At 69.9% G+C, this 57,108-nt stretch carries 51 protein-coding genes and 1 tRNA gene (2 of these 52 running past the window's edge); 20 read left to right on the forward strand and 32 right to left on the reverse strand.

The window, feature by feature from the left end; genetic code table 11:
- On the forward strand, positions 1-1,039 hold the 3' portion of the coding sequence (locus tag ACH492_RS15215; protein WP_398986580.1) for a protein-L-isoaspartate(D-aspartate) O-methyltransferase. It extends 143 nt beyond the left edge of the window; 1,039 of the gene's 1,182 nt are visible here — the last part of the coding sequence; its start codon lies off the left edge, out of view; it ends in the stop codon at positions 1,037-1,039.
- A gap of 460 nt (positions 1,040-1,499) precedes the next feature.
- On the opposite strand, the gene ACH492_RS15220 is transcribed toward ACH492_RS15215, so the two are convergent.
- Entirely contained in the window at positions 1,500-2,072 is a 573-nt protein-coding gene (locus ACH492_RS15220; protein WP_398986582.1) for a TetR/AcrR family transcriptional regulator, read from the reverse strand.
- Positions 2,073-2,193: 121 nt separating this feature from the next.
- On the opposite strand from ACH492_RS15220, the gene ACH492_RS15225 reads away from it, so the two are divergent.
- Positions 2,194-2,634: a nuclear transport factor 2 family protein gene (locus ACH492_RS15225; RefSeq protein WP_398986584.1), complete on the forward strand. Its 441-nt coding sequence runs from the start codon at positions 2,194-2,196 to the stop codon at positions 2,632-2,634.
- 207 nt (positions 2,635-2,841) lie between these two features.
- Here ACH492_RS15225 and ACH492_RS15230 read toward each other — a convergent pair whose 3' ends face one another.
- Together ACH492_RS15230 and ACH492_RS15235 are read right to left on the reverse strand one after the other, a co-directional pair.
- The gene (locus ACH492_RS15230; RefSeq protein WP_398986586.1) at positions 2,842-4,287 is read right to left on the reverse strand and encodes an amino acid permease; all 1,446 of its coding nucleotides are present in this window, start codon (positions 4,285-4,287) and stop codon (positions 2,842-2,844) included.
- 490 nt (positions 4,288-4,777) lie between these two features.
- Entirely contained in the window at positions 4,778-6,151 is a 1,374-nt protein-coding gene (locus tag ACH492_RS15235) for an NAD-binding protein (RefSeq protein WP_398986588.1), read from the reverse strand.
- A 340-nt stretch (positions 6,152-6,491) separates the two neighbouring features.
- Here ACH492_RS15235 and ACH492_RS15240 point away from each other — a divergent pair, with 340 nt between their 5' ends.
- Entirely contained in the window at positions 6,492-8,132 is a 1,641-nt protein-coding gene (locus tag ACH492_RS15240; RefSeq protein ID WP_398986590.1) for a penicillin-binding transpeptidase domain-containing protein, read from the forward strand.
- A 53-nt stretch (positions 8,133-8,185) separates the two neighbouring features.
- On the opposite strand, the gene ACH492_RS15245 is transcribed toward ACH492_RS15240, so the two are convergent.
- Positions 8,186-8,506: a carboxymuconolactone decarboxylase family protein gene (locus ACH492_RS15245; protein WP_398986592.1), complete on the reverse strand. Its 321-nt coding sequence runs from the start codon at positions 8,504-8,506 to the stop codon at positions 8,186-8,188.
- Positions 8,507-8,902: 396 nt separating this feature from the next.
- Between ACH492_RS15245 and ACH492_RS15250 the strand changes: the two genes are divergently transcribed.
- Complete coding sequence (locus tag ACH492_RS15250; protein WP_398986594.1) at positions 8,903-9,676, forward strand: DUF817 domain-containing protein; 774 nt, start codon at positions 8,903-8,905, stop codon at positions 9,674-9,676.
- Between the two features lie 20 nt (positions 9,677-9,696).
- A complete protein-coding gene (locus ACH492_RS15255; protein WP_398986596.1) occupies positions 9,697-10,134 on the forward strand; it encodes a VOC family protein in 438 nt (145 codons plus the stop codon).
- Between the two features lie 7 nt (positions 10,135-10,141).
- Here the strand turns inward: ACH492_RS15255 and ACH492_RS15260 are convergent, their stop codons facing one another.
- From ACH492_RS15260 to ACH492_RS15280, 5 genes are all read right to left on the reverse strand, one after another.
- A complete protein-coding gene (locus ACH492_RS15260) occupies positions 10,142-10,909 on the reverse strand; it encodes an SDR family NAD(P)-dependent oxidoreductase (protein ID WP_398987328.1) in 768 nt (255 codons plus the stop codon).
- A 20-nt stretch (positions 10,910-10,929) separates the two neighbouring features.
- Positions 10,930-12,099 carry a serine hydrolase domain-containing protein gene (locus tag ACH492_RS15265; protein ID WP_398986598.1) on the reverse strand — a complete coding sequence of 390 codons (1,170 nt, stop codon included), beginning with the start codon at positions 12,097-12,099 and terminating at the stop codon, positions 10,930-10,932.
- A gap of 214 nt (positions 12,100-12,313) precedes the next feature.
- Positions 12,314-13,081, reverse strand: coding sequence for an energy-coupling factor ABC transporter ATP-binding protein (locus ACH492_RS15270; protein WP_398986600.1), 768 nt, complete (start codon positions 13,079-13,081; stop codon positions 12,314-12,316).
- Positions 13,069-13,830 carry a cobalt ECF transporter T component CbiQ gene (gene cbiQ, locus ACH492_RS15275; protein ID WP_398986602.1) on the reverse strand — a complete coding sequence of 254 codons (762 nt, stop codon included), beginning with the start codon at positions 13,828-13,830 and terminating at the stop codon, positions 13,069-13,071. Before cbiQ ends, ACH492_RS15270 begins: the two co-directional genes overlap by 13 nt.
- A 1-nt stretch (position 13,831) precedes the next feature.
- A complete protein-coding gene (locus tag ACH492_RS15280) occupies positions 13,832-14,917 on the reverse strand; it encodes an energy-coupling factor ABC transporter permease (protein ID WP_398986604.1) in 1,086 nt (361 codons plus the stop codon).
- Between the two features lie 155 nt (positions 14,918-15,072).
- On the opposite strand from ACH492_RS15280, the gene ACH492_RS15285 reads away from it, so the two are divergent.
- A complete protein-coding gene (locus ACH492_RS15285) occupies positions 15,073-15,420 on the forward strand; it encodes an SsgA family sporulation/cell division regulator (RefSeq protein ID WP_356229144.1) in 348 nt (115 codons plus the stop codon).
- 161 nt (positions 15,421-15,581) lie between these two features.
- Here ACH492_RS15285 and ACH492_RS15290 read toward each other — a convergent pair whose 3' ends face one another.
- Both ACH492_RS15290 and ACH492_RS15295 read right to left on the reverse strand, forming a co-directional pair.
- The gene (locus ACH492_RS15290; RefSeq protein WP_398986607.1) at positions 15,582-17,762 is read right to left on the reverse strand and encodes an MMPL family transporter; all 2,181 of its coding nucleotides are present in this window, start codon (positions 17,760-17,762) and stop codon (positions 15,582-15,584) included.
- A 124-nt stretch (positions 17,763-17,886) separates the two neighbouring features.
- On the reverse strand, positions 17,887-18,459 hold the full coding sequence (locus ACH492_RS15295) for a TetR/AcrR family transcriptional regulator (RefSeq protein ID WP_398986609.1): 573 nt from the start codon (positions 18,457-18,459) through the stop codon (positions 17,887-17,889).
- 134 nt (positions 18,460-18,593) lie between these two features.
- Between ACH492_RS15295 and ACH492_RS15300 the strand changes: the two genes are divergently transcribed.
- Complete coding sequence (locus ACH492_RS15300; RefSeq protein ID WP_398986611.1) at positions 18,594-21,884, forward strand: S41 family peptidase; 3,291 nt, start codon at positions 18,594-18,596, stop codon at positions 21,882-21,884.
- 97 nt (positions 21,885-21,981) lie between these two features.
- Here the strand turns inward: ACH492_RS15300 and ACH492_RS15305 are convergent, their stop codons facing one another.
- The 4 genes from ACH492_RS15305 to ACH492_RS15320 form a co-directional block, all read right to left on the reverse strand.
- Positions 21,982-22,170, reverse strand: a complete 189-nt coding sequence (locus tag ACH492_RS15305; RefSeq protein WP_398986613.1) for a hypothetical protein — start codon at positions 22,168-22,170, stop codon at positions 21,982-21,984.
- 98 nt (positions 22,171-22,268) lie between these two features.
- The gene (locus tag ACH492_RS15310; protein ID WP_398986615.1) at positions 22,269-23,159 is read right to left on the reverse strand and encodes an SDR family oxidoreductase; all 891 of its coding nucleotides are present in this window, start codon (positions 23,157-23,159) and stop codon (positions 22,269-22,271) included.
- The gene (locus tag ACH492_RS15315) at positions 23,156-24,181 is read right to left on the reverse strand and encodes an alpha/beta fold hydrolase (RefSeq protein ID WP_398986617.1); all 1,026 of its coding nucleotides are present in this window, start codon (positions 24,179-24,181) and stop codon (positions 23,156-23,158) included. The genes ACH492_RS15310 and ACH492_RS15315 overlap by 4 nt, the downstream gene beginning before the upstream one ends.
- The gene (locus tag ACH492_RS15320) at positions 24,178-25,698 is read right to left on the reverse strand and encodes a flavin-containing monooxygenase (protein ID WP_398987330.1); all 1,521 of its coding nucleotides are present in this window, start codon (positions 25,696-25,698) and stop codon (positions 24,178-24,180) included. Before ACH492_RS15320 ends, ACH492_RS15315 begins: the two co-directional genes overlap by 4 nt.
- Positions 25,699-25,841: 143 nt before the next feature.
- On the opposite strand from ACH492_RS15320, the gene ACH492_RS15325 reads away from it, so the two are divergent.
- The 3 genes from ACH492_RS15325 to ACH492_RS15335 all read left to right on the forward strand — a co-directional run bounded on the left by ACH492_RS15325 (position 25,842) and on the right by ACH492_RS15335 (position 27,876).
- On the forward strand, positions 25,842-26,516 hold the full coding sequence (locus tag ACH492_RS15325; RefSeq protein WP_398986619.1) for a MerR family transcriptional regulator: 675 nt from the start codon (positions 25,842-25,844) through the stop codon (positions 26,514-26,516).
- A 119-nt stretch (positions 26,517-26,635) separates the two neighbouring features.
- Positions 26,636-27,151 carry a Pycsar system effector family protein gene (locus ACH492_RS15330; protein WP_398986621.1) on the forward strand — a complete coding sequence of 172 codons (516 nt, stop codon included), beginning with the start codon at positions 26,636-26,638 and terminating at the stop codon, positions 27,149-27,151.
- Positions 27,152-27,168: 17 nt separating this feature from the next.
- Positions 27,169-27,876 (forward strand): Crp/Fnr family transcriptional regulator, encoded by a 708-nt coding sequence (locus ACH492_RS15335; protein WP_398986623.1) that lies wholly within the window; start codon positions 27,169-27,171, stop codon positions 27,874-27,876.
- Positions 27,877-27,887: 11 nt separating this feature from the next.
- On the opposite strand, the gene ACH492_RS15340 is transcribed toward ACH492_RS15335, so the two are convergent.
- From ACH492_RS15340 to ACH492_RS15370, 7 genes are all read right to left on the reverse strand, one after another.
- Positions 27,888-29,573 (reverse strand): hypothetical protein, encoded by a 1,686-nt coding sequence (locus ACH492_RS15340; protein ID WP_398986625.1) that lies wholly within the window; start codon positions 29,571-29,573, stop codon positions 27,888-27,890.
- Positions 29,570-30,409 (reverse strand): protein phosphatase 2C domain-containing protein, encoded by an 840-nt coding sequence (locus tag ACH492_RS15345; RefSeq protein WP_398986627.1) that lies wholly within the window; start codon positions 30,407-30,409, stop codon positions 29,570-29,572. The genes ACH492_RS15340 and ACH492_RS15345 overlap by 4 nt, the downstream gene beginning before the upstream one ends.
- Positions 30,410-30,894: 485 nt before the next feature.
- Positions 30,895-31,572: a VWA domain-containing protein gene (locus ACH492_RS15350; protein WP_398986630.1), complete on the reverse strand. Its 678-nt coding sequence runs from the start codon at positions 31,570-31,572 to the stop codon at positions 30,895-30,897.
- A gap of 13 nt (positions 31,573-31,585) precedes the next feature.
- Positions 31,586-33,352: a hypothetical protein gene (locus ACH492_RS15355; RefSeq protein WP_398986632.1), complete on the reverse strand. Its 1,767-nt coding sequence runs from the start codon at positions 33,350-33,352 to the stop codon at positions 31,586-31,588.
- A complete protein-coding gene (locus ACH492_RS15360; RefSeq protein ID WP_398986634.1) occupies positions 33,349-35,592 on the reverse strand; it encodes a hypothetical protein in 2,244 nt (747 codons plus the stop codon). The genes ACH492_RS15355 and ACH492_RS15360 overlap by 4 nt, the downstream gene beginning before the upstream one ends.
- On the reverse strand, positions 35,589-36,428 hold the full coding sequence (locus tag ACH492_RS15365; RefSeq protein WP_398986636.1) for a hypothetical protein: 840 nt from the start codon (positions 36,426-36,428) through the stop codon (positions 35,589-35,591). Before ACH492_RS15365 ends, ACH492_RS15360 begins: the two co-directional genes overlap by 4 nt.
- Before the next feature lie 211 nt (positions 36,429-36,639).
- A complete protein-coding gene (locus tag ACH492_RS15370) occupies positions 36,640-37,437 on the reverse strand; it encodes an exodeoxyribonuclease III (protein ID WP_398986638.1) in 798 nt (265 codons plus the stop codon).
- 61 nt (positions 37,438-37,498) lie between these two features.
- Here ACH492_RS15370 and ACH492_RS15375 point away from each other — a divergent pair, with 61 nt between their 5' ends.
- A complete protein-coding gene (locus ACH492_RS15375; protein ID WP_398986640.1) occupies positions 37,499-37,984 on the forward strand; it encodes a GNAT family N-acetyltransferase in 486 nt (161 codons plus the stop codon).
- Between the two features lie 110 nt (positions 37,985-38,094).
- Positions 38,095-39,057, forward strand: a complete 963-nt coding sequence (locus tag ACH492_RS15380; RefSeq protein ID WP_398986642.1) for a trypsin-like serine peptidase — start codon at positions 38,095-38,097, stop codon at positions 39,055-39,057.
- 34 nt (positions 39,058-39,091) lie between these two features.
- Here ACH492_RS15380 and ACH492_RS15385 read toward each other — a convergent pair whose 3' ends face one another.
- The 8 genes from ACH492_RS15385 to galU form a co-directional block, all read right to left on the reverse strand.
- Positions 39,092-41,377 carry an MMPL family transporter gene (locus ACH492_RS15385; protein ID WP_398986645.1) on the reverse strand — a complete coding sequence of 762 codons (2,286 nt, stop codon included), beginning with the start codon at positions 41,375-41,377 and terminating at the stop codon, positions 39,092-39,094.
- Between the two features lie 151 nt (positions 41,378-41,528).
- Positions 41,529-41,602, reverse strand: a tRNA-Ala gene (locus ACH492_RS15390).
- An 80-nt stretch (positions 41,603-41,682) separates the two neighbouring features.
- Entirely contained in the window at positions 41,683-42,774 is a 1,092-nt protein-coding gene (gene glpR, locus ACH492_RS15395) for a gephyrin-like molybdotransferase receptor GlpR (protein WP_398986647.1), read from the reverse strand.
- A 136-nt stretch (positions 42,775-42,910) separates the two neighbouring features.
- The gene (locus tag ACH492_RS15400) at positions 42,911-43,522 is read right to left on the reverse strand and encodes a GNAT family N-acetyltransferase (RefSeq protein ID WP_398986650.1); all 612 of its coding nucleotides are present in this window, start codon (positions 43,520-43,522) and stop codon (positions 42,911-42,913) included.
- 17 nt (positions 43,523-43,539) lie between these two features.
- Entirely contained in the window at positions 43,540-44,070 is a 531-nt protein-coding gene (locus ACH492_RS15405) for a molybdenum cofactor biosynthesis protein B (protein WP_398987332.1), read from the reverse strand.
- 23 nt (positions 44,071-44,093) lie between these two features.
- The gene (moaC, locus tag ACH492_RS15410) at positions 44,094-44,606 is read right to left on the reverse strand and encodes a cyclic pyranopterin monophosphate synthase MoaC (protein ID WP_398987334.1); all 513 of its coding nucleotides are present in this window, start codon (positions 44,604-44,606) and stop codon (positions 44,094-44,096) included.
- A gap of 40 nt (positions 44,607-44,646) precedes the next feature.
- Complete coding sequence (glp, locus tag ACH492_RS15415; protein ID WP_398986653.1) at positions 44,647-45,948, reverse strand: gephyrin-like molybdotransferase Glp; 1,302 nt, start codon at positions 45,946-45,948, stop codon at positions 44,647-44,649.
- 4 nt (positions 45,949-45,952) lie between these two features.
- A complete protein-coding gene (gene galU, locus ACH492_RS15420; protein ID WP_398986655.1) occupies positions 45,953-46,855 on the reverse strand; it encodes a UTP--glucose-1-phosphate uridylyltransferase GalU in 903 nt (300 codons plus the stop codon).
- A gap of 94 nt (positions 46,856-46,949) precedes the next feature.
- On the opposite strand from galU, the gene ACH492_RS15425 reads away from it, so the two are divergent.
- Entirely contained in the window at positions 46,950-47,579 is a 630-nt protein-coding gene (locus ACH492_RS15425) for a 5-formyltetrahydrofolate cyclo-ligase (protein WP_398986657.1), read from the forward strand.
- Here ACH492_RS15425 and ACH492_RS15430 read toward each other — a convergent pair.
- Positions 47,569-50,301: a penicillin acylase family protein gene (locus tag ACH492_RS15430; RefSeq protein WP_398986659.1), complete on the reverse strand. Its 2,733-nt coding sequence runs from the start codon at positions 50,299-50,301 to the stop codon at positions 47,569-47,571. The genes ACH492_RS15425 and ACH492_RS15430 overlap by 11 nt on opposite strands.
- Before the next feature lie 221 nt (positions 50,302-50,522).
- Between ACH492_RS15430 and ACH492_RS15435 the strand changes: the two genes are divergently transcribed.
- From ACH492_RS15435 to mscL, 6 genes are all read left to right on the forward strand, one after another.
- Complete coding sequence (locus ACH492_RS15435; RefSeq protein WP_398987336.1) at positions 50,523-52,034, forward strand: potassium/proton antiporter; 1,512 nt, start codon at positions 50,523-50,525, stop codon at positions 52,032-52,034.
- A gap of 284 nt (positions 52,035-52,318) precedes the next feature.
- A complete protein-coding gene (locus ACH492_RS15440) occupies positions 52,319-53,614 on the forward strand; it encodes an MFS transporter (RefSeq protein ID WP_398986661.1) in 1,296 nt (431 codons plus the stop codon).
- 68 nt (positions 53,615-53,682) lie between these two features.
- Positions 53,683-54,033 (forward strand): FmdB family zinc ribbon protein, encoded by a 351-nt coding sequence (locus ACH492_RS15445; RefSeq protein WP_398986663.1) that lies wholly within the window; start codon positions 53,683-53,685, stop codon positions 54,031-54,033.
- 76 nt (positions 54,034-54,109) lie between these two features.
- Positions 54,110-55,024: an S-methyl-5'-thioadenosine phosphorylase gene (locus tag ACH492_RS15450; protein ID WP_398986665.1), complete on the forward strand. Its 915-nt coding sequence runs from the start codon at positions 54,110-54,112 to the stop codon at positions 55,022-55,024.
- A gap of 169 nt (positions 55,025-55,193) precedes the next feature.
- Positions 55,194-55,727: an RcpC/CpaB family pilus assembly protein gene (locus ACH492_RS15455; protein WP_398986667.1), complete on the forward strand. Its 534-nt coding sequence runs from the start codon at positions 55,194-55,196 to the stop codon at positions 55,725-55,727.
- A 132-nt stretch (positions 55,728-55,859) separates the two neighbouring features.
- On the forward strand, positions 55,860-56,324 hold the full coding sequence (gene mscL / locus ACH492_RS15460; RefSeq protein ID WP_398986669.1) for a large conductance mechanosensitive channel protein MscL: 465 nt from the start codon (positions 55,860-55,862) through the stop codon (positions 56,322-56,324).
- 16 nt (positions 56,325-56,340) lie between these two features.
- Here the strand turns inward: mscL and ACH492_RS15465 are convergent, their stop codons facing one another.
- Positions 56,341-56,547, reverse strand: coding sequence for a hypothetical protein (locus ACH492_RS15465; protein WP_307662873.1), 207 nt, complete (start codon positions 56,545-56,547; stop codon positions 56,341-56,343).
- Between the two features lie 194 nt (positions 56,548-56,741).
- Here ACH492_RS15465 and ACH492_RS15470 point away from each other — a divergent pair, with 194 nt between their 5' ends.
- A protein-coding gene (locus ACH492_RS15470) for a low temperature requirement protein A (protein WP_398986671.1) crosses the window boundary here: on the forward strand, positions 56,742-57,108 show its beginning. 833 nt of this gene lie beyond the right edge of the window; the window shows 367 of its 1,200 coding nt (coding positions 1-367); its start codon is at positions 56,742-56,744; its stop codon lies off the right edge, out of view.

The raw sequence follows: 57,108 nt of genomic DNA on the forward strand, positions 1-57,108 counted from the left end.
CATGGCCTCGGGAGGCGCTGTCGGGGTGTCGCGGCTCGATGACCCGGTCACGTGGCAGGGGTACGCGGACGCCAACGTGCCGATCGTCACGCAGTGGGACGACGGCGCCCACGAAGGCCTCATTCCCGGTGAGCTGTCGACGAGTTCGGCGTCAATGCCCTCGGTGGTCTTCTCGATGCTGCGGGATCTGGAGGTGACGGCCGGCTGCCGGGTGCTGGAGATCGGAACGGGCACGGGCTGGAACGCTGCTCTCCTCGGGCACCGCCTTGGCCTACCCAACGTGGTCAGTATCGAGGTGGATCCAGTGATTGCGGCTTCGGCGCGCGCGTCGCTGCGGCGCTTTGGCCTGCCGGTAGAAGTGATCACGGGTGATGGCTTCCTCGGCTACCCGGACGGCGCTCCCTGGGACCGGATCATTGCGACATGCGGGCTGCGGTCCTTGCCGTTCGCATGGGTGGAACAGCTCCGTCCCGGCGGTCTGATTCTTGCTCCGTGGGGCACCAATCACGGTCATCTGGACGCCACCGTGCGCCTGGTGGCGGCTGAGGACCGGCGCAGTGCCTCGGGCCGGTTTCTTGGGCCGGTGGAGTTCATGAAGCTCCGTGCTCAGCGGATGGCCTGGCCTGTGCACGAGCAGTACGTGCCGCCCGAGGGGGTGGGGGACGCACTGAAGTCCTCGACGTCGATCACTGACGCGGAGTTCGGGACGGGGCGTTTCGACGCGTCGCACTTCGCGGTGGGGCTGCAAGTCCGCGACTGCGTGCGGTCGGTGGCTGACAAGCGCGAGGGCGCCCGGCCGGTGTGGCTCTACAGCCTCACCGACAGGTCCTGGGCCGTAGTGATCTTCCGGGACGGCGAGGGCGAGGCGACGGTCTATCAGTCGGGTGAACGTCCCCTCTGGGATGAGGCAGAGGCTGGCTGGCGCTGGTGGGACCGAGAGGGTCGCCCCGGCTTTGAGCGGTTCGGGCTCACCGTGACTGCGGAAGGGCAAACCGCCTGGCTCGACTCGCCGGAACAACCGATAGCGGCTCCGGCCTGACGCCGCTTCAAGACGCCCTGCTCGCGCCCTCGCCAGCAGGGAAGAGGGCTGAGCCCTCGTAGTAGTCCCGGTCGTCCGTTGCCCCCGCGGCGGATGGCCGGGGCTCTGCCGCGACTGCGCGGCTCATAGAGACAACTGAGACCGGACCGCCCCTGAGCCTGGACAGCATGAGGGGCGGTCCGGTCGGAGAGCCCTGATCAGGACCCTGGTGCCGATGGTACCGGGGCTGTTGTCGTGCTCACGTTCGAGCGTCATCGCGGTCCTTGCTGCCGCACTTTGCCGCAGCACAATTGTGTCGGGATTGCTCGCCAATCCGGATGCCGAAGCTGACCACAGCGGGCCTGATGCTCGCAGACCAGACGATTGGTTCCAATGGGTCAGTCGGTGTCGCTGATGCTCGCGATGGCGGTGCGCCTCGCAGTCCGTTCGGCAACTTCCGTGGGAGGTTTGCGCCTTCGGTTCAGCGTGGCCGCAGCCCGTCGAAGACCACCTCGAAGATCCGCTCCCGGGGCACCGGATCCGCTCCGAGCTGTTCCATCGCCCTGCCGGTACCGGCCAGGAGGGCGATGAACTCCGGCAGGCCCAGCTCCGGGCGGACCGCCCCCACCTGTTGCGCCCCGGCCAGCAGATCGGCCAGCCGAGCCTGGATCTCCATGGTCGGCCCCTGCAGGGACGCGTGCACGTCCACCCCGGCCGCAGCGAGAGCCTGGGCGAACTCGTTCTTGCCCGCGGACTGTTCCACCACCAGGCGGAAGCAGGCGAAGAAGGCCTCGGCTGGCCCGGCCTCGGCAGCCAGCTGAGCCGTCTGGGCTGCCATTGTCTCCAGTCTGCGCACCATCACTGCCTCCAGCAGTGCCTCCTTGGTCGGGAAGTGCCTAAAGAGCGTGCCGACTCCGACCCCGGCGGTTCGGGCGATCTCCTCGGTCGGCACGCTGACGCCGCGGGTGGTGAATACCTCCGTGGCGGTGTCCAGCAGCCTGGCCCGGTTGCGGGCCGCGTCCGCCCGCAGCGGGCGCTCCTGAGCGCCACCCATCCGTCTCCCACCTTTCGCCATCGACGGCAGAACCACCCTGGACAACCGGAGTCGCCAGTCCGTATCGTGAAAACGGAGTCGCTAGTCCGATTCTATCCACGGATCCCACTGGAGGTTGGTCATGCCTGAAACGCTGTCACCGCGCGAGGTCTTCCAGAAGCTGATCGAGGGCATCAGCGCGGGACGGTTCACGGAGCTGGCCGAGCTCTATGCCGAGGACGCCGTAGTGGAGACCGTCTTCGAACCGATCGGTCCGCGCCGGCTCGAGGGGCGGGCCGCACTCAAGGAGCGGTTCGCGCAAGTCTCCGCAAGTTCGCCCGTGGAGCTGACCCCGGCGAACGTCGTCGTCCGGGAAACCGACGACGCAGAGGTGGTCGTCGCCGAGTTCGACTACCACGTGCACCACCGGGTGACCGGGCGGACTTTCGAGGCCGCCAACATCCAGGTGCTGCGGGTCCGCGACGGCCTGATCGTCAGCAGCCGGGACTACCACGACCACCTTGCCCTCATCGCGGTCGGCGGCAACCTGCCTCGGCTGGTGGCTGCACTGGAGGGCAAGTAGAACCAGTGCGGTGCTCCGGGCCGGGGCCCCTGAGGTCCCGGCCCGCATGGCGTTTCCGGCGCCCTCGCCGAGACGGAGTTCACGCCCACTCGGCGGAAACCCAAACGATCTTGTTCGGTACGCCAACGGCTTCTCAACGTTGCCGTCACCCTTCGTACCGCTCGGGCAGGTCCGGTCCGGGCGAGCCCGAGCGGTTCGGTGGGCGCACTACGGTTTTGTGAGCGCCTGCCTGGTGTCCGTGCGCAGTCGGTCCCGGACCACCGAGGTCGCCACGACCAGCGCTGCCACCAGTACGGAAAGGATCACCTGCTCGCGAGCGGCGTCATCGGTCAGCATGTAGACCAGGACGAACGAGATCATCGCGATGGTCGCCCACGTCAAGTACGGGAAGAGCCACATCCGTACGACCAGTTTGTCCGGCGACTCGCGCAGCAGGATTGCGCGCATCTTCAGCTGGGTGAAGCAGATGACCAGCCAGACGAACAGGGCGACCGCACCGGAGGAGTTCAGCAGGAACAGGAACACCGTGTCGGGCCACTGGTAGTTGAAGAAGACCGCGACGAAGCCGAACACGACCGATCCCACAATGGCGGCCTGCGGCACACCGCGGCTGTTCGTGCGGGCGAATGCTGCGGGCGCGTCGCCGCGCTCGCCGAGCGAGAAGGCCATACGAGAGGCGGTGTACAGGCCGGAGTTGAGGCAGGACAGCACGGCGGTGAGGACGATGACGTTCATGATCTGGCCGGCGTGCGGGATTCCGATCGCGTCGAGCGCCGCTACGTACGAGCCCTTCTCCTTGATCGCCGGGTCGTCCCATGCGAGCAGAGAGACCACGACCAGGATCGAGCCGAGGTAGAAGACGCCGATCCGCCAGATCACACTGTTGGTGGCCTTGGTGACGGCGCGTCGGGGGTTCTCGGACTCACCGGCGGCGAGGGTGACGATCTCGCTTCCCATGAAGGAGAAGACGACCATCAGGATGCCGGTGAGGATCGCCCCGGGCCCGTTGGGCAGGAACCCGCCGTGGCCGGTCAGATTGGCCAGGCCCGCGGCTTCGTGGCCGGAGCCGGGAAGTGCGCCGAACACCGCCAGAGCGCCGATCAAGATGAAGCCGGCGATGGCGACGACCTTGATCCCGGCAAACCAGAACTCGAACTCGCCGTAGGAGCCGACCGAGGCCAGATTGGTCGCCGTGAGGACCACCATGACGATGAGGGCCCAGCCCCACTGCGGGACCGCCGGAACCCACCCCTGGAGGATCTTCGCGCCTGCGGTGGCCTCGACGGCCAGGACGACGACCCAGAAGAACCAGTACAGCCAGCCGATGGAGAATCCGGCCCAGCGGCCCAGTGCCCGGTCGGCGTAGGCGGAGAAGGAGCCGGAGGTGGGGCGGGCCGCGGCCATCTCGCCGAGCATCCGCATGACGAAGACGACCATCGTGCCGACCAGGGCGTAGGACAGCAGGATGCCGGGGCCGGCGGCCGCGATCCCGGAGGCGGAACCGACGAACAGGCCGGCGCCGATCACACCGCCGATCGCGATCATCGACAGATGACGGTTCTTGAGCCCGGGACGGAGGCCGTCCGCGGAAGGCGTCTGCCTGCTCTCACGGGGTGACGGAGCCACGTCGGTGTTTGTGGGTTGCGCACTCATGCTCAGTCCTTACAGAGAGAAGGATCGGGGCAGAACCGGCCTGTCGGTCGTGCACGTGCCGAGCACGGGTGGGACGACGGTGTGTGACGACCACGGGGAAGGCCGGAAGGCCGACCCGGCGCAGCAGGTCTGCCTGTTCGCAGCCTGCTCGCCGTTGCCGGTGCCCACGTGTCGGGTGAGGACGGCCGCCCGGCCGATCGGGCTCGCGTACGAGGAGCCGCCGGGGGCGAGGACACGTGACGGTAGGGAACGCCAGGGGGTGACCCGGCGCGCGGAATCGGGGTACCCAGAAGGTAGGAGCGAACGCGGCCGGGCCACCATGGACAGATGTCACGCCCGCCAGAGCTCTGTTCAGACACATGCTCAAACGTGGTCGCGGATCTGCGGCGGAATTCGTCCTACGAGCACAGCGACAGCGCGGCGACGGCGATACCGCAAAGGTCCCGGCAGCCGGTGGCTGTTGGAACATTGGCGGCCAGGTGGTCGGATGTCAGCCGGGGAGATGCGCGGCGGCGGCGATCTGGGCGCGGACGTCGCCTTCCTGCGGGTGATCGCAGCGGTCTGCCAGTGGCCACGGCACGAAAGCCCCGTCCCCGCGCTGCACGAGCAGCCGCTTGCCGTGTGTCACGACGCCCCGCGGCCGCAGCCCGCTCAGGCTCGCGGTCGTATACGCGGCGGTCAAGCTGTTGAGGTCGTGGACATCGCCGATCCGGAACAGGGAGCGGGTCTCCGCGATGGCCTCGTGCTCGCCCGCACGCATGACCACGCGCAACTCGGGCGCGACGGCCAGTGCCGCCACCGATACGGCGATGTTGTCCAGGTCGTCGGAGGCCACGGCAGCCAGCGCCTGGGCCTGCGGCAGACAGAGCGTGCTCAGCACGAACCGGTCGGTCGCGTCGGCGACGACCACGGGCACGCCCAGCGCCCTGGCCAGGCGCAGGTTCGGCGCGGCCGGATTCCGCTCGACCGCGATCACGCCGATGCCCAGAGCCTGCAGCTGGGTGCACAGGCGCAGGCCGACCTGTCCGAGCCCGACGACGACCACATGCCCGGCCCGCGGCAGGGCACGAGAGCCCACGATGCCTACCGCGCGCGGCCCCAGCAGGCGATCGACCATGCCCGCGGTGAAGACCGCAGTGAAAACAATGGTGACGAGCATCGCGACGGCAGAGAACGCCAGATAGGCGTCCGAGCCATGGGCGGCTGCGGGGCCGACGGCGGATACTGTTCGCGCTGCTTCGAACAGCGCCGCGACGGGCGAGCGGTGGTGGAAGGCCACGGCCCAGGCCCAGTCGGCCAGCAGCACCGTGAGCAGCCCGGCCAGACCCGTCAGCATGATCCGCGAGCTGCCGTCGTGCGGTCGCAGCTGCCCTCGGATCCTGCCCAGCCGGGCCCGGTATCGCAGCGAGCGTGGGGGCCGCCACGGCTCCAGGTGCACAGCGTCGTCGTGCCAGCGGGCGGCTGTGTGGCCCGCGGGTGTCCGGGTGAGGCTCAGCAGACCCGGCTGGAGGCAGGCGGCCAGGAGAACGGGTGCGGCGACATCGGCCGGCGAGGTGACCTGGCAGTTCGGGAGTACGCGCAGGAGCTGCTCGCTGACCGTCCGGTCGAAGACCGTCACGACCAGCTTGACGTTGGGGCGGATGTGCTCGACGGCGAGCGCGTAGCGCAAGGACTCGACGTCGTCCTCGAGGAGCACCGCGACGCCGGCCACCTCCCGCCGCAGGGCCCGGCGCAGATCCTCGTCGGTGGGACGGTCGAGGTGGCGCACGAGGTGTCCGGCCGACTGCAGCAGACCGCATACCCTGCGCGCCATGTCGCTGCCGATCACCACGAAGTACTGCTGTGGCGCTGCGCTCTCGGGCATCGCTACGTACTCCCTCACCTCTCGGGTGGTGAGAACGCTAGGGGCGCGGACCGCCTGTGTGCTCGTCCCTGTGTCTGACATCACGGAGCCATTGGTTGTACGACTGCACAAGGACGACCGGGGCGATGGTCTGCACCTCGGTCAGCTGCGCCGAGGAGATGCCTCTGAGTCCAAGGTGGCGGATGAGGCCCTCCTGTCTGGAACCGGGCCAGGGCGTCGCGGTCCGATAACGGCCGACACTCCTGTCACCCCTGTCCCGTAGAGTGCACGGGTTGCATGTCCTTGAACACGCTTTTCAATAGGCGCAGTCAAGGAGCTCCTGGGGAGGGGGACTGCACAGATGCGCAGTGGAGCGAAGGTTGCCGTCGTCGGCGGCGTATTCCTGGTGGTCGCCAGTGGCGTGGGCTACGGCGGCTACAACCTGTACAGCGGGCTGACCGGCGGGGACGGCGCGGACACCAAGTCCGCATCCGCGCCCAAGAAGACCGGGCCGCCGGACGCCGATGAGATCGACAAGACCGCGAAGGGCTTTCTGGCCGCGTGGGCGGGGGGCAACGCGCCGGACGCCGCGCAACTGACCAACAACGCGGCGGAGGCCGAGCCGCTGATCGCCGGGTACCGCGAGCAGGCTCACGTCTCCGAGGCCGTGATCACGCCGGGGAAGGCGGTCGGCGCCAAGGTGCCGTTCACGGTCAGGGCGACGGTGACGTACGAGGGGCAGAGCAGGCCCTGGGCGTACTCCTCCGAGCTGACCGTGGTTCGCGGGCTGACCACCGGCAGGCCACTGGTCAACTGGGCGCCGACCGTCGTCCACCCGAAGCTGACGAAGGGCACCACCCTCAGGACGGACAAGGCGTCGGCCCCGCCGATCAAGGCCGTGGACCGCGAGGACCGGGAGCTGACGAAGGAGAAGTACCCGTCGCTCGGGCCGATTCTGGACTCGCTGCGCAAGAAGTACGGCGAGGACGCGGGCGGCACCGCCGGCGTCGAACTGGCCATCACGTCCACGAACGAGTCCACGCCCGACCAGACCCTGCTGACCCTGACCAAGGGCAAGGAGGGCACGCTCAAGACCACCCTGGACGCGGATGTGCAGGCGGCGGCCGAGACGGCGGTGAAGAAGTACAGCCACGCCTCGGTTGTCGCGATGAAGCCCAGCACGGGCGAGATCAGGGCCGTCGCCAACAGCCCGGCCGAGGGCTACAACACGGCCATGATGGGCGCGCAGGCGCCCGGTTCCACGATGAAGATCGTGACCGCGACGATGATGATGGACAACGGGATCGTGGGAGGCCCAGGAGCGAAGGTGGAGTGTCCGCCCACCGTCTCGTGGGAGGGGGTGACGTTCGAGAATCTCAAGAAGTTCGAGATCAAGGGCGGCACTTTCAAGGACAGCTTCCGCCGTTCGTGCAACACGGCCTTCATCAAGGCCGTCAAGCCCCTCACCGAGAAGAACATCGCCGGTACGGCGCTGGGCGACACCGCCCGTAAGTACTTCGGCATCGGCCTCGACTGGCAGACGGGCATCGTCTCCGTCGACGGCACTGTGCCCGAGTCGGCCGGTGCGGAGACCGCCGCCTCGTACATCGGGCAGGGCAAGATCACGATGAACGCCCTCAACATGGCGTCCATCACCGCCACCGCGAAGAGCGGCGGCTTCCGCCAGCCGGTGATCGTCCCGCAGTCCCTCGACAACCGTGAGCTGGCCAAGGCAGAGCCGCTGCCCGGCTCCATCGCCCAGGCGCTGCGCGAAATGATGCGTGCCACCGCGCAGTACGGAACAGGCCAGTCCGCGATGGCCGCGGTCGGCGGCGACAAGGGCGCCAAGACCGGCTCCGCGGAGGTCGACGGACAGGGCAAGTCCAACAGCTGGTTCACCGGGTACGCCGACGACCTGGCCGCGGCCGCGGTCGTGCAGTCCGGCGGGCACGGCGGCGACGCGGCGGGACCGGTGGTCGCCCAGGTGCTGAACGCTCGCTGACGGCCCGTCTCCCCCGGGAGAGCGGTGGTGGCTCCAGAGCTAGAGCGACGTCTCTACGCTCGGCCCTGGGCGTCGGCGACGGCGATCTCGATGCTCAGTGCTTTGGCGATGTTGCCGGCTGCCGTCATGACGCGAGCTGTGCCCACGATGGGGGCGATGGCGACCAGGACGTCCTGCAGCTGGTCGGCGGTCATACCGGCCTGCATGGCGGGGTCGATGTTGGCGACGTAGGAGATCGGCGGAGCGTCCGAGGCAGCGAGGGCCGCGATGCGGGTGAGCATGAACGTGTCCGGGGTCAGCCCGCACCGCTCAACCGAGTCGACGGTCATCGCGGCGAGGGTGTCCAGTACCGGGGTTTCAGATGCTGTGGCCATGGCGGGTCGTCTCCTGTTGGTGTCGTGACGAGGATGAGCGGACGGAAGCAAGGGCTCCGCATCTCGGTGCAGCGTCCACTGCTCGACCGTAAGTCCGTTTCCCGCGGATTGCCTGTCGAGGGGATGGTCCCAGGAGGGCGGCAGATGGGGGCAATGGGACGGAACCTGCGGGCCCGCGCGGTGCGGCCAAGTGCGCTGTGAACGTCGGGGCGTCCAGGCGAGGAGGACGGGGCGAAACCGCGCGGCGACAAGGAGCGGTTCGGCGGTCCGAGGATCGCGGCGGCGGAGCTGGTGGTCGTGGGCATCGGCCTGATGCTGTGCGCGAGCTGACCCACCCGGACCGCCGATCGAACCGCTGATCGAACCGCGGGACGTGCTCCGGGCGTCCTTCCCCCCATGGGGACGATCACGCACTGGACACGTCAGCTGCTCCGCTTCGGCTGGCTTCAGGCCCGCTGCTGCGCCTTCGCCTTCGCGCTCGTCGGCGGCATCGCGGTCTCCGGCTTGCTGCCCGAGCTGCCGATCGCGCGCTACGACCTGGTGCTGCTGTACGGAATCCTGCTCGCGGCGCTGGCCAGGAAGCTCGGCTGGGACAGCGCGCGTGACACCGCGGTGATCGCCGGATGCCATCTCATCGGGTTGCTCTTCGAGCTGGTCAAGGTGCGGATGGGGTCCTGGAGTTACCCGGAGGAGGCGCTGACGAAGGTCGCCGGTGTGCCGCTCTACGGCGGTTTTCTGTACGCGGCGGTGGGCAGTTACGTCTGCCGCGCCTGGCATCTGTTCGAGCTGCGCCTTGACGGCTACCGGCCGCGGATCATGGCTGCGCTCGCCGGTGCGGTCTATCTGAACTTCTTCAGCCACCACTGGCTGCCCGACGTCCGCTGGGCGCTGGCCGCCGCGCTGCTGTGCGCGACCGCCGGGACCTGGGTGCGCTTCCGCGTCGGGGCGCAGGAGTACCGGATGCCGCTGGCCCTGTCGTTCGTGCTCATCGGCTTCTTCCTCTGGGTCGCGGAGAACATCGCCACGTACGCGGGGGCCTGGAGCTATCCGGACCAGCTCACCGGCTGGCAGCCGGTGTCCGTGGCGAAGTTCGGGGCCTGGGCGCTGCTGATCTCCGTCACGTTCGTGCTGGCGGCCGGGCAGCGCCGTGCAGAGCATCGATTGTCATAGGCGGGCAGTACGGTCCAGTCATGGCAGCCAGAATCGATTTGACGCTCGACTGTACGGACGCGCAGCTGCTCGCGGAGTTCTGGAAACCGGCGCTGGGGTACATCGACGAGCCGCCGCCCGCTCCCTTCAAGACCCGCGAGGAGTGGCTCGCGCAGTTCGACCTGGACGACGACGAGGACGAGGACGACGGGGCGTGGCTCTGCGATCCCGACGGCGTCGGGCCCCGGCTGTGCATTCTCAAGGTGCCCGAGCCGAAGACCGCGAAGAACCGGCTCCATATGGACATCCGCGTGCCTGGTCACGGCAGCCCCGAGGAGCGGTGGGCGAGGATACGGGCCGAGTCCGAGCGGCTGGTGAAGGCCGGGGGGAGCGTCCTGGAGGAGTTCGACGGCCATCACATCGTGATGGCCGACCCGGAGGGCAATGAGTTCTGCGTGGCCGCCGGACCGGCGCAGTGAATGCGGGTCACTCCCCTGCCAGGGCCTGGCCGAACGCCGTGTTCACCGCGAGCAGTCCGCCGTCGACGCGCAGCGTCGTGCCCGTGATCCAGGCCGCGTCGCGCGAGGCCAGGAACGCCACCGCGGCCGCGATGTCCTCCGGCTCGCCGACCCGGCCCAGCGGATAGAGGCAGCTCATCGCGTCGAGCTGTGCCTCGCGCCCGGACCAGGAGGGCGTGCGGACCGTGCCGGGGTTGACCTGGTTGACGCGGACGCCGCGGGCTGCCGCGTCGCCCGCCAGGGTGCGGGTCAGCGAGGCCAGGCCGGCCTTGGCCGCGCTGTAGGCGTGGTTGCCGAAGTCCTGCTCGCCGTTGACGGAGCCGATGTTGACGATCGCGCCGCGACCCGACGCGGCGAGGTGGGGCAGCGCGGCGCGGGCGCACCGGAAGGCGCCGGTCAGGCTGATGTCCAGGTCCAGGTGCCAGGTGTCGTCCGGCTGGTCCTCGAACATCGGGGTGTCGAGGCTGCACGAGAAGGCGTTGTTGACCAGCACGTCCAGGGTGCCGAAGCGCTCGACGGCGTACGCGACGGCCGCTTCGACCGCCGTACGGTCGGCGACGTCACAGCCGAAGGACGCGGCCCCCGGGATGTCCCGGGCCGTCTTCGCGGCGCGCTCGGCGTCCACGTCGGTGACGAGGACCCGGGCTCCTTCGGAGGCGAGCCTGCGCGCGGTCGCCTCGCCGATGCCGCGCGCCGCGCCCGTGATCAGTACGCCGTGCCCCTCGAAACGTCCCATCCGGCTGCTCATCCGGCTGCTCATATCGCTGAACGTACCGCTCTGATCAGCGCCTGGGCCCGCGGATCCGCCGTAACTCCCTTGCGCATGCCGTTGGTTGCGTAGCCGAGCGCGATGCCCGACTCGGGGTCGGCGAAGCCGAGCGAGCCGCCGCGGCCGGGGTGGCCGAAGGAGCCGGGGCCGAGCAGCGGGGATGCGGGGCCGTGCAGCATGTAGCCGAGGCCGAAGCGGGTGGGGACGACCAGGACGCGGTCGGGGCCCGCCGATTCCTCCGTGCGGGCGAGCGTGAGAGTGGCCGGGGCGAAGAGCCGGGGGCCGCCGTCGACCTCGCCGATCGTCGACGCGTAGAAGCGGGCCAGCGCGCGGGCGGTGGAGACGCCGCTGGACGCGGGGAGTTCGGCGGCGCGGAATGCCGGGTCGTTCTCGTCCAGGGCCGGGTCGATCGCCCCGAAGGCGCGGCGGGTGAGGGACTCGGGGTTGCGGTAGGCCTCGGAGACGGCGGGCTTGGGGCGCAGCTTTAGGCCGCCGCCGTCGGCCGCGGCGGGCTCATCGACCGGACCGATGCGGCCCACCCGGCCCGCCTCGTCATCGGGCAGCCCGATCCAGAAGTCGAGGCCGAGCGGGCGGGCGATCTCCTCGGCGACCCAGCGGCCGATGGTGCGGCCGGTGACGCGGCGGACCAGTTCGCCGAGCAGCCAGCTGTACGTCTGCGCGTGGTATCCGTGGTCGGTGCCGGGCTCCCAGACGGGGCGCTGCGCGGCGATCCTCGCGGGGCCGGTCACGCCGTCGGCCGCCTCGGTCGGGGTGAGCGGGCGTTCGAGGACCGGCAGCCCGGCGCGGTGCGCGAGCAACTGGCGTACGACGACCCGCTCCTTGCCGGCCGCCTTGAACTCCGGCCAGTACGTGCCGACCGGGGCGTCCAGGTCGATCTGGCCGCGCTGGTGGAGCAGCAGCACGACGGCCGCGGCGATGCCCTTGGTCGCGGAACGGACGACCTGCGCGGTGTCCACGGCCCACGGCTCGTGCCCGTCCACGTCCCGGCTGCCGGCCCACAGGTCGACGACCTTTCGCCCGTCCTGGTAGACGGCGACGGCAGCGCCGCGGTCGCCGCGCTGCTGGAAGTTGCGTACGAAGGCGTGCCGGACCGGCTCGAAGCCGGCGGCCACGGTGCCCTGGACTGCGGTTCTCATGCCTCCATGGTGCGGGTGGGGTGCGCCGCGGCACCGCGGGGGGTGGGTTGTTCCCCGACCCTCCCCCTACGCCCTGGCGGGCGTGGGGGGACCCCCACTCCCCGAACTGGGGGCAAGCCCCCAGACCCCCGAACGCCCTGGGGCGTTGTCCTCAATCTCCCCCAGACTTCGTCCGGGGGGAGATTGAGGCGCGGGGTGCGGGGCGGAGCCCCGGTCAGACCGTCGCCCGGGGGTTGAAGCCGAACGGCAGCTCCAGCCGGTGCGCCCGCATCAGGTCATCGTCTCCCAGCAGCTCCCGCGTAAGCCCGTCCGCCGCGATCACGCCCTCGCTGAGCACCACCGCCCTCGGGCACAGCTCCAGCGCGTACGGCAGGTCGTGCGTGACCATCAGCACGGTGACGTCCAACGACCGCAGGATGTCGGCCAGTTCGCGCCGCGACGCCGGGTCGAGGTTGGACGAGGGCTCGTCGAGTACGAGGATCTCCGGCTCCATTGCGAGAACCGTGGCCACCGCGACCCGGCGGCGCTGGCCGAAGGAGAGATGGTGCGGCGGCCGGTCCGCGTACTCCGCCATGCCCACCTGGGTCAGGGCCGATGCGACCCGCGCCTCCAGCTCCGCGCCGCGCAGGCCCGACGACGCCGGGCCGAAGGCCACGTCCTCCCGGACCGTCGGCATGAACAGCTGGTCGTCCGGGTCCTGGAAGACGATGCCGACCCGGCGGCGGATCTCGGCGAGATTCGCCTTGGCGACCGGCAGGCCCGCGACCGACACCGAGCCGACACCGCCCGCCAGGATGCCGTTGAGGTGCAGGACGAGCGTGGTCTTGCCCGCGCCGTTGGGCCCGAGCAGGGCGACCCGCTCCCCGCGCCCGACCGTCAGATCGACGCCGAAAAGCGCCTGATGGCCGTCGGGGTAGGCGTAGGCGAGGCCCCGCACTTCAAGAGACGCAGGAGACGCAAGAGACGCAGTCATAGGGTCCATCCCAGCAGACAGACGGCGAGCGCGGTCAGCGGGAGGGCCACGGCGTACGACCACTGGGTCCGGGAGGCGGTCACCTGGTCGATGACCGGCATGGTCCCCGCGTACCCCCTGCTCACCATCGCCAGATGGACGCGCTCGCCGCGCTCGTAGGAGCGGATGAAGAGCGCGCCCGCGGACTTGGCGAGGACGCCCCAGTGGCGCACTCCGCGCGCCTCGAAGCCGCGCGACCTGCGCGCGATCGACATCCGGCGCATCTCGTCGGTGATGACATCGCCGTAACGGATCATGAAGGACGCGATCTGGACCAGCATCGGCGGCAGTTTGAGCCGCTGCAGTCCGAGCAGCAGCGAACGCAGCTCGGTCGTCGAGGCCAGGATCACGGACGCGGCGACGCCGAGCGTCCCCTTGGCGAGGATGTTCCACGCGCCCCACAGGCCGGGGACGCTCAGCGAGATGCCCAGTACGGAGACCTGCTCGCCCGGCACCACGAACGGCATCAGCAGCGCGAAGGCCACGAACGGGATCTCGATCAGCAGACGGCGCAGCAGGAATCCGGCGGGGATGCGGGCGACGGCCGCGACCGCGGCGAGCAGCGCCGCGTACAGGCCGAAAGCCCACACTGCCTCGCGCGGTGTGGAGACCACGACGAGCACGAAGCAGAAGACGGCCACGAGCTTGCAGTGCGGAGGCAGGGCGTGGACGGGCGAGTGCCCGTGCCGGAAGAGCTTGTGGGTGTGGCCGGCCCCCATGTCAGACGGTCTCGCGTACGGGGGCGGATGCGGGCTCGTCCGTACGGCGTCGGCGCACTGCGTAGAAGACCCCGCTGCCCACCACGACCGTCGCGCCGACGCCGATGACGCCCGCGAGACCGCCGGAAATCCGGGCGTTCGAGACGTCCTTGACGCCGTAGTCGGCGAGCGGGGAGCCGACGGCGGCATGCTCCTCGACGTTCTTGTCGATGCCCTGGTCGGTGGCGACCCTCTCCAGGCCGTCGGGGCTGGCGGAGGCGTAGAAGGAGACGAAGCCCGCGAGGACGAGGGCGGTGACCAGGCCGGTGGCCCAGACCTTCTTCGGAGAGCGGGCGGCGACCGGCGCGGGTGCGGGCGCGGCGGCGGGCTCGGCGTCGACCAGTTCGCCGCCGACGCGCAGCTTGAGCGGGGTGGACAGACCCCGCGCGCCGTAGACCAGGTCGGGCCGGACAGCGATGACGGCGCCGACGGTCAGCATGGTGATCACGGCCTCGCCGATGCCGATCAGGACATGGACGCCGACCATCGCGGTGAGGACCTTGCCGACGGGCACGTTCGTCGTCCCGCCGATGGCGTAGATCAGAGTGAAGGCGCCGGCGGCGGCCGGTACGGATGCGAGCGCGGCGACGAAGGACGCGACGGTGATCGAGCGGCGGGTCCGCGGCAGCACCTTGACCAGGCCGCGGAAGAGCGCGTACGCGACGACGACCGTGACCACGCCCATGACGGTGATGTTCACGCCGAGCGCGGTGAGGCCGCCGTCCGCGAACAGGATGCCCTGCATCAGGAGGACGACGGCTATGCAGAGCACGCCGGTATAAGGGCCGACGAGGATCGCGGCGAGCGCGCCGCCCAGCAGATGTCCGCTGGTGCCGGCCGCCACAGGAAAGTTCAGCATCTGTACGGCGAAGATGAACGCCGCGACCAGCCCGGCCAGCGGCGCGGTCCGCTCGGCGCCGGCGAGCGCGACCGGGGATGCACCCAGCTCACGGCGGGCGCCGCGCAGGCTGACGGCGACGGCACCGGCGGCTGCGACTCCGGCGGCCACCGATACCGGGGCGTTGATGAATCCGTCGGGGACATGCATGTCGGGCTCCGCTTCGGACAGATGAATAACTGTTCAATGATAGTGCCTTATTGCAAACAGTTCGCAAGAGCGTGTCTGTCACGAATAACGTTCGAGCCTCCGCCCCGAAATATGGGACATTAGAGGACAAGGCAGGCGAATGTGAGGAGCGGGCAATGTCCACAGTCGTCGAAGATTACGCATTGGCCCGGATCGTCACCGACGCTCCGCAGCACCGGTCCGTCCGCGTCGCCCTCCGCTACGACCCCGGCGACAGCCCGGATTCGGTGCGCTTCGCTTTCCCCAGCGGCCGCGAGTGGACCTTCCCCCGTGAACTGCTGGAGACGGGGCTGCGCGCGCCCGCCCGCCGGGGCGATGTCGAGATCTGGCCCTGCGGCCGGGTCCAGGCGGTTGTGGAGTTCCATACCCCGGATGGCGTAGCGGTGGTGCAGTTCGACTCCAAGTCGCTGATCCGCTTCCTGCGCCACACATACGCGGTGGCCGCACCCGTCACCCACGGGTGACGAGCACGGCCACTGTGTTCCGCGATGGCCCCCGTCCCCACGGTGCCGTCGCGCTACCGGGGGCGCGCGCTCCCCCGGTGCAAGCACCGGCTCCACTGGAGCGGCTACGCCGCGCCCCTCAAGTCGCACCCCCGGGGCCTTGTGCGTCAGGCGCGTATGCGTCAGACGCGTACCAACTGCCGCTCCTCGTCCGGGTCCTCGGGGTCGGCGCCCTCGGGACGGTCGGCGAGCTCCTTGTGCAGCTTCTCGCCCTCCACGTCCACATTGGGCAGCGCCCGGTCCAGCCAGCGCGGCAGCCACCACGCCTTGTGACCCAGCAGCGCCAGCACCGCCGGCACGATCGCCATCCTGACCACGAACGCGTCGAAGAAGACCGCGATCGCGAGGCCGAAGCCGATCATCTTGATCATCTGGTCACTGGAGCCGATGAAGCCGGAGAAGACGGCGATCATGATCACGGCCGCCGCCGTGACCACACGCGCTCCGTGCTTGAAGCCGGTGACGATCGCCTCGCCGGGTCGCTGACCGTGAACGAACGCCTCACGCATGCGCGTGACCAGGAAGACCTCGTAGTCCATGGCGAGACCGAAGACGACGCCCACCATGAAGATCGGCATCATCGACATGATCGGGCCGGTCTGCTCCACGCCGAACAGCGAGCCGAGCCAGCCCCACTGGAAGACGGCGACGACCGCGCCGAGCGCCGCGACGACCGAGAGCAGGAAGCCGAGGGCCGCCTTCAGGGGGACCAGGACCGAGCGGAAGACCACCATCAGCAGCAGGAAGGCGAGTCCGACGACGAGCGCGAGATAGGGCAGCAGCGCGTCGTTCATCTTCTGCGAGAAGTCGATGTTCATCGCCGTCGCGCCGGTGACCAGCACCTCTTCGCCGCTGTCGGCCCGGATGGAGTGGACGAGGTCCTCGGTCTCGACCGAGGACGGCCTGTCCTTCGGTACGACCGTGATCATCGCGGTGTCGCCGGACTTGTTGAAGGTCGGCGGGGTGACGGCCACGACGCCGTCGAGGTCCTTGATGTCCTTGACCGTACGGTCGGCCGTGGCCTTGTCGCCGTCGACGACGACCAGCAGCGGGCCGTTGAAGCCGGGGCCGAAGCCGTCGGACAGCAGGTCGTAGGCCTTGCGCTGCGTGGTGCTGACCGGCTGCGCGCCGTCGTCGGGCAGGCCCATCTCCAGCGAGGAGGCGGGTATGGCTATCGCGCCCAGGCCCACCACACCGGCGAGCAGCACGGTGACCGGGCGGCGCAGGACGAAGCGGGACCAGCGGGTGCCCATGTTCGGCTTGTCGCTCGTCTCCTTGCCCTTGCGGACCTTGCGGCCGAGCACCCGCTTGCCGGCGAAGCCGAGCAGCGCGGGGATCAGGGTGAGCGCGATCAGGACCGCGATCACGACCGTTCCGGCGGCCGCGAAGCCCATCTTGGTGAGCATCGGGATGTTGACGACGGCGAGGCCGACGAGCGCGATGACCACGGTCAGGCCCGCGAAGACGACAGCGGAACCGGCGGTGCCGACGGCCCGTCCTGCCGCTTCCTCACGTCCGCGGCCCTCGGCGAGTTCGGCGCGGTAGCGGGAGACGATGAAGAGCGCGTAGTCGATGCCGACCGCGAGGCCGATCATCGTCGCGAGCGTCGAGGTGGTGGAGCCCAGGTCGAGGACGTTCGCCAGCGCGGTGATCGTGGAGATCCCGATGCCGACGCCGATGATCGCGGTGAGCAGCGGAAGTCCGGCGGCGACCAGCGAGCCGAAGGTGATGACGAGGACGACCGCGGCGATGGAGACACCGATGATCTCGCCCGACCCGGTCTCCGGGGCGGCCTGCAGCGCGTCGCCGCCGATCTCGACGGTCAGCCCGCTCTCGCGCGCCTGGGTGCCGGTCTCTTTCAGCGCCTCGCGCGTCTTGTCGGTCAGCTCCATCCCGCTGACCTTGTACGTGACCGATATATACGCCGTGCCGCCGTCCTTGGAGACGGCCTTGGCGGCGAACGGGTCGGTGACGGAGGTGACCTGGTCGGACCCGGCCTTCAGCGCGGCGACCGCCTTGTTCACCTCGGCCTTGTTTGCCGGTTCGGTCATCTTGCGGCCGTCGGGCGCCTTGAAGACGACCCGGGCGGTCGCGCCGTCGGGGCTGGCCCCGGGGAAGCGCTCTTCCAGCAGGTCGAAGGCCTTCTGCGCCTCCGTTCCCGGCATCGAGAAGGACGACGAGGTGGCGGTGGACGCGGTGGCCGCGCCGACTCCGGCCAGCGCCAGCAGCGCCACCCACAGCAGGGCGACGAGGCGGCGGCGCCGGAAGGCGGACCGCCCGAGTTTGTAGAGGAACGTGGCCACGAGGGCGTACTCCCGAGTGTGAGGCGAACAGGGCATGGGGAGCCGGCCCGACGACGAGAGCGGCGCGCGTCAGGTGCTGTGCTGGGTGGTGCGGGGAGGGGTGCTGCGGGGAAGTGCGGGGAGATCAGATGCCGAGTGCGGGGAGAACCACGGCATCGATGTAGGCGGCGAGGAAGGCCCGGTCGACCGACCGGTCCTCGATCAGCGGGCGAGCGATGAAAGCTCCGACCAGCATGTGCGGGACGTAGCTCAGCGCGGGCGCGTCCGCGGGGAGTTCGCCCCGGTCCACGGCGCGCTGCAGCAGTGCGTCGAGCCCGGTCATCTCCGGGTCGATCAGCAGGTCCCGCAGCGCCTTGTGGAGGTCGGGGTTGTCGTGGATGGCATGGGCCAGACCCCGCATCAGCGCGGAGTCCTTCTCCATCTGGCAGTCGTCCATGCGGTCGACCATCGCAAGGAAGTCGCCGCGCAGGGAGCCGGTGTCGATCTCCGCGATGCTCACCGGCTTGTCGTGGCGCAGCGCGCGGGCAACCAGCTCCGGCTTGCTCCGCCACTGGCGGTAGAGGGTGGCCTTGCTGGAACGGGTACGGGTCGCGATGGCGTCCATGGTGAGGCCGTCGTAGCCCGCCTCACGGAGCAGGTCGAGCACGGCTTCGTACAATTCCGCCTCGCGCTCGGGCGTGATCCTGCTGCCTGCCATGGTCGACCTCCAACCTGAACGAAACGGTTTCGTACAGTACGAAGATAGCCCGGAGCCTCTGCGAAACGAAATCGTTTCGGTCGTGTTCTGCGTCACAAGTTGCCGCACCCTCCCGACACCGAAAGCATTGGGGGGTGAGTGACGACGTCGCGTATCTCCGTTTTCCGCACCTGCACGAGGACTTGCTGTGCTTCGCCACCGAGGACGATCTCTGGATCGCGCCCCTGGTGCCCGCAGGGCACAGGCCGGGCCGCGCCTGGCGGGTCACCGTCGACCGGACCAGAATCAGCCATCCGCGCTTCTCCCCCGACGGCGCGCACATCGCTTACACGACCTGGCGCAGCCTCGACCCGGAGATACATCTGGCGCCGGTGGCCGGCGGGCCGGCAAGGCGGCTGACCTACTGGGGCTCCACCGACACCCGGGTCTGCGGCTGGGACCCGGACGGCAACATCCTGGCCGTCTCCTCGCACGGCCAGCCCTTCTCGTACTTCTCGTGGGCCTACAAGGTGGCCACCGACGGCTCCCCCGGCCGGCGGCTCCCCTGGGGCCCGACGTCGGACATCCAGGTCGCGGACATCGAGGGAGAGCACCGCTCGCTGCTCCTCACCGGCAAGCCGCCGCACGAACCGGCCGCGTGGAAGCGGTACCGGGGCGGAGCGACGGGCCGGCTCTGGCTGCACGGGGAGCGGCTGCTCGCGGATCTGAACGGCCACCTGGACTGCCCGATGTTCGTCTCGGGGCGTATCGCGTTCCTCTCCGACCACGAGGGCGTCGGCAATCTCTACTCCTGCCGACCCGACGGGACCGATCTCCGGCGCCACACCGACCATGACGCCTTCTATGCCCGGCACGCCTCGAGCGACGGTCGCAGGGTTGTGTACCAGTGCGCGGGTGAGGTGTGGATCGTCGACGATCTGACGGCGCCGGACGCGGTACCGCGCAAGCTGGAGGTACGGCTCGGGGGCCCGCGCGCCGGACGCCGCGCCTACCAGGTGCCCGCCTCCAGCCACGTGGACGCGATCTCGGTCGACACGACCGGGCGGGCCAGCGCCGTCAACGTACGCGGCAGCCTGTACTGGCTCACACACCGCGACGGTCCGGCGCGCACGATCGCTGACACCCCGGGCGTACGGGTCCGGCTGCCGGAGATGCTCGGCAGCGGCGTCCAGGTCGCCTATGTCACGAGCGCGGACGGCGAGGACGCCGTCGAGATCGCGTATCTGCCACGGGCGAGCGGCGAACGGGAGCCGCGCCGGCTGGCCTCGGGGGAGCTGGGACGTGTCCACGAAATGGTGTCGGACCCGGACGGGGAGCGGCTCGCGATCGCGTCGAACGACGGCCGGCTGCTGCTGCTCGACGTGACCGAGGAGGAGGCAGAGGGCACCTCCCGGGCCGGAGGTTCGGGGGGCGGGGAGGTGACGGAGCTGATCCGCTCCACCAACGGGCCGGTCCGCGACCTGGCCTTCTCGCCGGACGGCGCCTGGCTCACCTGGTCGCAGCCCGGCATCGGCCGCTCGCTGCGGCAGATCAAGATGGCCCGCATCAAGGACCGTACGATCGTCGACGTCACCAACGGCCGCTTCGAGGACGAGAATCCGGTCTTCACGCGCGACGGCCGCTATCTCGCCTTCCTGTCCTGGCGGGGCTTCGACCCGGTGTACGACGTGCACACCGGGGACCTGTCCTTCCCGCTGGGCTGCCGCCCCTATCTCGTACCGCTGTCGTCCGCGACGCCTTCGCCCTTCGCGCTACTGCCGGACGGGCGGCCCGCGGCGGGCGGGCTCGACCCGCTGGACGAATCCGAGGAGGGCGACGGCACGGTCATGGTCGAGGTCGAGGGGCTGGCGGACCGGGTCACTCCCTTCCCCGTCACCGCCTCCAAGTACTCGGCGCTCCATCCGGTCAGCGGCGGCGGGCTGGTCTGGCTGCGCTGGCCGATCTCCGGGGCTCTCGGTGAGACGTTCGCCAACCCCGCGGACACCTCGGGCCGCCCCACGCTGGAGCACTTCGACATCACCAAGGCCCGCAAGACCGAACTGGTCGGCCATCTCGACTGGTTCGCGGTCAGCGGCGACGGCAGCCGGCTGGTGGTCGTGGACGACGGGGAGCTGCGCGCGGTCCCGGCCACCGAGTCCGGGGACAGCGACTCGACGGTCTATATGGACCTGCGCCGGATCCAGCACGAGGTGGACCCGCCGTCCGAATGGCGACAGGCGTACGGGGAGGCGGGCCGCATCATCCGCGCGTACTTCTGGGAGCCGGGGATGTGCGGCATCGACTGGGACGCGGTACTCGACCAATACCGACCGCTGGTCGAACGGGTCGCGTCGCCGGACGAGTTCGCGGATCTGCTGCGTGAAGTGCTGGGCGAGCTGGGCACGTCCCATGCGTTCGTCACGCCCGCGCGGCGCAACGAAGGACCACCGCACTACCAGCGGGCGATGGGCCTGCTGGGCGCGAACCTGGTCTGCCGGGACGGGAATTGGCTGATCCAACGGATCCTGCCGGGCGAATCGTCCGACTCCAAGGCGCGTTCGCCGCTGGCCGGCACGGGCATCCGCGAGGGCGCGATCCTCACTCATATCGACGGCCGCCCCGTGGACCCGGTGACGGGCCCCTACCCGATGCTCTCGGCGGCGGGCGGCACGACGGTCGAGCTGACCTTCCAGCCGGCGGAGGGCGAGGGGCACGCCCGGCGGGTGGCGATCGTCCCGCTGGTGGACGAGCGGCCGCTGCGGTACCAGGACTGGGTGGCCAAACGCCGCGAGGTGGTACGGGAGTTGAGCGGCGACAAGTGCGGGTATCTGCACATCCCGGACATGGGCGGGTCGGGCTGGGCGCAGTTCAACCGCGATCTGCGGCTCGAAGTGTCCCGGCCTGCACTGCTCGTGGACGTACGCGGCAATGCGGGCGGCCACATCAGCGAACTGGTCGTGGAGAAGCTGACGCGGAAGATCCTCGGCTGGGACCTGACGCGCAACGCCCAGCCGGTTTCGTACGCGTCGAACGCCCCGCGCGGCCCCATTGTCGCCCTTGCCGACGAGGCGACGTCGTCGGACGGCGACATGATCACCGCGGCCTTCAAACTGCTGGACCTGGGCCCGGTGGTGGGCAGCCGCACCTGGGGCGGCGTGGTGGGCATGACGGGCCGCCACCGCCTGGGCGACGGCACGGTGATCACGGTCCCGATGAACGCGGCATGGTTCGACGCGTACGGCTGGTCCATCGAAAACCACGGCGTGGACCCGGACCTGGACGCGCTGCGCACCCCCCTGGACTGGGCGGAGGGCCGTCACGTCCAGCTGGACGACGCGATCCAACTGGCCCTGGACCTCCTGAAGACCCACCCGGCGGCGGAGCCCCCGGACTACTCCCAGGCCCCGGACCTCCGGCGTCCGAAGCTGCCGCCGCGGGGGGCGTGAGGGCACCTCGCACCCGGGGCACCTCGCACCCGGGGCACCCCCGCACGCAAGAGGGGCGCAGCCCGTCGGCACGGGTGCGCCCCTTCGCTGCGTGGATTCAGATGTCGTAGTCCTGCCTGAACTTGTCCTCGGCGTCCTGCATGGCCTGTTCGGTGGTCCGCTCCCGGGGCCCTTCCTCCGGCTTGGGAGACCGCTTCGCCGTTTTCTTCTTCGCGCCCCCCTCGGCCTTCTGCGCCCGCTCCTCGAGCGCGTCGGCCTTGTCCTTGAACTGGTCTGCGATGCCCATGAACGTTCACTCCTAGAAGGTGTGAGGAGGGCGGGGGTCAGCACGCCCCCTGTGCCTCTACACCAGCGTGACACTCTTGGACATGCCTCGCATTTCGATCACTGACGCTGCGTACTCGCGTTCCGCGCCGCCTCGTCCGCCGCCCCGCCCGCCCCCACGAGCCCCTTTCCGACCTCCCGCAACCGCGGCTCGAAACGCCGCATCTCCCGCTGGCCGACCACCCCGATGAGCCCCGGCAGACAGCCCCGCACCGACTGCATCCCGCGCAGCCACCACTGCGCGTACACATGCGCGGACCGTCGCTCGATCCCGGCCACGATCCGGTCCACCGCCGGGCCCAGCGGATACGTACGGTTCGACGGCCAGGGCAGCCGCTGCCGCAGCTCCCGCATCACCTCGTCCTGGTCGGCCCCGCGCACCATGTCCGTATCCGTCCAGGACAGATAGCCGACACCCACTCGCACGCCCTTGTACCCGACCTCCGCCCGCAGGCTGTGGGCGAAGGCCTCCACGCCCGACTTGGACGCGCAGTACGCCGTCATCATCGGTGCCGGAGTGATCGCGGCCAGTGACGCGATCTGCAGGAAGTACCCTCGGCTCTCAATGAGCACCGGCAGGAACGCCCGGCCCGTGACCGCGCTCCCGATCAGATTCACCTCGATCACCCGCCGCCACGCGGCGGGATCCGAGTCCACGAAGGGACCGCCCGACGCCACGCCCGCGTTCGCGACGACGATGTCGACCTTGCCGAAGCGCTCCTTGACCTCCTGCGCGACCTGCGCCATCGCCTCGTGGTCGGTCACATCCGCATGCCACCAGTCGCTCTCGGTGTGCAGCCTGCCCGAGACCTGCTTCAGCTCGTCCGGCTCGAGGCCCACCAGCGCCACCTTCGCGCCGCGCGCCGAGAGCTTGCGGGCGAGCAGCTCGCCCACGCCCCGCGCCGCGCCGGTGACGACCGCGACCTGCCCCTCCAGGCTCGTCCTGCTCATGCAGCCTCCTCCTTCGCCTTCGCGTTCGCGCTCGCCGTCGCATCCGCGTTCGCCGTCGCATCCGCGTTCACAAACGTAGCCACCAGCTCGCGGATCTTCGCGGTGACCACCTCCGGGGCCTCCACCGGCGTCATATGGCCCATCCCGGCAAGCTCCACCACCTCACGGCAGTCGGGCAGCTCTGCGGCCAGCCGCCGCGCGTGCACCATCGGGGTGAGCCGGTCCGCGGTGCCCGCCACCACGACCGACGGCACCCGCAACTCCCGCACGCCCGTGGCGAGATCGAGCTCCGCGAGCACATGCGCCCAGGCCACCCGGGACGGCCGCGGGCAGGCGTGCACGATACGGGCGCACTCCGCCACCCGTTCCGGCGCCGAACCGGGGCCCATCGTCGCGTACTTGAGGATCCGCTTGGAGACCGGCGTCACCGGTCCGAGCGGAGCCCGCGCCCCGAGAACCATCCGAGTGATCCGGGTCCGCAGCCGCCCGGCGCGCATCGGCAGTACCAGCGACTCCTCGACCAGCCGCGAACTGCCCGTACTGCACAGCAGCACCGCGGCCGCGTGCTCCGCGAAGGCAGCCCGCCCGGACGCGGCCATCAGGGTCATCCCGCCCATGGAGTGCCCGGCGAGCAGGGCCTTCTCGCCGGGAGCAAGTACGGCGCCGAGCACCGCTTCCAGGTCGTCGGCGAGGAGGTCCGTACCGACCGCGGCGAACGGGGTACGGCCGTGGCCGCGCTGGTCGTAGACGACGACCCGGTGGTCGCCCGCCAACTCCCTTATCTGGGCGGCCCAGAAGAGCGTGGAACAGGTCCAGCCGTGGGCGAGGACGACGGCGGGCGCGCCGTCCGGGCCGTACACCTCGACATGGATCGTCGACCCGTCGGCGGAGACGGCGGTCAGAGTCCGGCTCGTCTGACCAGGCTGGCTCGTCTGACCAGGCTGGCTCGTCTGACCAGGCTGGCTCGTCTGACCGGGCCGGCTCGTCTGACCGGGCTGGCTCGTCGGGCTGGGCCGGCTCATCGCACGGCCTCCGCGGTTGCCTCGACAGCCGGCGCGGACTTCGCAGGCATCCGGACGACCTCGTACTCCGCGAGATCCACCTCACGCGTTGCCTTCCGGAACTCACCCGTCGTTCCCGGCCACAGCGTGGTGTTGCGCCCATTCGCGTCCAGGTACCAGCTGTTGCAGCCGCCGGACTTCCACACCGTCCGCTCCATCCGCTCCTGCACCCGCCGGTTCCACGCGCCCACCGCGGACGGCCGGACGGCCAGCGCCGCACGCCCGCCAAGCACATTCAACTGCCGCATGTAGTCGGCCATGTAGTTCAGCTGCGACTCGATCATAAGGATCATCGAGGAGTTTCCGAGGCCCGTGTTGGGGCCGATGATCGACATCCAGTTGGGGAAGCCGGCCGCGGTGGCGCCGCGCAGCGACTCCATCCCGTCCTTCCACGCCTCCGCGAGCGTGATCCCGTCGACTCCGACCACTCGCTCGGCGATGGGCAGGTCGGTCACATGGAAGCCGGTGCCGAAGATGATCGCGTCGACCTCGGCTTCCGTACCGTCGGCAGCGACGACCGTCGATCCCCGCACCTCCACCAGCCCCGAAGCCACCACATCCACATTGGGCTTCACCAGCGCCGGGTAGTACTCGCTCGACAGCAGGATCCGCTTGCAGCCGATACGGTACGAGGGCGTCAACTTGGCCCGCAGGGCCGGATCCTTGATGGCCTTGGCCATATTGGCCTTGGCGAGCGACTCGACGAGTCCAAGTTCCTTCGGCCGCTTGGTGAACGCGCTGACCTGCAACTCCCTGATCCCCCAGAGCAGTCCGCGCCGCGCCGAACCGGTGAACGGCAGCTGCCGGTGCAGCCAGCGCTCGGCCCCGCCGATCGCCCGGTCCATCCGCGGCATCACCCACGGCGGGGTCCGCTGGAAGAGCGTCAGCTTCCCGACCTCCGGCTGGATCGACGGCACGATCTGGATCGCCGAAGCGCCGGTCCCGATCATCGCGACGCGCTTGCCGCGCAGGTCGTAGTCGTGGTCCCAGCGGGAGGAGTGGAAGACCTTCCCGGGGAAGCCGGCCAGACCGTCGATCTCCGGCATTTTCGGGTCGGACAGCGGACCGGTCGCCGAGACGACGACATCGGCGGTGAGCGTGCCCCGCGAGGTCTCGATCTCCCAGCGCAGCTCGTCGTTGTCCCAGCGCATCATCAGCACTTCATGGTTGAAGCGGATGTGGGAACGGAGCCGGAAGGTGTCCGCGACATGCTCCAGATACGCGCGGATGTGTTCCTGCCCGGAGAAGGTGCGCGGCCAGTCGGGGTTGGGCGCGAAGGAGAACGAGTAGAGGTGCGACGGCACGTCGCATGCGCACCCCGGATAGCTGTTGTCCCGCCAGGTCCCGCCGACCGAGTCCGCCCGTTCCAGGACGACGAAGTCGGTGATCCCCTCGCGGCGCAGCCGGACCGCGGCCCCCAGGCCGCCGAATCCGGATCCGATCACCGCCACCCGTACGTGCTCGTGCTGCCGGCCCATGCCGCCGCCTCCCGCTGGAACGTCATAACCCTGCCAGACCACGCCAGCAATCACTGGCATGATGGGGAGAGTAGAGCAGTGTCTTACCGAGCGGTAGGGGCAGGACCCGACAAGTTACCGGTGGTACAACATAGGCTTCCCCCGTGGCAGACGGACGCGAGTACCGCATGGAGGAGCTGGCCAAGGAGGCCGGCATCACGGTGCGCACCTTGCGCTTCTACCGCGAGCGCGGGCTGATCCCGCCGCCCCGCCGCGAGGGCCGTATCGCCTGGTACGACGAGCACCACCTGGCCCGGCTCCGTACGATCGCCGCCCTGCTGGAACGTGGCCACACCCTCAACGGCATCGCCGATCTCGCCACCGCCTTCGAGAGCGGCCGCGACGTCGGTGACGTCCTGGGCCTCGGCGCCCCCACCGAGGAGGAGCCGGTCCGCCTCACCCCCCAGGAACTCGCCGACTACTTCGAGGGCGAGGTCACCGCGGAGAACCTGGCGGCCGCGCTGGACCTCGGCTATCTGGCGACGGACGGCGACGAGATCGTCCACATCAGCCGCCGCCTGCTGGACGTCTCATCCGCTCTGGTCCGCGAAGGCGTCCCACTGGCGACGGTCCTGGAAGCGGGCCAACGGGTCCGCGCCCACGCGGACGAGCTGGCGGAACTCTTCCTCGAGATGCTGCGCGCCCACACCTCTCAGGATCAGGTGGACAGGCTGCGGCCGCTGGCGAAGAGCGTGGTGGACGCGGAACTTTCGATGGCGCTGGACCGGCGCCTGCGCAAGCTGCCCGAGTCCGGCCCGACCGAGTCCGGCCCCCACTGATCACTTTGATCACTTCTGATCAAAGTGCGGTGCCGCAGCGGGAGTTCATGACCGGCGCGGGTATCCATGGCTATGGTGCGATGGACCACGACCACAGTTGAGGATGCGGAGGAAACCGCGTGCCACAGGGGGAACCGGTGTCGCGGGAGGAAGCGGTCAGGACCGCGTGGCAGATCCACACCACGCTCGGCGAATGGATCCGCAACGTCGACGCCAAAGCGTCCTTCGCCCTCGCCATGGAGTCGGCCGCGCTGGCAGGTGTCGCCGCCATGTCGGGGTCCGGCCGCAGGCTGAGCGCGCTGTCCGGGCTCGCAGCGGAAATCGGTCTGTGGCTCGGCGTTCTCCTGCTGGGGCTCTCCGCCGCGCTCGCGGTCCTCGTCGTGCTCCCGCGCCATGCCCACCAGGGCCGGTCGGCGCCCACGCAGGGTCAGTTCATCTTCTACGGACACTTGCGCCACTGGACTCCCGAGCAGCTCGCCGAACAGCTCGGTCGGCACGATCCCCTCCCGGCCCTGACCCGTCAGCTGGTGACCATGAGCGAAATCCTGTGGATCAAGCACCGCAGGGTCCGGCAGTCCCTCGGCTGCGCGATGGCGGGCGGTGTCCTGATCGCCGTGGTCGGCGCGTTCGGCTGATACCTCGAGGAGCGTCCATGACCGCGCGGCACACCGACCGGTACCGGTCGAACCGGGTTCCGTTCTGGAGCTTGCTCGACGACGCCGCCCGGCTCGCCCTGCGCCGCATCGGTCATCTCGAGACGTTCGCGGCCAAGGACCACCTCCTTCAGGAGAACGAGCTCACCGACCATCTGCTCGTCGTCAGACTGGGATGCGTGAAGGTCACCGCGCTCTCCGCCGACGGCTATCAAGCCGTACTCGCCATACGTAACGCGGGTGATCTGCTCGGAGAACAGGCCGGGTTGGACGGCGGACCGCGCTCCGCCACCCTCACCGCCCTGACCACTGTGGAAGCGCTGATCATCCCGGCGAGCGCCTTCAGGGGCACGGCGCGTGACCACTCGGCCATTGCCGCGGCGATGCAGCAGGTACTCTCCGCGCGGTTGCGGGACGCCGACAGCCAGCGCACCTCGACCGGGGGCGAGGCGATCCAGGCCCGCCTCGCCGCACTCTTGCTGGATCTCGGCGAGAGATACGGCAGACGCAGCGACTCCGGCGCTCTGCTGATCGCCCTGCCGCTCTCCCAGGACGACTTCGCCGGGCTTGTGCTCGGCTCCCGCCGTACGGTCAGCCGCATCCTCGAGCAGTGGCGCGGGAACGGCTGGGTGACGACGGGGCGCAACCGGCTGGTCGTCGAGAACCCGGACGCGCTGAAGCGGGAGTGCGGCGAAGGGCCGCCCTGAGCCCGGCACGGTCACACCTCGTCCCAGGACAGGGTCCGCAGGCCGTACTCCTCGGCCAGCGGGTTCCATGCCTCGACGAAGTCCTTCTTCGCGCGCGTCGCTTGTACGTTGGCGCGGTCCGCGTCCGCCCAGGCGTCCGAGGACGTCACCAGGCTCGTGGTGCATCCGTCGGCCACCTCGGTGGCCAGCCTGGAGTAGGCCCTGTCCGCGTCTGCCGAGCTCTTCCAGCCGGCCAGCAGATCCGCGGTCAGCCCATCGGGCAGTTGGTCGAGACCGACTCCTTCCACGGCGTCGACCAGCCGGTCGCGGTTCGCGGCCGCCTCGTCGAACACCCCTTTCGCCTCCTGTAGTTCACTGTCCCCCGGACAGCCCATCACGCTCTCGACGGACTTCGAGACGCTGCCCCGAGTGCCGTCGTTCTCCCACAGCAGGCTCTCCAGTTTCTTCGCCTGTCCCTCACGCGTGTCCGGGGCCTCGGACGACGATCCGCCGGCGCCGTCGTCCCAGGGCGCGCCGTTCGCCAGCAGGGCGCCGACACCGATCCCTGCGGCGATCAGCAGCAGGAGGAAGAAGATCCAGCCGCCGCTCAACCCGCGCGGCGCGGGGGCCGGAGTCCTGGTCAGCGTTCGGGCCGGGGTCGGCACGGTCCAGGCCGGGGTCGGCGTCCGGCTCGGGGTCCGGGTCGGGTTCGGTGCCGGGGTCGGGGTCGGGGTCCGTACGGTCCGCCTGCGCGGCGGCGTCCATGCCGGGCTGTTGACCACCGTGGGCGTGGGCGTGGGGCTGTTCACCACCGTGGGCGTGGGCGCGGTGGGCCGAGCGGCCGGCGGCGACAACCTGGCGGGCGCCGTGACCACAGCGCTGCGCAGCGGACCGAGCCAGTCGGCGAGCGCGGGCCGCTGCGCGGGCTGATCGGCCAGACTGCGCTCCGCCAGCTGCGCCACCGCACGGTCGGCCGACCGCAGGATGTCCACGTCCGATCCGACCTGATCGCCGATGAACAGCCGGGCGGCGAGCAGACCGAACTTGTAGACATCGCCTGCCCGGGTCGTCGGCTCCTCCGCCCCGGGCAGGCTCCAACCCGGGGTCTGCACCGGCTTGAGCGCCCACTGGCCACTCAGGACCATCGCGTCGCAGTCGATCAGGAAGCAGCTGGGCGAGCCCTGCAACGAGAACAGCAGGTTCTTCGGCGACAGATCTCCCACGACCACGCCGAGCCCGTGCAGCCGGTCCAGCTTCTCGGCCAGATCCAGCAGCAGCTGGAAGCGCTGCCGCGGCGTGAACGAGATCCCGACGACCTTCCGCAAGTAGGCGTCCTTGTTCAGCAGAAACTCGAAGCCCGAAGTCCTCTTCTCCGGCGAGGTCGTCAGCACCCGGAAGTACTCCTCCGGGATCTGCCTCATCAGGAAACCGTGAACGTCGTTCCCCTGGTTCACCAACGCGGCCGGCCACGCCGTGTGCTCACCCAGCCAGCGTGCCGTCCCGTCCGCCTGGCGCGGCAGAAAGGCGACCATCCGCTCCAGTACGTCTGCCCTCAGCTCGCTCCTGCTCTTGCCGTCGTACTCCTTGTACACGACCGGCCATTCACCGTTGATCAGCCGCTTCTGAACGGCCCAGACGGTGCCCTGGCCGCCCTTGCCCAGCTGCGCCCCCCTGACGAGGGCCGCCAGCTGGACCCGTGCCGCGCCGGGGGCGCTCATGGCGTCCCTTCCGCGAGGCGATGACGCGGCCAGACCGCCAGCAGGGTGCGGTCGTCGTCGAACGTCTCCCGGGAGAAGTCCAGCAGATGGGCGAGCGTGCGGGGCTCCCGCGGCGGATGCGACAGCCCGGTGGCCATCAGTTCGCCGACCATGCCCGTGCCGTCGCCGAGCGGCACGCCGAATCCGTCGGTGCCCACCAGGAGCACCCCGTCCGCGGGCAGCTGGTACGACCTCGGACGGAGCGCCGGCGGCAGCCGCGGCAGCGCCAGCACCGCGGAAGACGAAATCTCGTCGTCGCTCTCCACGCCCAGCAAGGGGTAATAGAGCCCCTCGACCAGCTGCCAGGCCGCCGTGTCCCCGACGTGGACCAGGTCGACCCGGAGAGTCCCGTCGGGCAGTGGGAGGACCCTGCCTGCCACCAGGGTGGTCGCCAGCTGGGCCATGGCCTCCTTGCGATGCTCCTCGGAGGGCTCTCCGACCCGGGCCACGCGCATCAGCAGCTGATAGGCGGCGGCCTGCACCACGCGCGTCCAGTCGGGCTCCGCCCGTTCCTCGTCGAGCTGGCCGAGCAGGTCGTTGACGGCGGTACGGCAGGCGAGAGCGGCGCCGATGTGCGACTGCGGGGCGGCGGACACTCCGTCCGCCACCGCGAAGACGACCGCCTCCGTGCTCTCGTGCCAGGCGACCGTGATGTCGTCCTGCCGCGGGCGTCCGCTGCACCGGTGCTCGTCACCCCGTACGGAGGCGAGCCGGACCGTGATGTAGCGCGTGGACCACCCGTCGAAGACGGTGTCCGGGCGGTACGGGTCCGCGGGCGGCGGCTTCGGCTCCGGCACGGCGGCGGCCCGCCCGAGGACGATCCGGTCCCATCGGCCGGGCAGCGGTTGCCGCGGTGGAGCCTGGGCGTAACCCGGCGTCGGAGGGTGCGGCCGCGGAGGGGGCTGCTGCGGTGGTTGAGCCTGCCGCGGTCGTTGCTGCTGCGGTGGTTGCGGGTGCTGCGGGTGTTGCTGCTGCGGTCGTTGCTGCTGAGGCTGCGGCCGCGGCGGCGCCTCCTGCGGGTGCTGCTGCGAAGGCTGATGCGGGTGCTGCGGCGGTGGCGGCTGCGGTTGCGGAGGCCGCGCGTATCCCGGCTCCAGATACTGCTGCTGCACGTACCCACCCCCCGCCTGCCGAGGGGGCTGCTGATGCTGCCCGTCAGGGTGCCGGGCAGGTGGCACCGGCGGAGGAGGGCCAGGGGGTGGCACCGGCGCGGAAGGCTCACTGGACGCGGCGGGCTCCTCCGCGTCCTTGGATCGCCCCTTCCTCCCGAAGAACTCCACCGTCACACCTCGTCGATCGCGAGCCGGAAGCCCTCGGGCTTCTCCACGACCAGCTCCGCCTGGCCCGAGGCCATCGCGTTGCCCGACTCCACGACGCTCTTGGTGAGCGCGGTGAAGAACTTGGCGATGGAATCACCGAGTTGTGACCCGGGCAGGGAGATGAAGGCGAACTCCGCCTGCGTAGCGACGTTGAGGATGGTCTCGGCCTCGGCGTCTCCGATACCGAAGGCGATGACGTTGGGCGCCGCGCTGGTGACGTTGCGGTCGGTGAGTCTGCGGTGCACCTCCGTCCAGTTCTCATTCGGATTGGGCTGTCCGTCGCTGAGGAAGAACACCGCGGGACGATGCACCCGGTAACCCTGGCTCTTGAGGCTGCTCACATCGTTGGGCACGCGCTGGAGCAGCGCGCTGAAGGCCGCCTCGTAGCTGGTCCCGCCGCCGGCCGAGAGCCGGGGCAGCTCGCTCTCACCTCTGAGGTCCGCCAGGATCAGGTGTTCCGTGACGGTGTTGGAGAAGCCCAGCACGGAGAACCGCACTTTGGCCGCTGCCATCGGCTCACCGAGCAGGGCCATGTGCAGCGATTTCATCCCGGCGTTGAGGTCGTTGACTTGAGAGGCCATCGAATAGGACTCGTCCGCCAGTACGTACACCGGCAGCAGCTGCCCGAGTGTCTCGGCCATGCGTGTTTCCTTTCTACTGAACGTTCTTGACGGGAGTCAGGCCCTGCGGGCAGTCCAGGCGGAGTTCCATTCCGCCCGCCAGGGCACTCCGCCCGAGATGCAGCACGGTGTTCTGCAGGAGTACGGAGAACTGCACAGCCGACTGGGCGAGATCGGCCCCGGGAGCCGCCACGACACCGAGTTCGGGCCGGCTGGCGAGGCGTTCGACGGTGCGTTCCCCGACCTCGCCGATGCCGCAGGCCACCAGGTGCGGGTGGTACTTGTGCTGCATCAACTCCGCGCGCACATCGCCCCATTGGGGCGTGTCCTCGGCCTCTCCCACGGCGAGGAGGAAGACCACGGGCCTGAGCACCCGGGCCACCTGCTGCTTGAGCCGTTCCGTCTCCAGCGGCACCAGGTCCAGCAGTCGCCGGAAGGCCGGCGCATACCGGCATCCCGGCCCGCCGCGCAGGTCGGGGATGCCCGTCTGCCAGGTCACCTCGGTGAGTGGCAGCAGCACTTCGGCCGTGTCGGCGTACGAGAGCACGGAGAGCCGCACCGCGGCCGCCACGTCCGGACTGTTGGCCAGCAGGGTCTGCAACGACCGCAGGGCGTTGGCCAGTTCGGTCGTGCAGCCGGCCGCGGCCGCCGAGGCGTCGAGGACCACATAGACCGGCACCAGACCTGTGACCGGCGCTCCGGCGGCGGGCTGTGCTCCGGCGTCGCCCCATGTACGGACGGGGGCGGACCGGGACTGCGGGATCGCCGACGGCGCGCCGCCGCCCTGCGCCGCGGCCGGATGGCCGTGCGCCGGAGCCGCATGGCCCGGACCGATGGCAGGCGCGGGACCGGACGAGGGCGCCTGCCCCGAGTGCGGCAGGACACCCGCCACCCCCGCTCCCGGGCCGCCCGCTCCCAGCACCCCGTTGCGTACACCCGGCAGGTCGACGTCCCTGACCACGCCCTTGTCGATCAGGTACTTGACCATCTCCACATGGCGCTGCTCCTGGATCTCCACCTGGCCGAGCCGGGATTCCTCGAGCCGCATCAGCAGGCCCATGGCCTCGTGGGTGTCATTGGGGTGCTTGGTCAGGTGTTCCCGGACCAGACCCGCGAAGTCGAGCTGGATGCCCGCCATCACCTTGCGCTCCTGCTCCTCACGGGCGATCCGCGCCTGATGCTCGATGTCCTTGATCGACTCGGAGTGCCAGGCCTGCCCGACGGCCGCCTTGTTCGAATGCAGCCCCAGTGCGTCTTCCCGTTCCGCCTTCCTGAGCCGGCGGATGAATTCGCGCGAGGCGGCGTCCGGTTCCAGCTGGATGGTGCAGTGGTAGATGGTGATGCCTTCGGCGAGCAGGATGTCCTGGGCGAAGGCCCGGTTCATGCGCGTCTGGGCGGCCATCGCCTCGGTGATGGGGAACTCGGCCGCGTAGAGGCGCATTTGATGCGTCAGATAGCCGTAGATCACGGAAAGGGCGTCCTGGACGTTGCCGCGCACCAGCCGCACCGGGTCATGGACCCGGAATCCGACATCGATCTTCGCCTCGAAGCGATGTCCGCCGTCCTCGCAAGTCAGCGGGGTTTCAGTGAGCTTGGCGGAGCGCCTGTGGTCACTGAGGTCGACGGCGTAGCAGGTCCGGTTCTTGCCGAACCACCGCTGGCTGCGCGTACGGACGGTCTCGACCTCCCACGGAGCGCCTTCGACCGGGTAGACGATCGCCACGCTCGGGGGAAGGTTCGGGAGCGCGCCAACCTGGCTGCGCGGGATCGGGCGGTCATTGAGAATCAGCGAGACGGTCACGGCACCTTCTCCAGGTCGAGCTGGGCATGAACGGTGGCGGCGGCCAGCGGCAGCGGCGCCAGGTTGTCCGGGTGCGTCCAGTCGTCGGCGCACCGCCGCAGGATCCGGCCCGAGCGCTCGTCCCCGTAGGCGATCGCGCCGATCATCAAGCGGAACATCTCGCGCAGCTGCGGGTCGCGCTCGGCCAGCGCCGCCCAGTTCCGGATCACCTGCTCCGCCTCGTCGTCGAAGAAGGCCTGGTTCAGCGCCGCACGCCAGAGCCTGATGAACGGCTCCTGCAACTCCGGCTGCCGGTGGGCCAGGTACAGCAGCGCGGGCCTGCCGGGCACCTGTCCGCCCATGCCCCGCTCCTCGGTCTCGATGACGAGCTGGGCCGCGAGGATCAGGAAGGACAGCAGAGCCGTGGGGCGCGCCCGGTAGTCCGCCGCCTGCTCATGGAGCATGTTCAGTACGGCTGCCGCCAGCTCGAAGTCGTCCGCCAGCAGGTCGGCCAGGCTGCATCCGACCGCCACCGCCACGGTCACATTGCCCACCACGGCCAGCCGCCCGATCTCCTCCACCGCACGGTCCGTCACCGCGCCGAGACCATGGACGCGGGCAGCCGTCGCCTGTCCCAGCGGGCGGCTGCGGTCGGCGAGCCATGTCTCCACCATGGCGGCGGCCTGGTCCCGGACCCAGGCGTCACGGCAGCCGACGGACAGGGCGTAGGCCACGGCAGCACGGCGGTACGCGCTGTCGCTGTACGCCCATCGCTGCAGGATCCGGCCGGACACATAGCCGAAGGAGTCGGCGGCGAGCACGCCCAGACCGGCGGCCGCGTACACACGGACCTCTTCCGAGGGGTCCATGACCAACTCGCCCAGCCAGTCGAGCAGTTCTTCCTGGATCTCGTACTGGGTCCAGGCGTGCCGGATGACCAGGCGCGGATAGTCCGGATCCTTGTACTCCAGCACCTCGCCGGGCTCACCCTGGGACTTGGGCACCGCACGGGCCCGCAGCAGGGTCAGCTGTCTGCGCCGAGGCACCGCGAACAGGTCCCTGGGCTGCGGCAGGCGACCGTCGGGCCCTGCGGCCCTGATGTACGGCGCGTCGTCCTCCAGCCGGTCCCGCAGGGCGCGTGCCGCCCGCGCGACGTACTCCTGGGGCAGCCCGTTCAGCACCGCGAGCGCCAGCGCCAGGCTGCGGGCGGCCGTGTCGGGCAGGTTCTCGGCCCAGATCTCGAAGTCCTCGGCCTCCATGCGCGCCCGGCGCTCCCTGAGGCGCTCCGGGCTCAGCTCCCCCGACTCGTACTCCTCGCAGAGCGCGGCGGCCAGTTCACCGGCCTGCCGACAGGCGGGGTCGCCCGCGAGCAGCTCCGCGAGGAGGTCGTACACATCGGGCCTGGCCAGCAGCCGGCCGGCGGCACGTTCCCCCAGGCGCCAGCGGACATGGGCGCGGAGGACGGCCTGCTGGTCCGGTTCCTCACTCACATCCAGTACGCCGCTGAGCAGTTCGCTGTCGGACACCTCGGTACTGGGCACGGTCAGCACCATCCAGGCACCGGCCCGGGACAGCGCCCCCTGGACCTTCTCGAAGACCTCCCGGTCCAGGTTTCCGATGTCGGCCGGCTGGTCGAGCAGGAAGCCCACGCCCGGCTCGATCCCGCCGCTGCCGCTCTCCAACTGCTCGGCGAGCGAGGCGAAGTCCACATTGCTGTCCAGGTGGTACACGGGGCCGCCCTGGCAGGCTCCCATCAGCAGACGCACGGCCAGGGCCGACTTTCCGTACCCGGGCGCGCCACGCAGGATCAGGAGGTTCTGCTTGCGCAGGGCCTCACTCGCGGCGGTGAAGCAGGGCGGCTGGTGGTACGCGAAGCGCACCCGCTCCTCGATCAGCGGCGACAGGGTGCGCAGCCGCTTCTTTGTGCCGCCCAGGAGCAGCACGTACTTGTCGCCGCCCACGATGTCGCCCTCGACGTTCGCCACCGCGTTCTGCAGATGGCCGTGGCGCAGCGATCCCTGTCCCATCTGACCGGTGGCCTCGAAGGACTCGGCTCCGGGGCCCGACTGCGGCGCCTCCTGCTGGGCCGCCGCACCGTCCGGTTGTTCGCCCGACGGTGCGGCGGATCCTTCGGCCCCCTGGACCGGGGCGGGCGGGGCGCTGTCCGGTGCCCCGCCCGCCGCCGGCCCCCCCGTTCCGGCCGCCGGCGGGCTCCCCCCTGCGCCGCCGGCGGCCGGAGCTCCTGACGCGGGTGCGGTCATGGCCGCACCGGCCCCGTGGTGTTCACGTTGACGGTCTTGTCACCTGCGAACTGGTCTCCCTGGACCGTTCCGGTGTGGAAGGTCACCGGGCGGTACGCGCCACCGGGCGCCTGCTGCCCGCCGGGGCCGACGGGGCCCGCGGGGGCCGCCGGGCCGCCCCCTTCACCACCACCGCCCTCGCCACCGCCCCCTTTGCCACCGCCGCCTCCATTGCCTCCGTCGTCGTCCTCGCCGACCGGCGGGAGGCCGGGCGGCGCGGGATACCCGGGCACGGTGATCCAGCTGTGGACGACCTCGCCGTGCTTGGTGGCGAACCGCATCGGCAGATACGCAGCCGGGTCGATACCGCGATGACCGTGCCTGATCACCCCGCGGTAGGTCTCGTCCGAGACGATGAACACCATGCGGGCGGAGGGCGCGGCGACCAGAACATCGCGCAGCGGCTGGGCATCCACCAGTCGGCAGGCGGTGTTGACCGCGTCGCCCGACCAGCCCTCCGCGTCCTGTACGGCGAGCCCCTGATGCAGCGACACCCGGAACCGGAGGGCGTGCGCCTTGCTGAACATCGCGCTTTTCTGGGCGAGTTCGTCGTCGAGCTCACGGATGAACGGCCCCGCGAGCAGGAGCGGCGAGACCGTTCCCGGCGCGATCATCAAAACGCCGTCGCCCCGGTCCTCGCACACAATGTCCTCGACCGGCAGCCCGGACCGCTCCATCGCGCTCTTGAGCGTCTCGTACATCGCGGCGCGCACTGATCGCTGAACCGGATCGGTGCGCACACTGAAGTTCTCGATGTCCAGGACCACGATCCAGCGGTGTGTGGCGTGACCAGCCATTTGGCGTACCTCCCGAAGGCTGCTGTCGATCAGCTGCCCCAGTAGTACGACATCGCCGCGGCACGGGTATACGCCAGTTGACTCATAGCTGAAATTGACCGAAGTAGATCAAAAATCCAGCGCGGTCGGACGCATTCCGACCGATCAAGTCCACTGTCTCTTCAGTTGAGTTGAATGGGTGTACGGCAGTCGGCCGCGAAGGCGAATCCGGCTACAGCTCGTAAACTGCCGTCACCGGCGCATGGTCGCTCCACCGCTCCCCATGCGTCACCGCCCGCTCCACCCACGCCTTCACCGCGCGCCCCGCCAGGCCCGCGGTCGCCACCTGGTAGTCGATCCGCCAGCCCGTGTCGTTGTCGAAGGCCCGCCCACGGTACGACCACCACGAGTACGGCCCCTCCTGGTCGGGGTGCAGTGCCCGCACCACGTCCACGTACTCGGCCTCGCCGAAGACCCGGGACAGCCACTCCCGCTCCTCGGGCAGGAAGCCGGAGTTCTTCTTGTTGCCCTTCCAGTTCTTGAGGTCCGCCTCCTGGTGCGCGATGTTCCAGTCGCCGCACACCACCACCTCGCGCCCGTCCGCCGCCGCGCGGGCCTTCAGTTCGCGCAGATAGGGCAGGAACTCGTCCATGAACCGGATCTTCTCGTCCTGGCGGTCCGTCCCCACCTGGCCAGAGGGCAGATACAGGCTCGCCACGGTGACACCCGGCAGGTCAGCCTCGACGTACCGCCCGCTTCCGTCGAACTCGGCCGACCCGAAGCCGATCCGTACCGCGTCCGGCTCACGTCGCGTGTAGAGGGAGACACCCGCGCGCCCCTTCGCCGCGGCCGGGGCGTGCACCGTGTGCCAGCCGTCCGGCTCGCGTACCTCGTCCGGGAGCTGGTGGGCCTCGGCCCGGACCTCCTGGAGGCAGATCGCGTCGGCGTCGGTACCGGCCAGCCAGTCGACGAAGCCCTTCTTGGCGGCGGCGCGGAGTCCATTCACATTCACGGTTGTCACGGTGAGCATCCCGGCACCCTACCGAGCACCGCACCGTCAGCCCGCATTCGCATACCCGTACGATCTGCCCATGAATTTCCGCGCCACGCCGTTCGACCACCCCGACGCCGTCAAACTCAACGACCAGGTCCAGCTCGAATACGCCGAGCGGTACCAGGACGAGGGCGATGTCACACCGCTCGACCCCTCGATGTTCCTGCCGCCCCGCGGCCTCTACCTCCTCGCGTACGACGATCAGGGCCGACCCGTGGCGACCGGCGGCTGGCGCTCGCAGGACGCGAACCCCGAGGGCTACTCCGACGGAGACGCCGAGCTCAAGCGCATGTACGTGGTCCCCGAGGCACGCGGCCTCGGCCTCGCCCGTCGCATCCTGGCCGCCCTGGAGGAGGACGCCCGCGCCGTCGGCCGTACCCGGATGGTGCTGGAGACCGGCATCATGCAGCCTGAGGCGATCGGGCTCTACACCTCGGCCGGCTATCTGCCGTGCTCGAAATTCGGCCACTACCGGGAGTACGAGAGCAGCCGCTGCTTCGCGAAGCTCTTGTCGCGCCCCTGACATAAGCGCGCTTCCCGTGGCACTCTGCCTCACGCACGCCGATCCGCACCGGCTCATCCCCCACCCTGCCCGCGCGACACCACGCGCGGGCACGGCAGAAGGAGACATGCGTGAGACGCCATCGCACCCCCGCCGGGATCCTGTTGACCGTCGCCACCCTGCTCGTCGGCGCACTGTCGGCCACGACCGCCGGCGCCGCCCCCGCTCCCTCCCCCACCCCCACCGTCTTCAAGCAGCAGCAGACGCAGGGCTTCTGGACCGCTGAACGGATGCGCAACGCCACCCCGCTCGATCTGCTGCCACTGACCCGCGACGGTCTCAAGGCGCTGGGAACTCCCAAGCGCGGCGGCAAGGAAACCGTCATACCCGCCACCGCCGTCTCGCCCGCCGCGTTCCCGCAGGCCGGCGGCCCGTGGACGGGTGGCGGCGCCGTGGTCAAGACGTCCGGGCGGGTGTTCTTCAGCTTCCAGGGGCGTACGGCCTCCTGCTCCGGCAACTCCGTCACCAGCCAGAACGGCAGCACCGTGATCACCGCGGGCCACTGCGTGAAGTACCAGGGCAGCTGGCACACCAACTGGGTCTTCGTGCCCGCGTACAACAACGGCCAGGCGCCGTACGGCCAGTGGTCCGCCACCAAGACCTTCTCCACCGACCAGTGGGTGGCGAGCGAGGACATCAACTACGACGTCGGCGCGGCCGTCGTCGCCCCGCTGGGCGGCAAGAAGCTCGCCGAGACGGTCGGCGCGCAGGGCCTGAGCTTCAACGGCGGCTACAACAAGGCGATGTACGCCTTCGGCTTCCCCGCGGCCTCTCCGTACGACGGCACGAGGCTCATCTACTGCAGCGGGAACTCCTCGAAGGACTTCCTGTTCTCCAAGGACCACAGCCTGGGCTGCAACATGACGGGCGGCTCCAGCGGCGGCCCCTGGTTCACCTCGTTCAGCGAGGCCACCGGCACCGGCCTGCAGGCCTCGGTGAACAGCTTCGGTTACGTCTTCCTGCCGAACCGGATGTTCGGGCCGTACTTCGGCAATGAGGCCAAGGCCGTCTACGACAAGGCCCAGGTCTCCTGAGCCACTTGGAGCCACTCGGGCCGGCGGGGGCCGCTCAGCCCCCGCCGCCCCGGGGCGCGGCCGCAGTCTCGTGCACGCCCTCGGTGTCCACATGGGGCAGGATCCGGTCCAGCCACCGCGGGGTCCACCAGGCGGCCCGGCCGAGCAGCGTCATCACCGCCGGCACCAGCAGCAGCCGCACCACGGTCGCGTCGATCAGCACGCTCACGGCGAGGCCGAGCCCCAGCATCTTCACCACGATGTTGTCGCTGATGATGAAGGCGGCGAAGACGCTGACCATGATCAGCGCGGCACAGGTGATCACCAGCGCGGTGATCTCCAGCGCGTGCGCGACGCTCGCCTTCGGGTCGCCGGTGCGCAGCCACGCCTCATGGACGCGGGAGAGCAGGAAGATCTCGTAGTCCATGCTCAGACCGAAGACGATCGCGAACATCATCATCGGCACATAGCTCTCCACGGGCACCTTGCCCGACACCCCCAGCGCCGGGCCGCCCCAGCCCCACTGGAAGACGGCGACCACGACTCCGTACGAGGCCGCGATGGAAAGGACGTTGAGCACCGCCGCCTTGACCGCGACCAGCACTCCGCGGAAGACGATCAGGATGATGACGAAGGCGAGAGCGACCACCACGGCGATGATCAGGGGCAGCCGGCTGGAGACGATGTCCAGGAAGTCGACCTGGGCGGCGGTCGTGCCGGTCACATAGCCGTGGGCGGAGGTGCCGGAGACGGCGTGCGGCAGGATGTCGTCCACCAGCCGGTTGACCAGCTTTGTGGTGTCCTCGTCCTGTGGCGCCTGCTGCGAATAGGCGGTCGCGACCAGTACGTCCCCGTCCTGAGTCGGCTTCAGCGGCGTGATCGTGGCCGCCCCTGGCACATTGGTGAGCGCCTGCTGGGCCTGCGAGGAGAGCGCCGCCCGGTCGGCCGCCGCCACCGACGTCTGGTCGATGACGAGGGTCATCGGCCCGTTGGAGCCCGGCCCGAAGGCCTCGGACATCAGGTCGAACGCCCGCCGGTCGGTGAAGGACTTCGGGTCCGCGCCGTCCCCGATATGGCCGAGCTGGATGGAGAACAGCGGGATGGCGAGCACCGCGATGGCGGCCACACCGCCGGCCAGGAACTGCCACGGCCGGCGCTGGACGCGCCGCGCGTACCGGTGCCAGGTTCCGTGCGCCTCCTCACCCGGCTGGGCGTCCGTCTCGGCGATCGGCTTGCGCACCCGGTACTTGTCGATCCGCCGGCCGATCAGCCCCAGCAGGGCGGGCACCAGCGTCAGCGCGCCGATGACCGCCGTGACCACGGTGACGGCGGCGGCCACCCCGAGTTTGGAGATGAAGCTGACCCCGGAGACGGACAGTCCGGCCAGGGCGATGATGACCGTGCATCCGGAGACGAGCACCGCCCGACCGCTGGTGGCCACCGCCTGGCCGGCCGCGTTCACCGGGTCCGCGCCGTCCATAAGGTTCTGCCGGTGCCGGGTGATCAGGAACAGCGCGTAGTCGATACCCACACCGAGGCCGATCATGGTGGCCAGGGTGGGTGAGACCGTCGCGAAGGTGAACACGGCGGCGATCATCCCGAGCAGGGCAAGCCCGCAGATCACGCTGATCAGCGCCGTCAGCAGCGGCACACCGGCGGCGAGCACACTGCCGAAGCCGACCAGCAGGACCACGATCGCCACGGCGAAGCCGATCACCTCACTGGTCCGGTCGTCGGCCGGGGGCCGGGCCAGCTCGCCCAGCGGACCGCCGTACTCCACATCCACTCCGGCGGCCCGCAGTGGCTGAACCGCCTTGTCCACCCCGTCTAGATACGACTCCTCAAAGGTGGAGGGCTGCTTGTCGAAGCGGACCGTGATGTACGCGGTCGAACCGTCCGAGGACAGCGGACCGACGTTCTGGCCGGATGGCTGCGGCGGCGGAGTGGGCCCGGCGGCAGGCAGCGGATTCTGCGCCGAGATCACATGCGGCAGCTTCTGCAGACCGCCGATGGCGGTGGACATCTGCGAGCCGTGGGCGGTGAGCGGGTTCGAGGTGTCGTGCAGAACGATCTGGCTGCTGTAGCCCCCGGCGGAGGGCTGGTGCTTCTCGAGCACGTCCAGCCCCTCCGTCGACTGGACGCCGGGCAGCGAGAAGTCGTCGGAATAGGCACCGCCGTACGTGTGATGGACGACCTGAAGGCCGGCGAGGGCGACCAGCCAGGCGACGAGGACGAACACACAACGGCGGGCGCACCATTCACCGAGCCTGCGCAGGAGCCCCTTGCGGGGCGTGGGTTCGGACAGGCGGGAGGTCTGCGGGGGCAGCTCAGCCTTCGTCATGCGTCTCTCCCGGCGGGAACCCGATGCGGACATTCCGCATTAAAGGCCCGATCCGCCAGGACGGCATGCGTAAGGTCGCGCACCATCACGATGCGCAAACGACGAAGTCCCGCCCGATCGTGATGATCGGACGGGACTTCGTCAGTTGTTGTGGACCTGTGGGGATTTGAACCCCAGACCCCCTCGATGCGAACGAGGTGCGCTACCAGACTGCGCCACAGGCCCTTGCAACGAGTGAAACTCTAGCATCCCCGCCGGGGTGCTCGGAAATCCGTTCCGGCGCTGGTCACGCGCCGATGGCGGGCTCACTCGTTGGCGGCGCGGGGCCTGTCCTCGTCCGCGTACTGATCGAAGAGCGGGGTGCGTCCGCGCTCGCGCGCACGCCGGGCCGCAGGCGTGCGCCGGCTCGGCGCGGGGTCGGCCGCCGGGGCCGGCCCGGAGGTCGGTTCCGCCGTCGAGGAGCGGGCCGCGCTCCAGGTCTCCGGGTCGCTCACGTCCACGCCGCTCGTGGCGCGCGGGGCGACGGGCGCGGTGACGTACGTCGGCAGCGGGACCGGGACCGGCTCCCAGCTGTCGCCTCGCGCCGGCCCGCGTTCGCGCTGCTGGTCGACCCACTCCGCGTGGTCCGTCTGCTCGACCAGCGCACGGCGGCCCGCCTCCTGCGGGGAGAGGGCACTGCCCGGTTCTGGCTCGGTGCGTCCCGCAGGCTCCTCGTCCGGCTCGGCGGTGGCCGCCGCGTCCGGATGCCGGCGGGGACGGTTCTCGCGCAGCCGCTGCGCAGCCGCCTCGGCCCGGCGACGGTCCATGGTGAACGCGAAGCGCCGGCGCTCCTTGGTGCGCAGATGGACGATGTACGCGCTGAGGAGTATGGCGGGGACGGCCGGGGCCCACAGGAAGCGGAGTCCGCCGACCGCGGCGACGATCGCGCCGAGCGTGAACGCGAGGAAGAGGACCACGGTGGTACGTCTGCGGCGGGCCAGGACCTTGGTGCGCCGGGCGCGCTCGGCGGCGGACCCGTTCGGCCGCGGACGCGGACGCGGCACCGGGCGTCGCGCCTGGGCCTGGGCCGGGACGGGCGCCTGGCGGGCCGGGATGTCCATCCGTGCTTCGGTACGGGCCGGGGGCGCGGCGAAGGCCCGGACGTCCACGGAACTCAAACGGTCCGTGGAGGCATCCGGGTCCGCCTCGGGCTCAGCCTGCTCGGCGGTGCGTTCCCGCAGCTCCTTGGCGTACCGGCGCTCCATTGCACCGCGTCCGGACAGCAGCCGGATGGCGGTGGAGAAGCGTTCCGTCGGACGGGCTTCATTGAGCTCGTCCTGCCTGCGGAGCCACATCGGCACCAAGTAGGCGGCCCAGGCCCCGACGATGACTGCGTAGATGAGGCCGCTGCTGCTCACGCATCACACCGTAGAGGGATTCGCGCAAGGGCATCCGCCAATTGGCCCGGTGTGTCGCACGATCTGGCTGATATCACGGACTTTTTTTGTGATTGTTCAGATCGGAACATGGTCGACAGCGATCATTTTCGAACGTTTATTTTATTTCCCGGGACGTTCCGGGTCGTGCCTGGTGCCAGCGGCGGAGCAGTCCTTCGGGCACCTCTTCGGCCGTGAGGGCGAACACCAGATGGTCCCGCCACGCACCGTCGATGTGGAGATAACGAGGGCGCAGTCCCTCTTCGCGGAATCCGAGTTTCTCCACGACCCGGCGACTGGGGGCGTTCTCGGGCCGAATGCAGACTTCGATGCGGTGCAGTCCGACCGAGCGGAAACAGTGGTCGACGGCGAGCGCGACGGCGGTCGGCATGACCCCGCGGCCCGCGATCTCCCGGTCCACCCAGTAGCCGACATGACCCGAGCACATCGAGCCCCAGGTGATCCCGGCGACCGTCAACTGGCCCACCAGTCGGCCCTGGTACTCGATCACGAAGGGGAGCATCCGGCCCGCGTTGGCCTCGGTGCGCAGATGGCGGACCATCTGCCGGTACGTGGGCCGTTGCGCGACGGGCCCGCCCGGTGCGGGCGGCGGAATGGTCGCCTCCCAGGGCCGCAGCCAGTCGCGGTTGCGCCGGTTCACCTCGCGCCAGTTCCGCTGGTCGCGCAGCTTTATCGGGCGGAGGACCACATCGCCGTCCGCCAGGATCACCGGCCAGGTGGGGACGTTCAGCTTGGGCTCCCGGGAGATCTTGGGTGATCGCCGCCGCGGATCTGGTCCACGGCATGCACCAGGAGCTGCTCCAGTACGGCGAGGCCGTCACGCACTCCGCCGGTGGAGCCCGGCAGGTTGACGATCAGGGTGCGTCCCGCGACTCCGGCGAGCCCCCGGGACAGCGCCGCGGTGGGCACCTTCTCGCGTCCGTACGCGCGGATCGCCTCGGGGATGCCGGCGATCTCATGGTCGAGCACCCGCCGGGTGACCTCGGGGGTCTTGTCGGTGGGTGAGATGCCGGTGCCGCCGGTGGTGAGGATGACGTCGTACGCGGCGGCGACCCCGTCACGCAGAGCCTGCTCGACCGGGTCCCCGTCCGGGACGACGCGCGGCCCGTCGACCTGGAAGCCCAGCGCGGCCAGCCCCTCGGCGAGGATCGGGCCGCCCTTGTCCTCGTACACACCGGCGGCCGCGCGGTTGGACGCTGTGACCACCAGGGCCCGCCTGGCAGCCTCGGGGCGAGGCCCGTGGCTGTGGCCGTACACCTCTCCGGCCCGTGGCGCCGGGCTCACGACCGGCTCCAGTCGCCGGACTTGCCGCCCGTCTTCTCCTCGACCCGGATGTCGGTGATCACCGCGCCCTTGTCGACGGCCTTGACCATGTCGACGACGGTGAGCGCGGCGACCGAGACGGCGGTCAGGGCCTCCATCTCGACGCCCGTACGGTCGGTGGTCTTCACCGTGGCGGTGATCTCGACGGCGTCGTCCGCGACCGCCAGATCGAGGGTGACGCCGGAGACCGCGAGCGGGTGGCAGAGCGGGATCAGATCGGGGGTGCGCTTGGCGCCCATGATGCCCGCGATACGGGCCGTCGCCAGCGCATCGCCCTTGGGCACGCCCTCGCCCCGCAGCAACTCCACGACCTGCGGTGATACCAGGACCCGGCCGCTGGCCCGGGCGGTGCGTGCGGTGACGTCCTTTCCGGAGACGTCGACCATACGGGCCGCCCCCGCGTCGTCGATGTGCGTCAGCCTGCCTTGCGTACTCATTTTGCTGTGGCGCTCCCGGTCCTGGCCCCTCAGGGCCTGTGTGGGCAGACACGGTACCGCCACCGTATGCAGGTCAGCCGAGGAGGACCACTTCCACCTCCGCGCCCGGCCCGGCCGAGGTGTCGGGCTCCGGGACGACGATCAGGCAGTCGGCATGGGCGAGGGCCGCGATCAGATGGGAGCCGGAACCGCCGACAGGGGAGACGGTGCCCGACTCGGGGTCGTACACACCGCGCAGGAACTGTCGCTTGCCCGCGGGCGACGTCAGCGGCTTGTCGGCCTTGAGGAGTGCGCGCACCTTCGGGCGGTGGACGTCCTTGAGCCCCATCAGGGCCCGGATCGCGGGACGTACGAACAGCTCGAAGGAGACGTACGAGGAGACCGGATTGCCGGGCAGCGCCAGCAGCGGGGTGTGCTCCGGGCCGATCGAGCCGAAGCCCTGCGGCTTGCCGGGCTGCATGGCGAGCTTGCGGAAGTCGATCCCGCTGCCCGGCACGTCCACGTCGCCCACCGAGGCGAGGGCCTCCTTGACGACGTCGTACGCTCCGACGCTCACGCCGCCCGTCGTGACCAGCAGATCGGCACGGATCAGCTGGTCCTCGATGGTGGCGCGCAGCACCTCCGCGTCGTCGGTGACCGCGCCCACCCGGTAGGAGAGGGCGCCCGCGTCGCGGGCGGCGGCACACAGCGCGAAGCTGTTCGAGTCGTAGATCTGGCCCTCACCCAACTCCTCGCCGGGCTGTACCAGTTCGCTGCCGGTGGAGAGCACGACGACGCGCGGACGGGGACGGACGCGCACGGAGCCGCGGCCGATAGCGGCGAGCAGGCCGATCTGCGGCGGGCCGAGGACGGTGCCCTCCTCCAGCGCCAGGTCCCCCGCCTGGACGTCGCTGCCGCGGGCGCGCACATGGGCGCGCGCCTCGACCGGCCGGTGGACGCGGACCTCGCCGCTCGCGCCCTCCGGGGCCTCGCCGGCCGGGCGCATCGTGGTGGCGGCTCCGCCGCCCGTGCCGCCGTCGGTCCACTCGACCGGGACGACCGCCTCCGCGCCGGGCGGCAGCGGAGCGCCGGTCATGATGCGGGCGGCCTGGCCGGGTCCGACGGTGGGCAGCCCGGCGCCGCCGGCCGCCACATCGCCGATCACCGTGAGGACGGCGGGGAACTCCTCACTCGCGCCCGCGACATCGACCGTGCGGACCGCGTACCCGTCCATGGAGCTGTTGTCGAAGGGCGGCAGCGCGACCGGCGCGGTGACGTCCTCGACCAGGACACAGCCCTGGGCGTCGGGCAACTGCAGCTCGATCGGGTCCAGCGGGCGGATCGCGCCGAGGATGTCCTCCAGGTGGTCGTCCACCGACCAGATCGTGCTGCTCACGGTGTTACATCTCCTCGGTCACATAACTGCGAAGCCAGGTCCGGAACTCCGGGCCCAGGTCTTCACGTTCGCACGCGAGTCTGACAATCGCCCGCAGATAGTCCCCACGGTCGCCGGTGTCGTAGCGGCGGCCCTTGAAGATCACTCCGTGCACCGGTCCGCCCACCTTCTCGTCCTCGGCGAGTTTCTCGAGTGCGTCGGTGAGCTGGATCTCGTTGCCCCGGCCCGGCTCGGTCTCACGAAGTATGTCGAAGACGGCAGGATTCAGGACATAGCGGCCGATGATGGCAAGGTTACTGGGGGCCTCGGACGGGTCGGGCTTCTCGACCAGGTTGGTCACCTTGACGACATCGGCCTCGCCGGTGGCCTCGACTGCCGCGCAGCCGTACATCTGGATCTGGGCGGGGTCGACCTCCATCAGCGCGATGACGCTGCCGCCCTCCCGCTCCTGGATCTCGACCATCCTGGCGAGCAGTGGATCGCGCGGATCGATCAGGTCGTCGCCGAGGAGGACCGCGAAGGGCTGGTCGCCGACGTGCGGGGCGGCGCAGAGCACGGCATGGCCGAGGCCGCGCGGGTCGCCCTGGCGGACGTAGTGCATGGTGGCGAGGTCGCTCGACTCCTGGACCTTCGCGAGGCGGCGGGCATCGCCCTTGCGGGTGAGCGCCTCTTCCAGCTCGTAGTTCCGGTCGAAATGGTCCTCGAGCGGCCGCTTGTTGCGGCCCGTGACCATGAGTACGTCGGAGAGGCCGGCCGCGACCGCCTCCTCGACGACGTACTGGATCGCGGGCTTGTCGACGACAGGCAGCATCTCTTTGGGAGTGGCTTTCGTGGCAGGCAGGAACCGGGTTCCGAGGCCTGCGGCAGGGATGACAGCCTTGCTGATCCTGGGGTGCGACTGAGTCATGCGCAGCACCATAGCCGTCGAGTATGGGCTGAAGATGAGCCTCCGGTTAACTTCCGACTCATAAAGACATGTACGAGAGGTTTGTGAACGGGTAATGAGCGGTGACTTGTCCGGAAAGAGTGCGGTTCGGCGTGAACTCCTGGACGCCCGGGCCCTCCTGTCCCCCGAGGACGTCCAGCGGACCGCCGCGGTTCTCGCCCGACTGGCCCTTGACCTTCCGGAATTGGCCGAAGCGAGCACAGTCGCCGCATACGTCTCCGTCGGGCGCGAGCCCGGCACCCGCGCGCTGCTCGACGCGCTGCGCGCGCGGGGCGTACGCGTCCTGCTGCCGGTCCTGCAGGCGGACAACGATCTGGACTGGGGAGTGTACGAGGGCGCGGAACATCTGGTGCGCGCGGGGCGCGGGCTGCTGGAGCCGGACGGCGCGCGGCTCGGCGTGGACGCCGTGCTGGATGCGGATGCCGTGCTCCTTCCCGGGCTCGCGGTGGACGCCCGCGGTATGCGGCTCGGCCGCGGCGGCGGCTCGTACGACCGGGTCCTCGCCCGCCTCTCGGCGGCCGGCGCCGACCCGGCGCTGGTGGTGCTGCTGTACGCGCACGAGGTGGTCGCGCGGGTTCCCGAGGAACCGCACGACCACCCCGTGCACGCGGTGGTGACACCCGAGGCAGTCAGGCGCTTCACCGGCTCGACGGACGCTACGGACGCTACGGACGCTACGGAGTGAGTTTGAGGGTGTCGGCGGTCTTCTGGGACACGGCCTGCGCACTGTAGGCCCAGTCGAGAAGCTCGCCGTTCGCCCACTTGTCCGTCTGGTCGGTGTAGTGCGCGCTGTACGCGTGCCCCGACGCACCGGTCAGGTTGATCCAACGGGACTTGTCCCAGTCGCCGACGTTGACGACCATCCGCATCGACGGCACCCAGATGACTCCGTAGCCGCCCGCCGCGTTCCAGCCGGTCGCATTGACCGCCGCCTCGCCGCCGCCAAGATTCCACGGGCCGCGGTTGAGCACGAACTGCAGGAAGCCGGGACCCTCGGTGCCGAGCGTCTGGTTCCTCAGCGTCAGCTGGTGCAGCCGGCCCCAGCTCCAGCTGGATGCATCCTTGCCCAGCTCGGCCGTCAGCTCCCAGCGGGCGTCCTCCATTGCCCGCGCGAGCAGCTGGTCACGCGTGGTGGTGGCCGAGTCGGTACGGCTGGCCGGGGACTTCCACCACTCGTTGTTCTCGTCCTTGAGGATCTTGCCCACGACCTCGTACCAGCGGTCGCCGCCGTCCGGCTGCGCCGACTCCGTGTCGCGCTGGCCACACTCGCGCACCCGCTCGGTCAGCTGGTCGTCCGGGGCCGAGCTGTCGGCCGGGCGGACGTTGAGGCACTCGCCCTCGACGCGCAGCTCCTTGGGCAGCTTGTTGCCGAAGGCGAGCTTGAGGACATTGCGCCAGACCCCGTTGAAGTACGCGGCGGCGCCGGAATCCGCCTCCTGGGTGTAGTCCCAGCCCTCCAGCAGCTTCTGCGCCTCGCGGACGTAGCTGTCCGAGACGTCGATCCTCAGCAGATACGGCGTGAGCAGCTTGGCGATCTCGCTGCTGTTGTCCATCTGCATGGTGCGCATGTCTTCGGTCGAGATCTTGCCGCCGCCCTGGATCTTCGACTCGATGAGGTCGTTGATCCGCTGGCTGCGGGCGCCGTAGCCGTAGTCCTTGGTGATCAGATACGGGTACTTCTTCGCGTCGACGACGGCCTGGTTGGCGGTGACGATATAGCCGCGCCCGGGGTTGTACTCGTAGGGCAGCTCATCGAAGGGGATGAAGCCCTTCCACTTGTACTTCGGGTCCCAGCCGGGAGCGGGCGTGGTGCCGTCGCCTTCGGCGCGGACCGGGATCTTGCCTGGCGCCTGGTAGCCGATGTTGTTCTTGGAGTCGGCGTAGACGAGGTTCTGCGAGGGAACCTCGAAGTTCTCGGCGGCCGCGCGGAAGGTCTTGAAGTCCTTGGCGCGGTTGAGTTCGAAGACCGCGTCCATGGACTTGCCGGGCACCAGGGCGGTCCACTGCAGGGCCACGGCGTAACCGGCGCCGCGGTCCGGTGCGGCGTTGGAGACCGGGGCCTTCTGGCCGACCTTCTCCAGTTCGTTGCTGCGGTCGGAGACCAGCGGGCCGTGACCGGTGGAGCGGACCGTGATCGTCTTGGAGCCGCCGCCCGCGATCTTGATGACCTCCTTGCGGGTGGTCAGCTTCTTCTCCTCGCCGCCCACCTGGTAGCTGTCGCCGGCGAGCTTCTCCAGGTAGAGGTCGGTGACGTCCGCGCCGAGGTTGGTGAAGCCCCAGGCGATGTCCTGATTGTGACCGATTATCACGCCGGGCGTACCGGAGAAGGTGTAGCCGGCGGTGTCGTACCGGCAGGAAGCCGAGACCGTACGGCAGTGCAGCCCCATCTGGTACCAGAGGGAGGGCAGCGACGGCGCGAGATGCGGATCGTTGGCCAGCATCGGCTTGCCGGTCGTCGTGTAGTTGCCGGAGACGACCCAGGAGTTGGAGCCGATGCCGCTGCCGCTGGGGCCGAGCAGCTCCGGGATCGTGTCCAGTGTCTTCGAGAGCGCGGCGAGCTGGGAGTTCAGGCCCTGGGTGGCGCCTGCCGGGCTGTTCCCCCCGCTGCCGCCGCCGGACAGGTCGGACGGCTTGGCGTCCGGGTCGAACTTCCCGGTGGCGGGGTTGATCCCGCCCTCGTCGACGATCGGTTTGTTCCGGTCGTACGGATACGACGGGTACAGGTCCTTGATCTGCTTCTCGGTGAGCCTGCTGGTCAGCAGCGAGCGGTCTATCTCCTCCTGCATATTGCCGCGCAGGTCCCACGCCATCGCCTTGAGCCAGGCCACCGAGTCGACCGGCGTCCACTGCTCGGGCTTGTAGTCGTTCGTGAAGGACAGGGCGGCGTACTCGACGGAAAGGTCCTTGCCCTCGCGGCCCTTGAGATAGGCGTTGACGCCGTCCGCGTACGCCTGGAGGTTCTTCTTCGTCTCCGGCGTGAGCTTGGTGTCGTACTCCCGCTGCGCCACCTGGCGCCAGCCGAGGGTGCGCAGGAAGGCGTCCGTCTCTACCTGTCCGGAGCCGAACATCTCGGAGAGCCGGCCGGCCGTCATATGGCGGCGTACGTCCATCTCCCAGAAGCGGTCCTGCGCCTGGACGAAGCCCTGGGCGCGGAACAGGTCTTCGTCGCTGTCCGCGTAGATCTGCGGGATGCCGTAATTGTCGCGCTTGACCTCGACCTGGCCGCGCAGACCGTCGAGTTTGAGTGTCCCGGTGGTCTGCGGGAAGGAGGCGCGCACGGTGCTGATGCTCCAGTACGTGCCGTATCCGACACCCGCGACAAGCGCCAGCACCAGGACGATCACGAGCAGGCGGGCGCGTCGCCCCTTCTTCTTCTTCGGGGAAGAGGCGGTTGTGTTGGCGGGCATCGCTGTCCTTCGAGGGGCAGGGTGGTCCTGGAGTGCTGGAGCAACTGTAGGCGCAGCACTCCGCCCGTTCGGACGCGGTATCCGTAAGGCAGCAACCCGGCCCCTCAACCCGTACAGATGATCGACTACATCAAGAAAACGTTAAAGATTAGGTAAGGTAACGAAGTGTCGCCTGCCGGAGGATCGATCCGGCATGTAGGCGCGAAGGGAAGGATCGGCCACTGACTGTCCACCAGCTCAATGAACTCCTGCTCATCTGCTCCCTCGTTCTGCTCATCGCCGTCGCGGCGGTGCGCATCTCGTCCCGCAGTGGGCTCCCCAGCCTGCTGCTGTATCTCGGGATCGGGATCGCCATCGGGCAGGACGGCATCTTCGACGTCAGGTTCGACGACGCCAGGCTGACGCAAGTGATCGGCTATGCCGCGCTTGTGGTGATCCTGGCCGAGGGTGGCCTGAGCACGAAGTGGAAGGAGATCAAACCCGCGTTGCCCGCGGCGGTCGCGCTGTCGACCGTCGGCGTCGCGGTGAGCGTGGGCGTCACGGCGGCGGGGGCTCACTATCTGGTCGGGCTGGAGTGGCGGCAGGCGCTCATCATCGGCGCGGTGGTGTCATCGACGGACGCCGCCGCGGTCTTCTCCGTACTGCGCAAGGTGCCGCTGCCGTCCCGGGTGACCGGTGTGCTGGAGGCCGAGTCGGGCTTCAACGACGCCCCCGTGGTGATCCTGGTGATCGCCTTCTCGACGGCGGGGCCGGTCGACGACTGGTACGTACTGATCGGGAAGATCGCCCTGGAGCTGGCGATCGGCGCGGGCATCGGCCTGGCGACGGGCTGGCTGGGCGCTTTCGGCCTGCGCCATGTGGCGCTGCCCGCGTCCGGTCTGTATCCGATCGCGGTGATGGCGATCGCGGTGGTGGCGTACGCCGCCGGCGCCATGGCGCACGGCAGTGGCTTCCTCGCGGTCTATCTCGCCTCGATGGTGCTGGGGAACTCCAGGCTCCCGCACGCGCCGGCGAACCGCGGATTCGCCGAGGGCCTCGGCTGGATCGCCCAGATCGGCATGTTCGTCCTGCTCGGTCTGCTGGTGACGCCGAGCGAGCTGATGGGCGACTTCTGGCCCGCGGTGATCGTGGGGATGGTGCTGACCGTGGTGGCGCGTCCGCTGTCGGTTCTCGTCAGCCTGCAGCCCTTCCGTATCCCGTGGCAGGAGCAGGTCCTGATGTCGTGGGCCGGGCTGCGCGGCGCCGTGCCCATCATTTTCGCGACCATCCCGATGGTCTTCGACATCGAGGGCAGCGACCGGGTCTTCAACATCGTCTTCGTCCTCGTCGTCGTCTACACCCTGGTGCAAGGACCGACGCTGCCCTGGCTGGCGAAATCACTGCACTTGGGCAGGTCGACCGACGCGGCGGATCTGGGCATCGAGTCGGCGCCACTGGAGCGGCTGCGCGGGCATCTGCTGTCGGTGGCGATCCCGGAGGAGTCGAAGATGCACGGCGTGGAGGTCGCAGAGCTGCGGCTGCCCGCGGGTTCCGCGGTGACCCTGATCGTACGGGACGGGAAGAGCTTCGTACCGCTGCCGTCGACCGTGCTGCGGCGGGGCGACGAGCTGCTGGTGGTGGCGACGGATCCGGTGCGGGACGCGGCGGAACGGCGGCTGCGGGCGGTCGCACAGGGCGGAAAGCTGGCCGACTGGCTGGGGACGGGCGGAAACGGCGGAAGAAGATCCGACTAATCGCAGGCAGGCCCCTAGGTATGTGACCCATTTCCCAGGCGCAACCGTGAGATCCACCTGTACCATGAAGCCACACTGATCGACCAACTCTGCCTGACGCAGAGCTGGCGCGACCGTATGGCGGCCGCGGCGCCCTCGCAGTGGGCCCCGGTATCTACCGCAGATCCGCGCAAGAGGACAGCTCTCGGCGGCTCCCGTGCGTCTCGTATCACGAGCGTGCGTCTCGTATCACGAGTACGACGCGTACCAGGGGAGCGCTACCAGGCGGCAGAAAGGCACGGACCGTGGCATCCACGGTCGAGACCCGTCCTGGGTATGGGCAGCTCCTGCGCACCCCCGGCGCCTGGACATTCCTGCTCCCCGGCTTTCTGGCACGCCAGCCCTTCGCGATGCTGACCATCGGCATCGTCCTGCTGATCCAGTACACCACCGGTTCCTACGGCAGCGCCGGCGCGGTCGCCGCCTTCACCGGTGTCTCCATGGCACTGTTCGCACCGCAGAGCGGCAAGCTCGCCGACCGATTCGGGCAGCGGGCCGTCCTGCTGCCGGGCGTGCTGGTGCACACCGCTTCCGTATCCACCCTGACGGCGCTCGCGCTGGCGGGCGCGCCCCTGTGGGCGCTGTTCGCGGCGGCCGTGCCGACGGGTGCGTCCGTACCGCAGATCGGCCCCATGGTGCGGGCCCGCTGGGCCGCCATGCTCGGTGGGGGCACCTCCCGGGCCGAAGGCTCTGGGGGAGGCTCGCCACTGATGTCGACGGCGGCGGCCTTCGAGTCCGTGACGGACGAGTTCACCTTCGTCGTCGGACCGGTGCTCGCGACCGCGCTGTGCACGGGCGTCCACCCGGCGGCCGGACTGATCGCCGAGGCGGCACTGACGCTGGCCGGCGGTCTCTTCTTCGCGGCTCAGAGCCGTACGCAGCCGGCGGTCCGGCCCGCGGCGACAGCCGCCGAGCCGCACGCCTCCGCCCTGTCCATTCCGGGCGTACGGGTGCTGGCCGTGGCCTTCCTCGGCATCGGATCGGTCTTCGGCGGAATGCAGGTCGCACTGACCGCCTTCTCCGAGGAGATCGGCAACCCCGGGGTCAACGGTCTGCTGTACGGAATTTTCGCGGCCGGCAACATGCTGGCGGGCATCGCGTGCGGCGCGATCGCCTGGAAGAGCGGGCCGCGGAGGCGCATGGTGCTCGGCTACGCCGGGCTGACACTTGCGGCCTCCGCGCTGTGGGCGGTGCACTCCGTGGCGCTGCTTGCGGGGCTCGGACTGCTGGTCGGCCTGTGTATCGCGCCCGCCCTGATCAGCGGCTACACGCTGGTCGAGTCCCTGGTGCCGGCTTCGGCCCGTACCGAGGCCTTCACCTGGCTGACGGGCGCGGTGGCACTCGGCCAGGCGGCGGCCGTGACGGTGGCCGGACGGCTGGCCGACGACCACGGCGCCAGCGCCGGATTCCTGGTCCCCCTGGTGGGCACCGTGCTGGCCCTGGTCACCCTGGTAGCGCTGCGCTCGCGGCTCTCGGCGAGGGCTTCCGGGTGGATCGCGGCACGTGGGATGGGTCACCGAGTGCCGGTGGCGGTGGACTGATCCAGCGGAATACGTCACTATGGACCGTCGTTAGCACTCATTGAGTGAGAGTGCCAGGAGGAAGACCAGTGCCGACCTACCAGTACCAGTGCACCGAATGCGGCGAGGGCCTCGAGGCGGTGCAGAAGTTCACCGATGACGCCCTGACCGTGTGCCCGAGCTGCGACGGACGCCTGAAGAAGGTGTTCTCGGCGGTCGGCATCGTATTCAAGGGGTCCGGCTTCTACCGGAACGACAGCCGTGGGTCGTCGTCGAGCAGCTCGCCGGCGTCGACGTCGGGCGCGAAGGCTTCCGACTCCAAGTCGTCGGACTCGAAGCCTGCGGCTTCGACGTCGTCCTCTTCCTCGTCGTCGGGCTCTTCGGGCTCGTCGAGCACTTCGAGTTCGTCCACGAGCTCCAGCGGCAGCTCCGCCGCCTGAGGTCTGCTTCCGGGGACCCCGCCGTTGTGTACGGCGGGGTCCTTTGGCGTTTTCGCGCCCGGATACTGTGACAGCCATGGCGACCAACGCGAGTAACGCGAGTAACGCGAGTAACGCGAGTAACGCGAGTAACGCGAGTAACGCGAGTAACGCGAGTAACGCGAACGCAGAGATCGGTGTGATCGGCGGCTCGGGCTTCTACTCCTTCCTGGAGGATGTCACCGAGATCCAGGTGGACACCCCTTACGGCAGTCCCAGCGACTCGCTGTTCCTCGGCGAGATCGCCGGGCGGCGGGTCGCCTTCCTGCCCCGGCACGGACGCGGCCACCATCTGCCGCCGCACCGCATCAACTACCGCGCCAATCTGTGGGCGCTGCGGTCAGTGGGCGTGCGGCAGGTGCTGGGCCCGTGCGCGGTGGGCGGACTGCGGCCGGATTACGGGCCGGGGACGCTGCTCGTACCGGATCAGTTCGTGGACCGTACGCAGTCGCGTGCGCAGACCTTCTACGACGGGCTGCCGCTGCCGGACGGGACCATTCCGAACGTCGTGCATGTGTCGCCGGCCGATCCGTACTGCCCCGACGGGCGCAAGGCGGCGCTGGAGGCGGCGCGCGGGCGGGACTGGGATCCGGTGGACGGCGGGACGATGGTGGTGGTCGAGGGGCCACGCTTCTCGACCCGGGCGGAGTCGCGGTGGTACGCGGCGATGGGCTGGTCGGTGGTCGGCATGACCGGGCACCCGGAGGCGGTGCTCGCCCGTGAACTGGCACTCTGCTACACGTCGATGGCGCTGGTGACGGACCTGGACGCGGGTGCGGTGTCGGGCGAAGGCGTCTCCCACGAGGAGGTGATGGAGGTCTTCGCCGCCAATGTGGACCGGCTGCGGACGGTGCTGTTCGCTGCGGTGGCGGGGCTGCCGGCCGACGGGGACAGGGACTGTCTGTGCACGCGGGCGCTGGGCGGCGTCGATCCGGGGTTTCAGCTGCCGTAATCGCTCGCCTGGGTGAGGGAGTTGTCCACAGGGCGGGGGTCGTCCACAGGCGTCTGCGGGAGGCGGACGGAGGGTGGATCGTGAGGAGCGGTCGGCCCGGGTGATCGGTCCAAGTGGTCGGTCCAAGTGGTCGGTCCAACTCCACTCCTCACGACAGGCGGTGAGTGTCATGTCGCTTCTCCCTCCCTCCCCCGCGCCCGAGCCTCTAGGTGTGCCCCCGTTCGCTCCGCTGCGGGTGCGCGGCGGGGCGCATCGGCTGCGGCGGGCGATGCGCCGGCGACGGCGGGCGCTGGCGGCCGGTCTCGCCATGACGGCGGCGGCGCTTGCCGCTTCGGGCGCCCGCGGCGCGGACGGTTCGGGGACGGAGGCGCTCGCCGCGGCACCGCAGCGCGAGCGTCGGCCCGCCGCCGAGATGGTGTCGGCTCCGGTGCGTATCGCGGATGCAGCGACGGTCCGGCTGCTGCGCCCGGGAGACCGGGTGGATGTGATCGCCGCCGCCAACTCCCCTGCGGGGCAAGGGTCCGAGGCGCGAGTGGTGGCGTCGGGAGCCCGGGTGGCCGAGGTCCCGGGTAGGCGCGAGCCGTCAGCTGAGGGCTCTTCTCCGGACGGCGGTGCGCTGGTTGTGCTGTCCGTTCCGCGGGCGACGGCAGCCGCGCTGGCGGGCGCCGGGGCGACATCCCGGCTGGCGGTGACCGTGTGCTGACTGCTCGTGCTCGTGCTGACGTACCGTCAATTCGCCTCATCGCCTGTGCGGGCTGGACAGCGCGGTCACACGCTGACGTAGGTTTCGGAGCGTTTGGCTCCGTGTCCTGCACATGCGAAGAGAGGCTCAGTGGTGAGCGAGAAGAAGGTCAGCGTCCTGGAGGGCTTCAAGGCCTTCCTGATGCGCGGCAATGTGATCGACCTGGCCGTCGCCGTGGTCATCGGCGCGGCGTTCACCCAGATCGTGAACTCCGTGGTGAAGGGCGTGATCAACCCGGTGGTCGGCGCGTTCGGGACGAAGGAGCTGGACTCCTACAGCTCCTGTCTGAAGGGCACCTGCAAGACGGTGAACGGCGAGGTGGACGGCATCCAGATCCTGTGGGGCTCGGTGCTCAGCGCCACCCTCACCTTCCTGATCACCGCTGCCGTCGTCTACTTTCTGATGGTGCTGCCCATGTCCAAGTACCTGGCCAGGAGGGCCGAGCGGGAGGCCGCCAAGGAAGGCGCGAAGGAAGTGGTCGAGCTGACCGAGCTCGAGGTCCTGAAGGAGATCCGCGACGCGGTCGTGGCGCAGCGCGGCTCGGGCCACGACCAGTAGAGAAGCCGGCGAAGGCTCAGATGTGGTGGGGCGGCTTCTCGTCGAGGAAGCGCGCCAAATCGGCGGCGCTGTCGCCGGCTGCAAGAGGCCGCTCGCCCCACCCACGGTCCGTATCGTCCGGGGATTGCTGGTCCAGCGGATCGTCGAAGATCAGCTTCGGCTTCGGGGACTGCTGTCGTGGCTGCTTCGCATCACGCGGTCCGGGGGCGGGGGCGGTGCTCATACGTCCAGGGTACGGCGAGGGGGCGGGTAATGGTCGGGCGGCCCGAGCGCTAGTCGGGGCGCGGCGGCAGCTGCGGGTGGCCGAGGGCGGCCGGGAACGGCCGCCCGGCCCGCGCGGAGTGCGCGGTGCGCGTCGGCGGACGGCAGCGCGCGTCTCGCCGCCCGGTCCCGCCCCGGTCTGTTGTGCTTGTGCGCATGACGTCCGCACCCAGCCCGGACCCCACAGGCTCAGACGCCTCGGCGCCGCTGCGCCGTATGACCCCCCGTAGCCGCGACGAGGCGCACCGCGCCGCGACACCGCTGGAGCTCTTCTTCGACCTCTGTTTCGTCGTCGCGGTGGCGCAGGCCGGCACGCAGCTCGTCCACGCGCTCGCCGGGGGCCACCCGGGCACCGGCATCATCGGCTACGGCTATGTCTTCTTCGGCGTGTGGTGGGCCTGGATGAACTTCACCTGGTTCGCCTCGGCGTACGACGTCGACGACGTGCCGTACCGGATCGCGACCCTGGTCCAGATCTCCGGCGTACTGGTCTACGCGGCCGGGGTGCCCCGCGCCTTCAACG

This window comes from Streptomyces sp. NPDC019443 (genome assembly GCF_044389785.1).
Taxonomy (GTDB): Bacteria; Actinomycetota; Actinomycetes; order Streptomycetales; family Streptomycetaceae; genus Streptomyces.

What these genes read in the sequence shown, in the direction of transcription:
- ACH492_RS15220 (WP_398986582.1), bottom strand. Translation starts at nt 2,072, where the DNA reads ATGGGTGGCGCTCAGGAGCGCCCGCTGCGGGCGGACGCGGCCCGCAAC.
- ACH492_RS15225 (WP_398986584.1), top strand. Translation starts at nt 2,194, where the DNA reads ATGCCTGAAACGCTGTCACCGCGCGAGGTCTTCCAGAAGCTGATCGAG.
- ACH492_RS15230 (WP_398986586.1), bottom strand. Translation starts at nt 4,287, where the DNA reads ATGAGTGCGCAACCCACAAACACCGACGTGGCTCCGTCACCCCGTGAG.
- ACH492_RS15235 (WP_398986588.1), bottom strand. Translation starts at nt 6,151, where the DNA reads ATGCCCGAGAGCGCAGCGCCACAGCAGTACTTCGTGGTGATCGGCAGC.
- ACH492_RS15240 (WP_398986590.1), top strand. Translation starts at nt 6,492, where the DNA reads ATGCGCAGTGGAGCGAAGGTTGCCGTCGTCGGCGGCGTATTCCTGGTG.
- ACH492_RS15245 (WP_398986592.1), bottom strand. Translation starts at nt 8,506, where the DNA reads ATGGCCACAGCATCTGAAACCCCGGTACTGGACACCCTCGCCGCGATG.
- ACH492_RS15250 (WP_398986594.1), top strand. Translation starts at nt 8,903, where the DNA reads ATGGGGACGATCACGCACTGGACACGTCAGCTGCTCCGCTTCGGCTGG.
- ACH492_RS15255 (WP_398986596.1), top strand. Translation starts at nt 9,697, where the DNA reads ATGGCAGCCAGAATCGATTTGACGCTCGACTGTACGGACGCGCAGCTG.
- ACH492_RS15260 (WP_398987328.1), bottom strand. Translation starts at nt 10,909, where the DNA reads ATGGGACGTTTCGAGGGGCACGGCGTACTGATCACGGGCGCGGCGCGC.
- ACH492_RS15265 (WP_398986598.1), bottom strand. Translation starts at nt 12,099, where the DNA reads ATGAGAACCGCAGTCCAGGGCACCGTGGCCGCCGGCTTCGAGCCGGTC.
- ACH492_RS15270 (WP_398986600.1), bottom strand. Translation starts at nt 13,081, where the DNA reads ATGGACCCTATGACTGCGTCTCTTGCGTCTCCTGCGTCTCTTGAAGTG.
- cbiQ (WP_398986602.1), bottom strand. Translation starts at nt 13,830, where the DNA reads ATGGGGGCCGGCCACACCCACAAGCTCTTCCGGCACGGGCACTCGCCC.
- ACH492_RS15280 (WP_398986604.1), bottom strand. Translation starts at nt 14,917, where the DNA reads ATGCATGTCCCCGACGGATTCATCAACGCCCCGGTATCGGTGGCCGCC.
- ACH492_RS15285 (WP_356229144.1), top strand. Translation starts at nt 15,073, where the DNA reads ATGTCCACAGTCGTCGAAGATTACGCATTGGCCCGGATCGTCACCGAC.
- ACH492_RS15295 (WP_398986609.1), bottom strand. Translation starts at nt 18,459, where the DNA reads ATGGCAGGCAGCAGGATCACGCCCGAGCGCGAGGCGGAATTGTACGAA.
- ACH492_RS15305 (WP_398986613.1), bottom strand. Translation starts at nt 22,170, where the DNA reads ATGGGCATCGCAGACCAGTTCAAGGACAAGGCCGACGCGCTCGAGGAG.
- ACH492_RS15310 (WP_398986615.1), bottom strand. Translation starts at nt 23,159, where the DNA reads ATGAGCAGGACGAGCCTGGAGGGGCAGGTCGCGGTCGTCACCGGCGCG.
- ACH492_RS15315 (WP_398986617.1), bottom strand. Translation starts at nt 24,181, where the DNA reads ATGAGCCGGCCCAGCCCGACGAGCCAGCCCGGTCAGACGAGCCGGCCC.
- ACH492_RS15320 (WP_398987330.1), bottom strand. Translation starts at nt 25,698, where the DNA reads ATGGGCCGGCAGCACGAGCACGTACGGGTGGCGGTGATCGGATCCGGA.
- ACH492_RS15335 (WP_398986623.1), top strand. Translation starts at nt 27,169, where the DNA reads ATGACCGCGCGGCACACCGACCGGTACCGGTCGAACCGGGTTCCGTTC.
- ACH492_RS15340 (WP_398986625.1), bottom strand. Translation starts at nt 29,573, where the DNA reads ATGAGCGCCCCCGGCGCGGCACGGGTCCAGCTGGCGGCCCTCGTCAGG.
- ACH492_RS15350 (WP_398986630.1), bottom strand. Translation starts at nt 31,572, where the DNA reads ATGGCCGAGACACTCGGGCAGCTGCTGCCGGTGTACGTACTGGCGGAC.
- ACH492_RS15360 (WP_398986634.1), bottom strand. Translation starts at nt 35,592, where the DNA reads ATGACCGCACCCGCGTCAGGAGCTCCGGCCGCCGGCGGCGCAGGGGGG.
- ACH492_RS15365 (WP_398986636.1), bottom strand. Translation starts at nt 36,428, where the DNA reads ATGGCTGGTCACGCCACACACCGCTGGATCGTGGTCCTGGACATCGAG.
- ACH492_RS15370 (WP_398986638.1), bottom strand. Translation starts at nt 37,437, where the DNA reads ATGCTCACCGTGACAACCGTGAATGTGAATGGACTCCGCGCCGCCGCC.
- ACH492_RS15375 (WP_398986640.1), top strand. Translation starts at nt 37,499, where the DNA reads ATGAATTTCCGCGCCACGCCGTTCGACCACCCCGACGCCGTCAAACTC.
- ACH492_RS15385 (WP_398986645.1), bottom strand. Translation starts at nt 41,377, where the DNA reads ATGACGAAGGCTGAGCTGCCCCCGCAGACCTCCCGCCTGTCCGAACCC.
- galU (WP_398986655.1), bottom strand. Translation starts at nt 46,855, where the DNA reads ATGACTCAGTCGCACCCCAGGATCAGCAAGGCTGTCATCCCTGCCGCA.
- ACH492_RS15425 (WP_398986657.1), top strand. Translation starts at nt 46,950, where the DNA reads ATGAGCGGTGACTTGTCCGGAAAGAGTGCGGTTCGGCGTGAACTCCTG.
- ACH492_RS15430 (WP_398986659.1), bottom strand. Translation starts at nt 50,301, where the DNA reads ATGCCCGCCAACACAACCGCCTCTTCCCCGAAGAAGAAGAAGGGGCGA.
- ACH492_RS15450 (WP_398986665.1), top strand. Translation starts at nt 54,110, where the DNA reads ATGGCGACCAACGCGAGTAACGCGAGTAACGCGAGTAACGCGAGTAAC.
- ACH492_RS15455 (WP_398986667.1), top strand. Translation starts at nt 55,194, where the DNA reads ATGTCGCTTCTCCCTCCCTCCCCCGCGCCCGAGCCTCTAGGTGTGCCC.
- ACH492_RS15465 (WP_307662873.1), bottom strand. Translation starts at nt 56,547, where the DNA reads ATGAGCACCGCCCCCGCCCCCGGACCGCGTGATGCGAAGCAGCCACGA.